Genomic DNA, 57,323 nt, shown 5'->3' with positions numbered 1-57,323 from the left:
GATCATGGCGCCGATGAGCAGCGCGAGGAGCGCGAAGACCTGGCCCTTGTCGGGTTTGCGGAGCCGGCGCCTGCCGTCGGGGGCGGTCTCGAAGACGGACCGCGGGGTGTCCACACCGCCGACGCCGAGCGGGACGACGATCCAGAACACGGCGTACAGGAGCGCGCCGAGGCCGTCCGCGAAGAACAGTCCGAGGAAGACGAACCGCACCCAGGCGACCGGCAGCCCGAGGTGTCCGGCGAGACCGCGTGCGACGCCGCCGAGCAGCCGCCCGTCGGCGCTGCGGTACAGCTTGCGCTGGGGCGGCTCCTCCGGATCGGGGGCGCGGGAGCTTGCGGCTCGGGTCGTGGCGGCTGGCATGACCCGATCGTCACACGTCCGTGCGGGTGATGGCATCAGGGTCGGCCCCCACTTCGACCCTGAGAGGACCCCGGGAGCGGGCCGGCGGCGGGCGGGGAGTGGGCGGCCGGGCGCCGGGCGCGGTCCGGCACGTGCCCCGTGCACGGAACCGCCCCTTCCGGGTCGGCCGGGCCAATATCAGGGATCGGCCAGGGTCGGGGCGGGTGCCGGACGGGCCCGGCGCCCGTCACCATGGAGCCATGACCGTTCCCCAGGATGCGCCGCCCGGCGTCGCGCCGCCCGCCGGGCCAGGACCGCAGCTGCGGCGCAGCTCGCGGCAGAAGGTCGTGGCCGGGGTGTGCGGCGGGCTCGGCCGGTACTGCGACGTCGATCCGGTGATCTTCCGGATCGTGCTCGGGGTGCTCTCCGTGACCGGTGGCCTCGGACTCATCTTCTACGGCTTCGCGTGGCTGCTGGTCCCGCTGGAGGGCGAGGAGGAGAACGAGGCGCGCCGGCTGCTGTCGGGCCGGGTCGAGGGTGCGTCGCTGATCGCGGTGCTGTGCGCGCTGATCGGCTGCGGTCTGTTCCTGTCCATGCTGGGCAACGGCGGCACGCTGGCGTTCGCCGCGATGCTGTCGCTCGCGGTCATCGGCTTCTCCGTCTGGACGCAGCACCGCAGGACGGCGGATCCGCAGGACCCGCTGCACCCCGCGGCCGCCCATGCCGCGTCGGACGCGCCGCCCGAGGTGAAGGCGCCGCCGACCCCGTCCGGCCCGTCCTGGTGGCGGGACCCGATCGTGAAGGACGGGACGACGGGGCCGGTGGGGCCCGGCTATCTGTGGGGGCCGCCGGACGCCGTGCTGGACGGCCGGGCGGCGGACGGGCGCGGGGCGAAGGCCGATGCCCCGGTCCGCGCGCCGCAGCGGTCGCGGGAGATCCGGGGGCCCCGGTCCATCGGCGGGGCCGTGTTCGTGAACGCGCTGGTGGCGGCCGGGGTCGGCACGGGGGTGAGCTGGGACTCCCACCCGCTCGGCGTGAGTCTGCAGATCGGGCTGGCCGCCGCGCTCGCGGTGTTCGGGGCCGGAATGCTGATCAGTGCCTTCGTCGGCCGGACCGGTTTCGGCACGCTCCTGATGGCGATGATCACGGCGGGTCTGCTCGCGGGTGCGTCCGTCCTGCCCAGGGACATCACCACGCACTGGGTGCGTGAGGAGTGGCGGCCGGCGTCGGCCGCCGCGGTGCAGCCCCGCTACCAGCTGGGCTCCGGGGAGGCGAGGCTGGACCTCACCCGGGTCGCCGTCCCCGCGGGCGGCACGGTGGGGACCGAGGTGGAGGTCGGTGCGGGCCGGGTCGTCGTGCGCGTACCGAAGGACGTCACCGTGAAGCTCCACGCGCGGGCCGGGCTCGGCGACATCACCCTGCCGGGCGACCCGCGTCGGGGTGATGTCGACATCAGCCCCTCGCAGAACGAGCACAGGACGCTGCCGCCCGCCGCGGGCGGCAGGCCCGCCGGCACGCTCGAGCTGGATCTGGAAGTCGGCATCGGACAGGTGGAGGTCAGCCGTGGCGCGTCATGAGTTCCGGCCCGGACGGGCGGTCGCGGGTCTGGTGATGCTGACCCTGGCCGCCGGCTACGGGGCCGATGCGGCGGGCCTGTGGGACGCGTCGTGGGTCTTCTTCGTCCCGGTCTTCGTGGGCGGGCTCTGGCTGGCCGCCACCGTGACCTGGGTGGCCTACCGGATCCGTCGCCGGCGAGCCGCGAGAACGGCGTCCGCGGAGAACGACGCCGCGCCGCCGAGCACCAGCGGCAGCCAGGCCATGAGGTAGATCAGGTCGTTGCCGAGGTAGTACGGCGAGACCTGCCAGCTGACGGTCAGCCACAGGCTCAGCGAGATCAGCGCCCCGCCGAGCGCGGCGAGCCTGGTCCACAGGCCCAGGAGAGTGCCGATGCCGACGGCGAGCTCACCGAAGGCGATGGCGTACCCGAAGCCGGACGGGCTCTTCAGCGCGAGGTCGACGAGGGCCGGGATGGCGGCGGAGTCACGGACGGCGTTCATCTGATCGCCGATCGATCCCGGACCGGTGGCGTGGAAGAAGGCGCTGTCCGTCAGTTTGTCGAGCGCGGCGTAGATGAAGGTGACCCCGAGGAAGATCCGCAACGGCAGCAGGGCGTGCTCCCGCGCCAGCTCCCCCAGGCTCCTGGCCTCGCCCAGACCGCGCCCGTTCGTGCCGTACCCGTGCATGGTTCTCCCGCCTTCCGCAGCCCTGTCGCCGGACCACCGGGGTCCGCTCGCGGAGCCATTCGACCCTCGCCGGACCGTTCGATCCGTCACCAGACGATACGTACGCGACGAACGCGCTGCTCACCAGGTGTACGAAAGAGTTCGTGGGCGTGCCGGACCGGCGATTCTGTGCGGTTCAGTCCGTGACGTCGATCTCGACGCGGTTCGACTCGGTCCCCGCGGCCGTCACCACCTGCACCTGGACCACCCCGGGCTCCACCTCCACCGGTACCGGCACGGTCAGCACGGAATCGGTCGGGTTGGCGAAGCCCCCGGAGACCGGGATCAGCGGGACATGGACGTGGACGGAGCCGATCCGCACGACGAGGCGGGCCAGCCGGTCCGGGGCCCCCGCGCCGGGCGGCACGAATCCCGCGCCGCGGATCTCGATGTCGTCGCCGGTGCGGATCGGCGCGTCCAGGTCGCCGGCCTCGCGGGCCCGGACGACCGACAGGACCACCGGCCGGCCGCCCTCGGTGTACTTCCCGGCGAAGTAGGCCGCCGCCGACACGGCCACCAGCAGGGCGAGCCCCCACGGCAGATCGGGCAGCTGCTCGGGCCGGCGGGCGAGGCGGACCGCGGCGAAGACCACGGCGACGGTGGACACCAGGACGTACTGCACATCGGTGAAGCCGCCGCGCCCGGAGTCGTCGGTGAGCAGATCGGCGGCGCGCGGCCGGTCCGCCCGCAGCTTCTGGACCCGCCCGGACAGCACCCGTACGCTCACCACCCGCCGCACGGTCACCGCGATGGCGCACACCAGCGCCAGCACGCTCACCACACCGGCGCCGCGCGCCAGGTCCAGGCCCTCGATCAGCGCGTCGCGCTGTGCGTGGCCGGAGGCGCCGGCCAGCTGGAGCGCGAGGACCAGTACGGAGAAGACGGCGAGCAGCACCCAGGAGGCGGCGACCGCACGGGAGGTGGAGAGCCGGTTGTCCTCGCCGATCAGCGGGGCGAGGAGCCCGCCCCGCGCCCGGTGGACGTGTGCGGCGGCGGTCAGCAGTCCCGCGGTGACGAGTCCGGCGACCAGGCCCGCGGTACGGGCGTGGCTCCAGCCGGCCCCGATGGCGGTGGCGGCCTCGGCGACGGCCAGCACGGCGACGGCGCCCCAGACGATGACCAGGGTGCGCTGCCACACCCGGTACAGCCAGGCGTCACCGGCCTCGCGGCCGCGGTCGGCGACGGCGCGCGCGGACTGCGTCAGCTCGTCCGACACCCACTGCCGGGTCGCGGAGGCGGACTGGGCCACCCCGGTGGGCAGCCCCTGGCCCGCGGCGAGTTCGTCCCGCTTGGCCAGGAAGGCGGCCACCGCGCGCCGGTGTCCCTGGCGTGCTCCGTGCGGGCAGTCGCCGCAGGTGCAGCCTCCGCCGTGCGCGCCCTGTCGTGCCTCGTCCAACGCCACGGAGAACGCCGCCCTTTCCCACCCCGGTACAGCTGCCGGTCAACCCAACTCAGCTGTGATTGCTGCGAATTGTGCCGTACGGGACGGGCCGCTCCCGCATCGGGTCACACCGGACGGGCAGGTTCGTCAGAACGTTCGAGAGATCCGGCGCCACAGCGGCTGGTAGTTGATCCAGGCGACCAGGTCGCTGCCGAGCTGTTCACGGGTGGTGACCGCGTCGCGGTGCTCGATCAGCACCGGCTTCCCGGCGGCCCGCGCGGCCAGCTGGACCTGGCAGGACCGCTCCATCGCGAGGAACCACCAGGCGGCCGCGTCCACCGAGTCGCCCACGGTCAGCAGTCCGTGATTGCGCAGCACGATCGCCTTGCGGGCGCCGAGCGCGGCCGCGATCCGCCGCCCCTCGTCCTCGTCCACCACGACCCCGGTGTACGCGTCGTAGAGGGCGTGGTCCTCGTAGAAGGCACAGGAATCCTGGGTGATCGGTTCGATGAGCTCGCCCAGCGCGGCCAGCGCCCTGCCGTGCACGGAGTGGGTGTGCGCGACGGCGACGACGTCCGGGCGGGCCCGGTGCACCTGCGCGTGGACGGCGAACGCGGCCTGGTTGACGTGGTGGCTCCCCTCGACGACCTGGCCCTCGCCGTTGACCAGGATCAGCTCGTCCGGCCGCAGCCCTTCGAAGGGGGCGCCGAAGGGGTTGACCCAGAAGCAGTCGGTGAATTCCGGGTCGCGTGCCGTGATGTGCCCGGAGACGCCGTCCTCGTACCCGTACTCCCCGAACAGCCGCAGCGCCCCGGCCAGGCGTTCCTTGCGGTACGCGCGCTCCTCGTCCGCGGAGGCGTGGACGGGCGGCATGGCGAAGTGGAGCTGGTCCACGGGTACGGGTGTGGGCTCGGGCATGGCGTCTCCTCGGGGCTCCCGGGCGTACGGGATCAGGCGTACGGGATCCGGAAGTTACCGCCGGTTGCCGCAGGTGGCCAGAGGCATCGGGGATCGATTCGGGGCGGGGCTGCGGGCCGGGGCCCGTTCCGGGGCCGGAACACGGCGATGCCGCCGCCCGGAGAACGGGCGACGGCATCATCGGCACCGGTACGGGCCGGCGGGGCTCAGCGGGAGGTCACTCCCACTCGATGGTCCCCGGCGGCTTGCTCGTCACGTCGAGCACCACGCGGTTGACGTCGGCGACCTCGTTGGTGATGCGGGTGGAGATCTTGGCGAGGGTCTCGTACGGCAGTCGCGACCAGTCCGCCGTCATGGCGTCCTCGGAGGAGACCGGGCGCAGCACGATCGGGTGGCCGTAGGTGCGGCCGTCGCCCTGGACGCCGACGCTACGGACGTCCGCGAGCAGGACCACCGGGCACTGCCAGATGTCACGGTCCAGGCCGGCCGCGGTCAGCTCCTCGCGGGCGATGGCGTCGGCCTCGCGCAGCAGGTCGAGCCGGTCCTTGGTGACCTCGCCGACGATCCGGATACCGAGGCCGGGGCCGGGGAAGGGCTGGCGCTGGACGATCTCCTCCGGCAGGCCGAGCTCCTGGCCGACCATCCGGACCTCGTCCTTGAACAGCTGGCGCAGCGGCTCGACGAGCTCGAACTCGATGTCGTCGGGGAGACCGCCGACGTTGTGGTGCGACTTGATGTTGGCGGTGCCGGTGCCGCCGCCGGACTCGACGACGTCCGGGTAGAGCGTGCCCTGGACGAGGAAGGCGACCTCGGGGCCGTCCTCCTGGAGGATCTCCAGCTGGGCCTGCTCGAAGACGCGGATGAACTCGCGGCCGATGATCTTCCGCTTCTGCTCCGGGTCGGACACGCCGGCCAGGGCGTCGAGGAAGCGCTTCTCCGCGTCGACGACCTTCAGCTTCGCCCCGGTCGCGGCGACGAAGTCCTTCTCGACCTGCGCGGTCTCGCCCTTGCGCATCAGCCCGTGGTCGACGTACACACAGGTCAGCTGGGAGCCGATGGCCTTCTGTACGAGGGCTGCGGCAACGGCCGAGTCCACTCCGCCGGAGAGGCCGCAGATGGCGCGCTTGGTGCCGACCTGTTCGCGGATGAGGGCGATCTGCTCCTCGACGACGTTGGTGGTCGTCCAGGTCGGCTCGATGCCGGCGCCGCGGTAGAGGAAGTGCTCCAGGACCTGCTGGCCGTGCGTGGAGTGCAGGACCTCCGGGTGGTACTGGACGCCGTAGAGCTTCTTCTCGTCGTTCTCGAAGGCGGCGACCGGGACGACGTCCGTGGACGCGGTGACGGTGAAGCCCTCGGGAGCGGCGGAACAGGCGTCGCCGTGCGACATCCACACCGACTGGTCGGCCGGCGTGCCCTCGAAGAGGGTGGAGCCGGTCTTGGAGACGGTGAGCGCGGTACGGCCGTACTCGCGGGCACCGTTGTCGTCGACGGTCCCGCCGAGCGTGGTCGCCATCAGCTGGAAGCCGTAGCACATGCCGAAGACGGGGACCCCGGCCTCGAACAGCGCACGGTCGAGCGAGGGCGCGCCCTCGGCGTACACCGAGGACGGTCCGCCGGACAGGATGATCGCGCGCGGGTTCCTGGCCAGCATCTCGGCCACCGGCATCGTGGACGGCACGATCTCGCTGTAGACCCGGGCCTCACGGACCCTTCGGGCGATGAGCTGGGCGTACTGCGCGCCGAAGTCGACAACGAGGACCACGTCGGTGGTGGTGTCGGGGGCGGCGGGGGGTGCTGCTGGCACGGGGCGGCCTTCCGGCGGTGGAGAGGGGGTCGGTTCTTCCGATTCTACCGGCGGCCGCGGGCACCCCTCGTCGCGACGGCCGCGGCGCACGGGGACACCCCTCGTCGTCCAGGGACGCGCGCGGCCGTCTCACCATCCGGGCCCGGCGTCGGCCCGGGTCCGTCGCGGGTCCATACTGTCCCCATGCGTCAGCACACGACCTTCGTCTTTACCTATGGCACCCGGCCCGCCGGCTGCCATGGTCGTGCTGCTTGAGCAACTGACAAGCAACGTTCCAGGCGCCCCGGGCCGACAGGCCCGGGGCGTTCTGGCGTTCCGGGCCCGGTCGGCCCCCGGGGAGCCGCACCCCACCACCGGGAGACCCGCCATGAGCAGCACCGCAACCGCCAGGCCCGCCGCCGCCAGGACCGCCACCGAGGTGACCGGCGCGCACACCGACGAGGCCGCGTCCCTGATCGCGGACGCACGGGCGCGCATCGACACCCTCGACGACCGGATCATCGGGCTCGTCCAGGAGCGGATGGCCGTGTCCACGGTCATCCAGGAGGCCCGGATCACCTCCGGCGGCCGCCGGGTGAATCTCTCCCGCGAGATGGAGATCCTGGGCCAGTACCGGGACGCGCTGGGCAAGCCCGGCACCTCGCTCGCGATGACCCTGCTGGAGCTGTGCCGCGGCCGTGTGTGACCCGCCGCAGGTCAGGCGCCGCAAGGGGCCTCAGGGCTGTACGGGCGTATCCCAGTTCGGGCGGACTCTCACCCGTACGGCGCGTGACCGCGTCCCGCGCGGCTTCGTTGGTCCCGGTGTCCGTGCCAGCCAGGGGCGGCTTTGGGAAGAAGAAACCACGCGTGGCTCCGCCGGGGCGTGTGGCGTACTGCATGTACGCCGTGGGACCGCGCACCGGCGTGCGTGACCGGTCGGCAGGGGACAGCAGCCCGGTCACCTCAGAAAGGCAGGCTTTGGGGACGCCCGGAGCCTGCCGTGTCCAAGGGCCCGTGGGCCGGTCATCCGGTCCACGGGCCCTTGTGCGTTCCCGCTGCGGGATTCCGGTTCACGGACCCTTGCGCGTTCCCGCTGCGGGACACGGCCGGCCTCCGGGCTCCGGGCCTCGCCCGGACTCCGGGCCTCGGTTACCGGCCGGTCCGCCGCCCTGCCGTCACGTACAGCACACCGCCCGCCAGCAGGGCCGCCGCGGCGGCGCCCGCGGCCGTGAGTGCGCCCGTGCCGGTGGCGGCGAGACGGCCGCCGGTTCCCCCGCCGGTCGAGCCGCCCGCCCCCGTGGAGCCGGCCGAGCCCGTCGAAGCCGAGCCGCCGGCGGTGGTGGACGGGCCTCCGGTGGCGCCGGACGTGGTGGCCCCCGAGTCCCCTGAGCCACCCGAGTCCCCGGAACCGCCGGCGCTCCCGGAGCCGCCCGTCGCCCCGGAGCCGTCCGCGTTCAGGACGAGGGAGGCGGTGTTGTTCCTCCGGTCCGGGTCGAACGGCAGCAGCGGGTCCCGCGACCGCACGCCGCGTACCTCGACCGCTCCCGAGGACCCCGCGACGGCCTCGACGATCTTCAGGCCGAAACGCAGCGCGAAGTCCGCGTCCTCGCGGACGGCCATCGAGGTCGCGCACAGATAGCGCGGGGCGCCGGCCTGCTGCTCGCGGTACTGCGCGTCGGCCGTCACGCCCCGGCAGCCGTCGGGCCATTCGGTGACCGAGGCGCCCTCGGGGACGGTGAAGTCGACCGTGGCGACGGGCTCGCCCGAGCGGAGGTTGCCGATCCAGGCGGGTCCGTCGTTGCGGAAGCCGATGTCGGCCTCCACGGTGCTGCCCGGCAGGCCGTCCGCCGAGTCGCCGTACGCGGTGAAGTCGGCGGTGTTCGCGGTGGTGAAGTCGGTCTCCTGCTGGTTGTCGGCGGGGTCGAGATCGGCGGAGCGGGTGGCCGGGAGTTCCCTGAGCGTGAGCACGTTCCCCTTGCTGCCCGGGGTGGAACGCGCACCGGCCCGCCCGGCGCCGCGCGACGCGGGGCCGCCCTCCTCGATGCGGTAGACGAACGTGTCCCGGTAGGCGCGCCGGTTGGCCCTGAGCGTCAGCGGTTCGGCGAGCGCGTACGTGGCGCCCGCGTCGAAGCCGCCCTCGACCTCGCAGAGCGCGGTGGTCCAGACCCGGACGCCCTGGCCGGCGTCGCCCTCGCTGTAGGCGCAGTTCTCGTACCGCTCGGTGAACTCGATGCCGCGCGTGTACATGAGGGTGAGCAGGACGCCGTCGGCGGCGCGGGTGCCGTTGTTGCTGAAGGCGAGCGGGACGGGCTGTGTCTCGCCGGTCCTCATCTCCTGCTTCAGCGGGGCCCGCTTCATCTCCAGGTCGGGGCCGCCGACACCGACCCGGGTGGTGAACGGGGTGAAGGCCGCGCCGTCCGCCGCGCCGGTGACCCTGATGGTGCCGGAGTCCCCGTCCCTGCTGCCCTCGGCGGCGGTGAGGCGGAGTCCGGGCAGCGGGCTCGTCCCGGGCGGTATGCCCGCGCCGTGGCAGACACCGGTGGTGCCGGTGATCTCGCAGTCCGCGCCGCCCTCCGTACCGAAGACGGCGTCGGCGACGCCCGCGATCCCGCCGAGGTCGAACGTCACGGTGTACTCGCCCTCGAAGCCGCCGTGTTCCTCGTCCCGGGACGGGTTGTCGACGGTGATCGCGACGGAGGTCCGCTGCGGGTTCCCGCCCGCCGGGTAGGGGCGCAGGGCGGTCTCGGCGGGGCCCGAGAAGCCCAGGACGGGGCCGGCGGCCCGGGCCGGGGTGGTCAGGACGAGCGATCCGGCAGCCAGCAGGCCGGCGGCGGCGAGACTGCCCGCGGCGCGGCGCAGGGCGGCTCTCGGGGTCGTGCTTCTCATCGCGGGGCCTTCTGGGGGTCGGTGGGAACTGTGCGGCTGCTGTGACAGCGATACGAGTTCGACCCCGGGACCTCACGAACAGTTGCGCGGGCCCAGGTCACGGATTGAGTACGGCACGGCGTACGGCACGACGAAAGCGCCGAACCGGAACGTGACCGGCATCACATAAAGATTATGTGAACCGGAGGACAACCATCCGGACTCCTTGCAGGTCATGCATGCGGAACCACCGGTCACACCCGTAACACGGCTTCACCGGTAGAGCGTGAGGGGCTGCACTCGGAGGGGGGTGCAGCCCCTTCTGCTGTCCCGGCCCGTACGGGCCTGTCCGCCTCTACTCCGTCTTCGTGGCCTTCTTCGGCGGCACCGCCGGCATCCCCAGGAACGGCAGCCTCAGCGCGCCGAACGCCTCCTTCGGGACGGCCGGCGCCTGCGGCTCGACCGCCGACAGCCGCTCGTACGCCTCGCCGGGCGCCGGGCGCAGGTCCTGCTCGCCCTTGTTGGGCCAGAAGGACATGGCCCGTTCCGCCTGCGCGGTGATCGTCAGCGACGGGTTGACGCCCAGGTTGGCGGAGACCGCGGAACCGTCGACGACCGAGATGCCCGGGTGGCCGAACAGCCGGTGGTACGGGTCGATGACCCCGTCCTCGGCGCTCGCGCCGATCGGGCAGCCGCCGAGGAAGTGCGCGGTGAGCGGGGTGCCCATCAGCTCGCCGATGTTGGAGCCCGCGAAGCCGTTGATCTCGGCGGCGAGCAGCGTCGCGCTCTGCGTCGCCTCGGCGATCTGCGTCGGGTTGGGCGCGCCGTGGCCCTGACGGGCGGTGAGCAGGCCCTTTCCTATGCCGCTGGGCTTGCGGTACGCGGTCAGGGAGTTGTCCAGCGACTGCATGACGAGGCCGATGATGGTCCGCTCCGACCAGCGCCGGTTGGAGAGCGAACGCAGGGCGAGCGTCGGGTGCTTGGCCATGCTGCCGAGCCAGCCCAGCACCCGGTGGGTGCCGTAGGGGACCTGGAGGACGGTCATCCCGCCCATCGCGTTGGATCCCTTGCCGTAGCGGACCGGTTCGATGTGGGTGTTCTCGTCGGGGTGGATCGACGAGGTGATGGCGACGCCCCTGGTGAAGTCGGCGTCGGTGCCGTGCTTCCGGCGGTATCGGCGGTCGGTGGTCTGCGCGCCGACGAGCCCTTCGGAGTTGGTCCGGGTCAGCTCGCCGAGCCGGGCCGAGAGCCGGGGCAGCAGCCCCCGGTCCTTCATGGTGTGCAGCAGGGTCTGGGTGCCGTACGTGCCCGCCGCCACGACCACCTTGCGCGCGCGCAGCACTGTGGGCTTGCCCTTCCTGCGGCGGTCGGTCGGCACGGTGGTGACGCGGTAGCCGCCCTCCGGGGCGTCCGTGACCGCGACGACGGACGTCATCGGGTGGATGACCGCTCCGGCCTTCTCGGCGAGGTGGAGGTAGTTCTCGTTGAGGGTGTTCTTCGCACCGTGCCGGCAGCCGGTCATGCATTCGCCGCACTCGGTGCAGGCCTTGCGGGCCGGGCCCGCGCCGCCGAAGTACGGGTCGGCGACCGTACCGCCGGGCTTCGCCCTCGCCGTGCCGTCGGCGTCCTTGCCGTCGCCGAAGAAGACGCCGACGGGGGCGAGATGGAAGGTGTCGCCGACGCCCATGACCTCGGCGGTCGCCTTCAGATGGACGTCGGACGGCGTCATCGTCGGGTTGAGCCGCACCCCGAGCATCCGCTTGGCCTGCTCGTAGTACGGCGCGAGCTCGTCCTGCCAGTCGGTGATGTGCGCCCACTGCCGGTCCTCGAAGAACGGCGCCGGGGGCACGTACAGCGTGTTGGCGTAGTTGAGCGACCCGCCGCCGACGCCCGCACCGGCCAGCACCATCACCTTGCCGAGCAGGTGCACGCGCTGGATGCCGAAGAGGCCGAGCGCGGGGGCCCAGAGGTAGTTCTTCAGGTCCCAGGAGTTCTTGGGCAGCGTGCCGGGCGTGAAGCGGCGGCCCGCCTCCAGGACGCCGACCCGGTACCCCTTCTCGGACAGCCGCAGCGCCGAGACCGCGCCGCCGAAGCCCGAACCGACGATCAGGACGTCGTAGTCGTACGCGGCGTCGTCATCGGCTCCTTCCGGATCCACGGGCTGATTCCGGGCAGGGCTGACCTGGGACATGGCTCTCCTCGGTGCGGTACGAGAAAGCTGGGCGGTACGAGAAAGCTGGGCGGGACGGGGACGGGTGACGGTCAGCGCAGGCGGAAGGCCTTCATCGCCTTGAGACTGCGGCTCATGAAGGCCGCGTACTTGGCGTCGTCCATCCCGAAGGACGGGGCGAGCGGGATCAGCCGCTGCTGGGCGACGGTCTGGGCCTCGGTGTACTTGAGGATGCCCTCGGAGCCGTGCCGGCGGCCGAGTCCGGAGTCCTTCATGCCGCCCATCGGGGACTGCACGCTGCCGTACGCCGGGGCGTAGCCCTCGTTGATGTTGACCGTGCCGGTCCGCAGCCGGGCGGCGACCTGGTGGCCGCGCCTGCCGTCCTTGGTCCAGACGCTGGAATTGAGGCCGTACGGGGTGGCGTTGGCGAGGTCGATGACCTCGTCCTCGTCGCTGAAGCGGTAGATCGAGACGACCGGTCCGAAGGTCTCCTCGCTGCACACGGCCATCGGGGCCTCGACGCCGTCGAGGATGGTCGGCTCGTAGAACAGCGGGCCGATGTCGGGGCGGGCGACGCCGCCCGCGACGAGCTTGGCGCCCTTCTCGACGGCCTCGGCGACGTGCCGGCTGACGGTCTCCAGCTGGCGCTCGCCGACGAGCGAGCCCATGTCGGCGCCGTACGCGAGGGAGTTGCCGAGCCGCATCGCCTTCGTACGGGCGGCGAACCGCTCCACGAAGTCGTCGGCGATGGACTCGTGGACGTACAGCCGCTCGATGGAGATGCAGAGCTGGCCGGCGGAGGAGAAGCAGGCGCGGACGGCGCCGGCGGCGGCCTTCTCCACGTCGGCGTCCTTGAGGACCAGCATGGCGTTCTTGCCGCCGAGTTCCAGCGAGACGCCGACGAGCCGGGCGGCGGCGCCCTGGGCGACCTCGCGGCCGGTGCGGGTGGAGCCGGTGAACGAGACGTAGTCGGCGTGCTTGACGACCTCGGGGCCGACCACGGGTCCGTCACCGAGGACGACCTGGAACACCTCGGCGGGCAGCCCGGCCTCGATGAGCAGGTCACGGGCCCACAGCGCGGTCAGCGCGGTCTCCGTGTCGGGCTTCATCACCACGGCGTTGCCGGAGACGAACGCGGGCAGCGCGTCGCCGACGGACAGCTCGAACGGGTAGTTCCACGGCGCGATCTGGCCGATGACGCCGCGCGGCTGACGCAGCTCGGTGACCTTGGTGAGGGTCGGTACGACACCGGTGTGCCGCTTCGGCTTCAGATAGGCACCGGCCTTGCGGCCGTAGTGCCGGGCGGCGACGGCGACCGCCTGCACCTCCTCGTGGGCGTGCAGGCGGGCCTTGCCGGTCTCCAGCTGGATGAGGTCGAGGACCTCGGACTGGCGGCCGATGACGAGGTCGTGGAAGCGCAGCAGCACGGCGGCCCTGGCCCGGACGGATGTCGCGGCCCAGGCGGGCTGGGCGGCACGGGCCCGCTCGAAGGCGGTGGCCACGTCCTGGGGGGTGGACTGCGGCAGATCGGCCAGCTTCTCCCCGGTGAAGGGCGTGTGGTTGGCCGTGCGGCCGGAGCCGACGACGCCACGGGTCAGCTGGGCGATCACCTCCGGAGTCACGACATCGGCGGCCGTGCGCACGCCCGCGGGCGCGGCGGCCACGGGGTTGGTGCCGACCGCGGCGGCAGGGGTGGACGTGGAGGCCTGCGAGTCCGTCATGAGGGCGAGAGTACGTCGACACCGATATTTTGGGTACCCGTGGGTAACAGCTTTTCGAGGTCCCCACAACCGTGTGCGCCACACCCGCATCGATCAAGCCAGTGGCTACTGGCGACATAAGCGCTGATCAGGGGCTACTCCATGTCGCCGTTCCGCGCCGCTGTCAGGAGGAGTGAATCTTCAGCCCCTCCGTGACCTGTTCGAAGATCTCCTCCCCGTCCTTCGCCGCCTGCCCTGCCGCGGGCATCTCGACCCGCACGTGCCAGTACGCCGCCTTCTCCGTCGGCCCGGGCGCCGCCTTCCCCGTCGGCTCGGGGATCCACAGCTCGTGGAAGCGGTGGCGGAGCGCGTTCTCGCCGGTGTCGGTGTACGCCAGGTAGTCGACGGTCATCTCGAAGCCCGTAAGTCCGTCGTGCGTGATCTTCTTGTGCGAGACGGACGCGTCCCTCATCTCCGTGGTGTCCGCGCCGCCCTGCTCGTAGTACTTCTTGAGCGCGACGGGATCCGCAGCGAGGCCGGATTCGCTGGAGTCGGTTTCGCTGGAGCCGGATTCGTCGGATCCGGTGCGGGCCCGGTGCCAGAAGTCGATGGCGAAGACCCCGCTGGGGTCACCGAACCAGACGAGGCCCTCGTCCTTCTCCTCGTTGCGCTTGTACTCCTTCGGCACGGTCACATCGGCCTGGAGCACCTCGTTCTCCGGCCTGCTCTGCCAGCCCGCCGGCAGTGTGTCGCCGGCGAACGGGTCGGCCAGGACCAGCCCGATGACGAGCACCAGAGCCAGCAGCCCGCCGCCGAGCCCGAACTGGGCCCGGCGGTTGCGGTGCAGCACCGGCGGCATCCAGCGGCTGCCGCCGTCGGCCGGACCGCCCCCGTACACGCGGGTGGCGGCGGCCGTGGCGGGCGCCGGTGCGGCGAGGGACTCCAGGGTCTGCCGGATCTCGGCCACCGATGGCCGCGCCGCGGGGTCCTTGCGCAGCAGCCGCATCACCAGCGTGCCGAAGGTGCCCATGCCGCGCGACGGCATCTGCGGTTCCGCGGACAGGACGGCCTGCAACGTCGCCGGGGTGTTCGAGCGGCGGTACGGGGAAACGCCCTCCACCGCCGCGTACAGCACGACGCCCAGCGACCACAGGTCGGACTCGGGGCCCGGCCGCCGGCCCAGCACCCGCTCCGGTGCGATGTACTCCGGCGAGCCGACGAACGCACCGGTCTCGGTGAGCCCCTGCTCGCCCTCCACCTGCGCGATGCCGAAGTCGGTGAGGACGACCCGGCCGTCGCGGCCCAGCAGGACGTTGGCGGGTTTGACGTCGCGGTGCAGCACGCCCGCGCCATGGGCGGCGGCCAGCGCGCCCAGCACGGCGAGGCCGATCCTCGACGCCTCGCGCGGATCGAGCGTGCCCTCCTGGAGCAGGTCGGCGAGCGACTGCCCGCGCACCAGCTCCATCACGATCCAGGGCTTGGCGTCCTCGATGACCACATCGTGCACGGTGACGACCGAAGGGTGCTCGATCCGGGCCGCGGCCCGCGCCTCACGCTGCATCCGGATGTGGACGATCTCGCGTTCGCGCGCGCCCAGATGGTCCGGCGCACTCGGCTCCTTCACCGCGACGTCCCGGTCGACGACCTCGTCGCGGGCCCGCCAGACCGTGCCCATGCCGCCCGCGCCCAGCCGTCCGACCAGCCGGTAGCGGCCGCCGAGGAGCCGGCCGGCGCCAGGTTCGGGCACGGCCGCTCCGTCGTCGGACCGGCCGGTCACCGCGGCTGCGTGCTCCGGAGCCACCATGTGCCGGGTGGGCGGCACGGACGGCGGTGGCGGCAGATGCGGCGGCCGGAGCGCATAGCTGGTCGGCTCGTTCGTCTGTCCCCCGTCGTACGTCATGCGTACATCCTGTCGGAGGACAACTGCGCTGACCATCCTGTCCGGGGAGCGATGACAGACCCGTGACAGTCGGCGGGCCCGGCCGGCCCCCCGGGGTCAGCCGGCATCGGCCGGCGCCTTCCAGGTGCGCAGCATCGTGGCGAACTGGTCCCGGGTGATGTCCCAGTCGTCCGCCGGTCCCGTCATGTACAGCGCGTACTCCGGGCCGGCCTCCTGCGCGTAGTACATCTGGTCGATCGCATGTCTCGGTCCGGCGCCGTCCTTCTCGGTCCAGGTGAACTCCCAGATGGACCCGGGGCAGTCGCGGTAGACGTTGCTGTTCAGCTCCAGGCGCCGGTAGTCGGGCAGCCGCTTGCTCAGCTTCGTCTCCAGGTCCTCCATGTGCGTGTACGAGTCCGCGAAGTCGGGTGCCGGGTCGGCGCTGAAGCGGAAGTAGTGCACACCGTCGTCCGGGGTGTAGTCGATGTTGGTGCCGTCCACCCGGCGCTCCCAGCCGACCGGCATGAGGATGCTGAACCCGGCGGGATCCTCCACCCGCCGCCAGCCGTCCGGTACGCCCGGCGTCGCCTGGCCCCGCGAGGGCTTCGGGGTGGGGGTCGCACTGACCGTCCCCGGCGACCGGCTCCCGTGGGAGGCCGTGCCGCCTGCCCCGGTGCCGGTGCGGCCGTCATCCGTGCGGTTCCCGTACATCATCGCGGCGATGCCCCCGCCGCCGCCGACCAGCGCCGCCAGGGCGATGACCAGGAGCGTGGTCCGCCAGCGGCTGCGCCGGGGCACCGGCAGGGAACCGGGCGCGGTCGCGTCCGGTCCGGGATAGGGCAGTTGGGCCGTGCCGCCGGACGGGCCGTCGGGGCCCACCGTGAGCATCAACTCCTCGGGGACGCGCTGCGTCGGGACGTACGCCTGGGCCGCCCGGGGCTCGCGCCCCTCCATGGCCTCCAGCAGCATCCGTTCCGTCTCACCGGCCGACGGCCGGTCCTCCGGCTCCTTGCGGAGCAGCGCGGTGATGACGGGGGCGAGCACCCCGGCCAGCACGGGCGCCGGCGGTTCCTCGGTGACGACGGCCTGCATCGTCGATATCGGGGAGGTGCGGCGGAACGGCGAGCGTCCCTCGACCGCGGTGTACAGCGTGGCACCCAGCGACCACAGGTCGGATGCCGGACCGGGGTCGCCACCGCGTACCCGTTCGGGCGCCAGGTAGTCGATGGAGCCGACCAGTTCACCGGTCCTGGTGATGGTCGAGTCGCCCTCTATCGCCGCGATCCCGAAGTCGGTGAGCAGCACCCGGCCGTCCCGGGCGAGCAGGACGTTGCCCGGCTTCACGTCCCGGTGCAGCACCCCGGCACTGTGCGCGGCGCGCAGGGCGCCCAGTACATGGAGGCCGATCCGCGCGGCCTCGCGCGGTTCGATCTCGCCGGATTCCTTGGCCTGGTCGGCGAGTGACGGTCCGTCGACGTACTGCATGACGATCCACGGCCGGTGGTCGTACTCGATGACGTCGTGGACGGTGACCACGCCGGGGTGCGTGATGCGGGCTGCGGCGCGGGCCTCCTTCTGGGTCCGGGCGTGCAGCACGACCCGGTCCGCCTCGGCGACGTACAGCCCGGCGGTCAGTTCCTTGACGGCGACGGTGCGGTGCAGCACCTCGTCGTGGGCGCGCCAGACCTTGCCCATGCCGCCGCGCCCGAGGACTTCGCCGAGCCGGTACCTTCCGGCCAACAGCAGTCCCGCGTCCGTGCCCTGTGATCGATCCACGTGTCCCCGCCCCGTTGCTTCGGATGACAGGTTACGGAGAGGACGTGCGGCCACGGAACCTCGCACCGCTCACGAGATCGCACTGTGATGCTTGTCGCTCCCCGGGATCGCGCCCGGTTGAGTCGCTTCGATTCAGTGCGTCACGCGGTAGGAGAGGCTGGCCTGTTGGTAGATATCGGTCACCTTGTCGCGCTGGTCCTGCGGGCCGATGACCTGGAGGATGTGGTAGCGGCCGTCGACGAGCATCACGAGGTTGCGGACGTAGACATTCCGCCCGTTGCCGTCCTTCCAGGTGAACTGGCCCTCCGCCATGGCCTGCCGGCCGACGTCGGTGCGGCGCATACCGGTCGCCGTGGCCCAGCTGGAGTCGCGGAACGGCTTCAACTCCGGTTCCTTGTCCCGCTGGTAGTCGAGCGGGTCGCTGCCGTTGGCCTTGGCGGTGTCGCGTCCGGGGACGATCAGCACGCTGAATCCGCCGTCGCCGTACCGGATCTGCCCCTGCGCGTTGGCGGGCACGCGCGCCCAGCCCTTGGGGACGCCGACCTCGAAGCCCCCGGCGTCCTTGCGCAGCGTGTACCCGGCCGCCAGGGCGACGGCGGAGCGGCTGGTCTGCGGCCGCTGCGCACCGGAGGACCCGGACGGTGCAGGTTGCCCGGAGCCGTCGTCCGGCCCGGGGCCGGGGGCTCCGGACGTGGTGCGGGAGGGGCTCGCGCCCGCGCCGGACGGCGAAGTGGACTTCGGCATGAACATCACGGCGTACACGACCGCGGCGACGAGCAGCAGCAGGATCAGGACGAGCAGCAGCCGGCCCAGCCGTCGTGGCGCGCGCTCCCCGCCCTGCTGCGGACGGGGCGGGGTGCGCAGCGCCTTGGGGCCCTTGGGCTCGCGCGGCGCCCTGAGCCGGGGCTCATGGCGTGTGACGGGCGCCCGCTCCGCGGGTTCCGGCCGCTCCCCGGTCTGGCGGTGCCGGCCGTGTGCCGCCCCGCCGCGGCGGCCGCGGCGCTTGCGGACGAGCTCGCCCCGGCGGCGCACGACGGGCAGCCGTGCGGTGTCGGCGGCGGGCAGCGTCACGACGTCGAGACCGGCCTCCGGCTCGGGCGCCGACCGGATGAGGGAGCGCAGCCAGCCGCGCAGCTCCTCGAAGTCCGGGCGTTCGGTGGGGTCCTGGCGCAGCAGCGACTCGACGACGGGGCGCAGCGGCCCGCACTCCTCGGCGAAGGCGGGCGGCTCGCCGCAGACCATCTGGACGAGCTCGGCGGCATTCTCCTCCGGGTACGGGGCGTGGCCCTGGACCGCGCGGTAGAGCAGGGCGCCGAGCGCCCAGAGGTCGGTGGAGGGGCCGATGGGCGGCGCCAGCTGCCAGTTCTCGTGGACCGGTCCGGCCTGCTCGGGCGCCCAGCGCTCGGTGACCGCGCCGACGACGGCGATCCGGGCCTGCCGCGCGCGCTCGGCGGCGAGGGTGGTGGCGGGACCACGGTAGGCCGATGCCTCGGGGCTCCCTGCGACGATCTCGTCCCAACGCCCCGACGAGGTCTCCCGGCTGCCGGCGGGAAGCTCCGGGCGCGCGGCCGGGGGCGTCCCCAGCCGGCGGGAGTCGGCGCGCAGGGCGTCCTCGCTGGAGCCCCCGGCGGACACCGGGCGCCCGAAGCCGGGGCCGTCGTCCCAGGAACCGGTCAGATGCAGCCGTCGGGGCGGAGTCTGACCGCCGGTGTCACCGCCGGTGTCGCCGCCCGTGTCACCGTCGTCGTCCTCGTCGTCGTACGGGTCCTCGTCGTCGTAGGGGTGGGCGTAGGGATCCGGCGCGTCCGGCGTGCTTCCCCAGCCGCCGGGGCGCTGGAGGGGCAGGGTGCCGGCGTCCTGCGCCTCGTCCGTACCGGCCCGGCGCTCGTCCTCGCTGATGCGGGCGGCGGCACGGGCCCCCGCGCGGTACGCGGCGATGGCGCCGGCCCGTGCGGCCCGCGCCTGTGCGGCGCCGTCGGCGTCGGGGGCGGGCACGGTGGTGGGCGGCAGGGCCGCGGGCGGTGCCGGCCGGCGCACGGACTCGAGCTCGCCGCCGCCGTAGGGCCTCGGCGGGCCGTCCCCGGTCGCCGGCTCGAGCGCCGCGGGCCCGCGCGAGCCGGGCACCTGCCCGTACGGGTCCACGGACCGCCCGTACGGCTCCACGGGCCCCGCCTCGGCCTCGGGCGGCACGTACGGGCCCGTGGGCCCGGACTCGACCGCGGGCCTGCCGTAGGTCTCCTCGCCGTCCGCGTCGTCGTCGGGGCGCGGCACCGGCACGTATCCGCAGAGCGCCTCCTCCGCCGCCCCGGCCGCCAGGCCGGTCAGCACGACGCGTCCGTCGTCGCAGATGAGCACCGTGCGCACGGTGATGTTGCGATGGGTCCAGCCGTGGGCGTGCAGAACACGCAGCGCCGTCAGGACGTCGGAGCCGATCTCGGCGGCCCGGTACGGATTGAGCGGGCGCTCCGCGAGCAGGGCCGCCAGCGGGCGGGAGGCGACCAGTTCGCTCACGATCCAGAGCGAGCCGGCCTCGGCGAACACGTCGAAGACCTGGTCGAGGCGTGGATGGTCGGGTACCTGGGCGGCCGCCTGGGCGGCCTCGATGGCGCGCCGCACGGCCGGCTCGGTGGACCGCCGCACCGTGCGCCCGCCCGTCCGCCGGACCGGCGCGGGCCCGCCGTCGGCGTCGAGCACCTCCGCGTCCAGGACCTCGGGCAACGGCACCTGCCGGACCAGGACTTCCTGTCCGCTGTACGTGTCGAAGGCGCGGGTCTCGACCAGTTCGTACGCGTCGGACGGAGGCAGCGGAAGGCGGTAGCGGTCGGCAAGCACCCGACCCGCATAGTCGTCCACGACGCCTCCCCAGAGCGCGCTGTCCCCCGGCCACGTACACCGTATGAATCCGTCAATTGCGGTCATTTGCCGCGTAATTGACTGGCGGTTCCGGCTGCGTACGGTCTTCGAGCTCTCACAATACGTGGCAAGCGGCGGCCGCGCGGCCGGGTCGGCGCAACCCGGCCCGGCGGCCGCCGTCAGTCGAGCGGCTTGAAGGTCTCGAACGCCGTCGTGCGCAGCGTCCGGCACTCCTCGTCGTCCCAGGCGCCGGCCTTGCAGCTGATCATGATCGCGTAGCCGTGGCCGGCGTCGACCTTGAAGCCGCGGTTGAGCACCCGGACCCGCTGGCCCTGCTGTGTGCGCTCGAACTGCCAGTCGGCGACGGTCGGGTAGCCGTTGTACTCGACCTCCTTTATGCCGAGGTGACGGTAGGCCGTACTGGAGGCCGCGACGCCGCCCCTGGCGGAGTTCCAGGCCGCGGCCGCGTCCGAGCCGGGCGAGCCGGTGTAGTCGATCTGCACCCGGGGGAAGCCGCCGCTGACGTTGTATATCGCGCCGGCGTTCTGACCCGAGGTCTTGTCGAACCGGAAGCCCTTGGGCAGCGCCACGGAGAAGTGGAACCCCTTGTTGGTGACCGTCCGGTAGCCGGCGGGCAGGGCGTCGCCGGACTTGTCGCCCGGCTTGTCACCCTTGGAGCCGGCCGCCTTGCCCGAGTCGCCGTCCTCGCCCTTGCCCTTGTTCTCGTCCTCGCCCTTGTTCCCGTCCTGGTTCTTGCCGCTGCCGCCCTGTCCGGTGGCGGACGGGTCCGCGGAACCGCTGCCCGCCGATGAGCCGGCGGACGAACGGTTCTCGTTCCTGACGGCGCCGTCGTCGCCCTTGTCGTCCCCGCCGAGCGTGAGCGCGAGCACCGTGCCGAGCACGGCGAGCACGATGACACCCGCGATGACCGCCAGGGTGCGGCGCGGCACCACGTCCGTGAGGGACGCCCGGGGCGGCGTGACCGGCGAGGTCGCCGGGCGCTGCGGCGGTACGGAGCCGGAGGCTGCGGCCGTCGCGGCGGGCCGGGCCGGAGCGGGCGGCGCGGCGGCGGAGGAGGCCACCGACGCGCCGGCCGCGGGCGCCGCCTTCGCGTTGCGTACGGAGCGGAGCGCCCCGCGCAGCCGGTCACGGGTGCCCTCGCCCGCCTCGGCGGACTTCGACGCGGACTTGGCCGGTGCGTCGGCGACGTTCGTGGGCAGCGCCATCACCTGGGTGGCTTCCGCCGGCGGCACCGGACGCTCCGGCTTTTCGAGAGCGGTGATCACGTCGTTGAGCAGTGCGCGCGCGCCCGCGTCGTCGAGCCGCTGCTCGGGGTCCCGGGCGAGCAGCCCGTAGATGACCTCCTCCAGCGGGCCCGCGTTCTTCGGCGGGTCGAGCGGCTCGGTCATCACGGCGGTCAGGGTCGCGATGGCCGACCCCTTGTCGTACGGCGGGCAGCCCTCGACGCTCGCGTACAGCAGTCCGCCGAGCGACCACAGGTCGGCGGGCGGTCCCGGCTTGTGCCCGCGGGCCCGCTCCGGCGAGATGTACGAGGGGGCGCCGACGAGCATCCCGGTGGAGGTGACGGACGGGTCGCCCTCGACCTGGGCGATCCCGAAGTCGGTCAGCACGACCCGGCCGTCCTCGGCGATCAGCACGTTGGACGGCTTCACATCGCGGTGCAGGATGCCCTCGCGGTGCGCCGAGCGCAGCACGTCGAGGATGGCCAGACCGACCTCGGCCGCGCGCTTCGGCGTCAGGACGCCGTCCTCGCGCACCGCCTCGGCCAGCGACTTGCCCTCGATGAGTTCCATGACGATCCACGGCCGGTCGTCCTCGTCCACGACGTCGTAGACCGTGACCGCGCCGTTGTTGCGGATGCGGGCGATCGCCTTGGCCTCACGCAGTGTGCGCGTGATGAGACGGCGCTTCTCGTCGTCGTCGATGGCCGTCGGGAACCGCAGTTCCTTGACCGCGACCGTGCGGCCCAGCGTCTCGTCGACGGCGCGGTGGACCGTGCCCATACCGCCCCGGCCGAGCACCTCCCCGAGCCGGTACCGCCCCGCGAGGAGACGTCCGTCCTTGTCCCGTTGGGGCTCCCGTGCCTGCTCCGCCTCCGACATGCGTCCCCTCTGCGATCAACCCGCCCTGGCAGAGCGTTCATTGTCCCTCACCCCGGGACCGGTCCTGGTGCCGGGTCCTGGGTCCGCCATGATGTGGCCGGAGGAAGGGATTTCCCGCCATGCCGATACTCAGGGCGCCGCTCGTCACCCTGTTGGCGACAACGCTGCTCGGCCTCGGAACGGCGAGCCTGCCCAGCGAACCACACCTCACGCCTGCGGCCTCCTACCTTCCCCGGCTCGTCGCCCGGGGCCGCGCTCCCACGGCAGCCCTCCTCGCGCATACCCCCTCGGCCGCAGGCCATGGCAGCTACCGGTCGACGGGCCCCGGAATCCGGTACGCGGACCGGTTCCGGGCAGGCAGCATCACCAAGACCTTCGTCGCCACCGTCGTCCTCCAACTCGCCGGTGAGGGCGCGCTGCGGCTGTCGGACCCGGTCGAACGCTTCCTGCCCGGACTGATCCGCGGCCACGGCAACGACGGCCGGCGCCTCACCCTGCGCGCCCTGCTCAGCCACACCAGCGGCCTCTACGACTACACCGACGACACCTCCGCGCATCCGGTGTCGGCCATCGCCGCCATCCGTACGGCAACGGCCCACCGCCCCATGCACGCTCCCGGCACCTACGCCTACTCCAACACCAACTACGCCGTCCTCGGCCTGGTCGTTCGACGCGTCACCGGCCACAGCTACGCAACCGAGATCCGGCGCCGCATCATCACCCCCCTCCGGCTCACCGGCACCTCCCTCCCCGGAGCCCGCACCACCCTGCCCGAGCCGCACGGCCGCGCCTACACCCGCGATCCGGCGGGCGGCGGCCTGAGCGACGTCACCGTCCTCGACCCGCGCACGGCGGGCGCCGCGGGCGAGCTGATCTCCACCCTCGCCGACCTGAACCGCTTCTACGCGGCCCTGCTGGGCGGGCGGCTGCTCCCGTCCGCCCAGCAGACCGCGCTGCTCAACACCGAGGCGGCACACGGGACCTACGGCCTGGGCATCTACCCGCAGCGGCTCTCCTGCGGGGTCACCGTCTGGGGCCACAACGGCCACATACAGGGCAGTTACGTCCGCACCGCCGCCACCCGCGACGGCCGGCACACCCTCACGTACCGGATCGACACGGACACTCTGGACGAGGCGGACACGCTCGAACCGGCACTCCTGGAAGCGGAGTTCTGCGCCACGTGAGCCCTGCCGTCCGGCACCGGCCCCCGGACCGCGATGGCCCGGACGAGAGACCCTAGATCGGCACGATGTCCGGCGCTCCCAGCCGCGCCGCGTCCGCCGTCAGGTCGTCGGGCTGGCGCTGCGACTCCCGTTCCGCCTCCACCCGCTTCTCGTAGTGCGTGACCTCGCGCTCGATCTGGCCCTTGTCCCAGCCGAGCACCGGCGCCATCAGTTCCGCGCAGAGCCGTGCGGAGCGCGTGCCCCGGTCGAAGGTCTCGATGGAGATCCTGGTCCGCCGGGTCAGTACGTCGTCGAGGTGGCGGGCCCCCTCGTGCGAGGCCGCGTAGACGATCTCGGCCTTGAGGTAGTCGTCGGCGGCCGGCAGCGGTTCGCCCATCACGGGGTCGGCGACGATCAGCTCCAGGATCTCCTCCGTCATGGAGCCGTACCGGTTGAGCAGATGCTCCACCCGGGCGACGTGGAGGCCGGTCCGGGCGGCGATCCTGGCCCGCGCGTTCCACAGGGCGACGTAGCCCTCGGCGCCGAGCAGCGGGATGTCCTCGGTGACGCACGCGGCCACCCGCTGGTCGAGTCCGTGCACCGCCTCGTCCACGGCGTCCTTGGCCATCACCCGGTACGTCGTGTACTTCCCGCCCGCGACGACGACGAGGCCCGGCAGCGGATGCGCCACGGTGTGCTCACGCGACAGCTTGCTGGTCGCATCCGACTCACCGGCCAGCAGCGGACGCAGCCCCGCATAGACACCCTGGACGTCGTCCCTGGTCAGCGGGGTGGCCAGGACCGAATTCACATGCTCGAGCAGATAGTCGATGTCCGCGCTGGACGCCGCCGGGTGCGCCTTGTCCAGGTCCCAGTCGGTGTCCGTCGTACCGACGATCCAGTGCCGCCCCCACGGGATGACGAAGAGGACGGACTTCTCGGTCCGCAGGATCAGGCCGGTGGAGGAGTGGATGCGGTCCTTCGGGACCACCAGATGGATGCCCTTGGACGCCCGGACGTGGAACTGGCCGCGCTCACCGATCAGCGCCTGGGTGTCATCCGTCCAGACGCCGGTGGCATTGACCACCTGTTTGGCCCTGACCTCGTATTCACCGCCCGCCTCGACGTCCTCCACCCGGGCGCCGACGACGCGCTCGCCCTCCCGCAGGAAGCCGACCACCCGCGCCCGGTTCGCCACCTGTGCGCCGTACCCGGCGGCGGTGCGCACGAGGGTCGCCACATAGCGGGCGTCGTCCATCTGGGCGTCGTAGTACTGCAGGGCCCCCACCAGGGCGTCCCGCTTCAGTGCCGGTGCGACGCGCAGGGCCTGGCGGCGGGAGAGGTGACGGTGCACGGGCAGTCCGCGGCCGTGTCCGGACGACACCGACATCGCGTCGTACAGCGCGACGCCCGAACCGGCGTACAGCCGCTCCCAGCCCTTGTGCTGCAACGGATAGAGGAACGGCACCGGCTTCACCAGGTGCGGGGCGAGGCGCTCCAGCAGCAGCCCGCGCTCCTTCAGGGCCTCCCGCACGAGCGCGAAGTCGAGCATCTCCAGATAGCGCAGCCCGCCGTGGATCAGCTTGCTCGATCTGCTCGACGTGCCGGACGCCCAGTCCCGCGCCTCGACCAGACCGGTCGAGAGCCCTCTCGTCACCGCGTCCAGCGCCGTACCGGCGCCGACCACGCCCGCCCCCACGACCAGCACGTCCAGTTCGCGCTCGGCCATCGCGGCGAGCGCCTCGGCACGCTCCGCGGGTCCCAGTGTCGCTGTCCTCACTGCTGCCTCCCGGTAGATCGGGGTGGTCCGGCACGGGGATGCGGTCCGACCGCGGGGTCGGGTGCCCGTGCCCACCACTCGATTCTGTCCGCGCTCCGCGACTTCAGCCACCGCCTGTGGACAACACCCGGACGACAGGGGCGGCACAATGCGACATATAGGTCATATTTACGCTTAGTCTGACATTGCGCTGTCCCCAGCAGTTGCGCTTTCTCTCCTCATGGTCTTAGACCGACCGGCACATGAGGGGTGGAAGAAGGAGCGGGGCTGGGCGCGTGCAGCTGCAAGGCGGAGGATTGAGTCATGGCGGAGCCATGGCGATTGACGACAACGCCGCAGATGCGCGTGACCGGCCCCGCGACGCCACCCCTCATGTGCCGGTCGGTCTTAGGGAAGGACGGCCACCCACGTGCCTGCAGACCTCGCCGTCATCGGACTCGGTCACCTCGGCCTGCCCCTCGCCCAAGCCGCCGTCTCAGCCGGTATCCAGACCATCGGCTACGACACCGACCCCCGGGCCTTCGCGGAGCTCTCCGCGGGCCGCACCCCCGTCGAGGGCCCACTCACCGCGTCCGACATCCGCCGGATGCTCTCCGGCGGGTTCCGGCCCACCACCAACCAGGCCGAGCTGGGCCGGGTCCGCACCGCCGTGATCTGCGCGCCCACGCCCCTGGGCCCCGACCGCACCCTCGACCTCACCGCCGTCGGCGACGCGGCCCGCGCACTGGCCGCCCGGCTGCGCCCGCACACCACCGTGCTGCTGGAATCGGCCGTCCACCCCGGCACCACCGAGAACTTCCTGCTCCCCATCCTCGAAGAGGGCTCGGGGCTGCGCGGCGGACGCGACTTCCACCTCGCCTACTCCCCCACCCGGCTCGACCCCGGCAACCGCACCCACGTCTACGCCAACACCCCCAAGGTCATCGGCGGCCTCACCCCCGCCTGCACCGAGTCGGCCGCCGCCTTCTACGGCCGGCTCACCGACAAGGTCGTCCGCGCCCGCGGCCCGCGCGAGGCCGAGATGACGAAGGTCCTGGAGACCAACTTCCGGCACGTCAACATCGCCCTGGTCAACGAGATGGCCGTGCTCTGCCACGACCTCGGCGTCGACCTGTGGGACGTCATCCGGTGCGCCGAGACCAAGCCCTTCGGCTTCCAGCCCTTCCGCCCCGGCCCCGGCGTCGGCGGCCACGGCGCCCCGGTCGACCCGGGCTACCTCCCGTACAACAGCCGCACCCCCGGGCACCCGTTGCGGATGGTCTCGCTCGCCCAGGAGATCAACGACCGGATGCCGCAGTACGTGATCCAGCGCTGCGCCACCCTCCTCAACGAGCACGGCAAGTCCGTCCGCGGCGCCCGGGTCCTCCTCCTCGGTGTCACCTACAAGCCCGACCTCGCCGACCAAGAGGCCTCCCCGGCCCGCGAGATCGCCACCCGGCTGATGGACATGGGGGCCCAGATCGGCTACCACGATCCGCACGTCCTGGACTGGCGCGTACGTGAACTCCCGGTCCCCCGTGCCGATTCGCTCTACGAAGCGGCCTCCAGCGCCGACCTGACGGTGCTGCTCCAGCACCACCGCACGTACGACCTCCAGGGCCTGGCCGTGAAGGCCCAACTCCTCCTGGACACCCGCGGCGCGACCCCGGCGGGCGCCGCGCACCGGCTCTGAAACGGCTCCCCGCCCAGTCCCCCCAAGGATTCTGGTGGGCCGATGTCATAAGCGACTGCTAGCCTGCGGCGTCACTCCTCGCACACCCGTGCGCAGACGTCCCAGGGGGAACCCACCATGAGCACGCCCGTACCACCGCCGAACCAGCCGCAGCCCTACGGCGCCCAGCCCCAGGACGGCAACCCGTACGCCGGCCAGCAGCCCGGGGCCCCGACCGGCAACCCGTTCGCGGGCCAGCAGCCGGGCGGCGCCCCCTTCGGCGGAGGCGCACCGTTCGCCCCGGTCGCACCGGCGCGCAACAACATCGGTCTCGGAATCCTGGCGGGCGTGGTCGCGGCGCTCGTGGCCGCCGTTCTGTACGGCGTCATCGCCGGCTCGATCGAGCGCGAGGTCGGCTACATCGCCGTCGGCGTCGGCTTCCTCGTCGGCTTCGCGGCGAGCAAGGTCGGCGGATCGAACCCTGCGCTGACCGTCGTCAGCGCCCTGCTGTCGATCGGCGCGGTCTACCTCGGCCAGCTCGTGGGGGTCTCGGTCATCCTCGCCGACCTGACGAACCAGTCGGCGTTCAGCGTCTTCTTCGACCACTTCGACGCCATATCGGACGCCTGGAGCAAGTCGGCCGACTTCAAGACCTACCTCTTCCTCGCCATCGGCGCCCTCGGGGCCATCGGCGGCGCGCGGAAGGCCTCGTAGCCGCCCCGCACCACCCGGAACACCCGGGAGGGCCCGGACCGCGATCGCGGTCCGGGCCCTCCCGTCATGCTCGGAACACTCAGCGGCGGTGCTGCGAGTCCGCCACCGTCACCTCGACGCGCTGGAACTCCTTGAGGTCGCTGTACCCCGTCGTCGCCATCGCCCGGCGCAGGGCGCCGAAGATGTTCATCGAGCCGTCGGGGGTGTGCGAAGGACCGGTGAGGACCTCCTCCGTCGTACCGACGGAACCCAGGTCGACCAGCTTGCCGCGCGGCACGTCCTCGTGGACGGCCTCCATGCCCCAGTGGCGGCCGCGGCCCGGCGCGTCCGTCGCGCGGGCGAGCGGGGAGCCCATCATCACGGCGTCGGCGCCGCAGGCGATGGCCTTCGGCAGGTCGCCGGACCAGCCGACGCCGCCGTCCGCGATCACGTGCACGTACCGGCCGCCGGACTCGTCCATGTAGTCACGGCGGGCACCGGCCACATCGGCGACCGCGGTGGCCATCGGGACCTGGATGCCGAAGACGTTGCGCGTGGTGTGCGCGGCGCCGCCGCCGAAGCCGACGAGGACACCGGCCGCGCCGGTGCGCATCAGGTGCAGGGCCGCGGTGTACGTGGCGCAGCCGCCGACGATCACCGGGACGTCCAGCTCGTAGATGAACTGCTTCAGGTTCAGCGGCTCGGCCGCGCCCGAGACGTGCTCGGCGGAGACCGTCGTACCGCGGATGACGAAGATGTCCACACCCGCGTCGACGACGGCCTTGGAGAACTGGGCGGTGCGCTGCGGGGAGAGCGCGGCGGCGGTGACGACACCGGCGTCGCGCACCTCCTTGATGCGCTGCCCGATCAGCTCCTCCTGGATGGGAGCGGAGTAGATCTCCTGGAGCCGGCGGGTCGCGGACTCGACCGGCATCTCGGCGATCTCGTCCAGCAGCGGCTGCGGGTCCGCGTGCCGGGTCCACAGGCCTTCCAGGTTGAGCACGCCGAGGCCGCCGAGCTCACCGATACGGATGGCGTGCTGCGGGGAGACCACGGAGTCCATGGGAGCCGCCAGGAACGGCAGCTCGAAGCGGTAGGCGTCGATCTGCCAGGCGATCGAGACCTCCTTCGGGTCGCGGGTACGGCGGCTCGGGACGACGGCGATGTCGTCGAATGCGTAAGCCCGGCGGCCGCGCTTGCCGCGCCCGATCTCGATCTCAGTCACGATGGTGTGGCCTTTCCCTCTACGTCTGCGTGTCCAGTATCCCCGACACATGGGTGAGGGGCGGTTCCGGGAACCCCGGGCCGCCCCTCACCTGCGCTGTTGCGTTACTTCCTGCTGTAGTTCGGTGCTTCGACCGTCATCTGGATGTCGTGCGGGTGGCTCTCCTTGAGACCCGCCGAGGTGATCCGCACGAAGCGGCCCTTGCGCTCCATCTCGTCGACCGAGGCCGCGCCCACGTACCCCATCGTCTGGCGGAGACCGCCGACGAGCTGGTGCAGCACGTTGGCCAGCGGGCCGCGATAGGGCACCTGTCCCTCGATGCCCTCGGGGACGAGCTTGTCGTCGGAGGACACCTCGGCCTGGAAGTAGCGGTCCTTCGAGTACGAGCGGCCCTGGCCGCGGGACTGCATCGCGCCCAGCGAACCCATGCCGCGGTACGACTTGAACTGCTTGCCGTTGATGAAGAGCAGCTCGCCCGGGGACTCCTCGCAGCCCGCGAGGAGGGAGCCCAGCATCACGCTGTCGGCACCGGCGGCGAGCGCCTTGCCGATGTCGCCGGAGTACTGGAGGCCACCGTCGCCGATGACCGGGACGCCCGCCGCGCGGGCGGCCAGCGCGGCCTCGTAGATCGCGGTCACCTGCGGGACGCCGATGCCGGCGACCACGCGGGTGGTGCAGATCGAACCGGGTCCGACCCCGACCTTGACGCCGTCCACGCCGGCGTCGATCAGGGCCTGGGCGCCGTCGCGGGTCGCGACGTTGCCGCCGATGACGTCCACGTTCACGGCCGACTTGATCTTCGCCATCCAGTTGAGGGCGTTGCTGTTGTGGCCGTGCGAGGTGTCGACGATCAGGAAGTCCACACCGGCCCCGGCCAGCGCCTGGGCGCGGTCCAGCGCCTCGGGGCTGGCGCCGACGGCCGCGCCGACGAGCAGGCGGCCCTCGGCGTCCTTGGCCGCGTTCGGGTACTGCTCGGCCTTCTTGAAGTCCTTGACCGTGATGAGGCCCTTGAGAATGCCCGCCTCGTCGACCAGCGGAAGCTTCTCGATCTTGTGGCGGCGCAGCAGCTCCATGGCGTCCACGCCGGAGATGCCGACCCTGCCGGTGACCAGCGGCATCGGCGTCATGACCTCGCGCACCTGGCGCGAGCGGTCCGACTCGAAGGCCATGTCGCGGTTGGTGACGATGCCGAGCAGCTTGCCCGCCGGGTCGGTGACCGGGACGCCGCTGATGCGGAACTTCGCACAGAGCGCGTCGGCCTCGCCGAGCGTGGCATCCGGGCTGACCGTGATCGGGTCGGTGACCATGCCGGACTCGGACCGCTTCACCAGGTCGACCTGGTTGACCTGGTCCTCGATCGAGAGATTGCGGTGCAGTACGCCGACGCCGCCCTGACGGGCCATGGCGATGGCCATACGGGCCTCGGTCACCTTGTCCATCGCGGCGGAGAGCAGCGGGATGTTCACCCGTACGTTCCGTGAGATGAGCGTCGAGGTGTCGACCGCGTTGGGCAGCACTTCAGATGCGCCGGGCAGCAGCAGCACGTCGTCGTATGTCAGCCCGAGCGTCGCGAATTTCTCGGGCACTCCGTCGACGTTTGCAGTCATGACACCTTCCCCAAATGGCCTTGATCGGTGCGGATGTCCATGCTAACGGCCTCCGGGGGTGTCTCATTCCACGAGCAAGATCACCTGGAGGTTCTGTAGCTTCGTACGGCAGCTCCCCGCGGCACCGGACAGGCCTCCGGCTCACTGCTCCGCGAGGGCCCGCAACCGGCTCAGCGCACGGTGCTGCGCGACCCGGACGGCACCCGGGGACATCCCGAGCATCTGCCCGGTCTCCTCGGCGGTCAGGCCGACCGCGACCCGCAGGACCAGCAGCTCGCGCTGGTTCTCCGGGAGGTTGGCGAGGAGCTTCTTGGCCCAGGCGGCATCGCTGCTGAGCAGTGCGCGCTCCTCGGGCCCCAGCGAGTCGTCCGGCCGTTCGGGCATCTCGTCGGAGGGCACCGCGGTCGATCCCGGGTGCCGCATCGCGGCCCGCTGGAGATCGGCCACCTTGTGGCCGGCGATGGCGAAGACGAAGGCTTCGAAGGGCCTGCCGGTGTCCTTGTACCGCGGCAGCGCCATCAGCACCGCGACACAGACCTCTTGCGCCAGGTCCTCCACGAAGTGGCGAGCATCACCGGGCAGCCGGTTCAGCCGGGACCTGCAGTAGCGCAGCGCGAGGGGATGGACGTGGGCCAGCAGGTCATGGGTGGCCTGCGCATCGCCCTCGACGGCGCGGTGCACCAGAGCACCGATCACCGTCGTTCCGTCGTCGCGCATCGGACCATGGTGCCCCGGTGCCGCGTCATCCGCGGCATCGCGTCCGTAGTTGTGCACCGAAGCGTTATGAGCGGGTGCGCCGGAAGTCATGTCCTGCGCCCTCCCCTTCCGCTCGACCGAATCGTTCCCGAGGAACTCCACATCTCAAGGATGCGTCATCGGCCGGGAAGCGTCACATGCCGCCGGGGCGGCGGGCTCGGCGGGCGGGGTGCGGCTCGCGCCGCACCCCTCGCCGGGGCTGCCCCGTCCGCCGGCGTGCGGACGGGGAATGGATCGGCTGCCGGCCACCACCGGCCCTCAGCGGACCAGGCCCCAGCGGAAGCCGAGCGCCACGGCGTGGGCACGGTCCGAGGCGCCGAGCTTCTTGAACAGACGCCGGGCGTGCGTCTTCACCGTGTCCTCGGAGAGGAACAGCTCACGGCCGATCTCCGCGTTGGAGCGGCCGTGGCTCATCCCCTCGAGCACCTGGATCTCACGCGCCGTGAGCGTGGGCGCCGCACCCATTTCGGCCGACCGCAGCCGACGCGGGGCGAGCCGCCACGTCGGATCGGCCAGCGCCTGGGTGACGGTCGCCCGGAGCTCCGCCCGGGATGCGTCCTTGTGCAGATATCCGCGGGCCCCGGCGGCGACCGCGAGCGCGACACCGTCCAGGTCCTCGGCGACGGTCAGCATGATGATCCTGGCCCCCGGGTCCGCGGAGAGCAGTCGACGGACGGTCTCCACACCACCCAGACCGGGCATGCGTACGTCCATCAGAATCAGATCCGAACGGTCGGCACCCCAGCGGCGGAGAACTTCCTCGCCGTTGGCCGCCGTCGTCACACGCTCGACGCCGGGCACGGTCGCGACCGCGCGTCGGAGTGCTTCTCGGGCAAGCGGGGAGTCGTCGCAGACGAGGACGGATGTCATGACCGCCCTCCGCAGCTGATGCGCGTCACCTTGAGCCTCCAGGCTGTTACAAGTCGTCACCTGTGCGGTTGACGCTCTCGGACATCTGCCCGATCGCTTTTTCTGCCAACCGCCTCCGCACTCTCAACGATGGTCACTCGAAAGAGTTACGGGCCGGAAGGCCGGGTTCGGCACTCTACGTGAGTGAGTGAGCACGGAGGAGAGCGCCACGGGTCGTCCAGCCGTCAACCGAAACTTCTCATGAACTTATGCCCCATTTAGCGGGTTTTCTTCCCTTTTGCTGGTGTCTATGGCTAGATTCGCAATCAGTCATATTTACATCTACTAACACCGTAGATGTACGGTCATGAACACGGTCACCGACGGACGACCACGACGTTTCCGACTCAGCATGGTTTCGAGGGGACAAGCAATGGCAGATTTCTCCCGCCTTCCCGGACCCAACGCCGATCTGTGGGACTGGCAGCTGCTGGCGGCCTGCCGCGGGGTCGACAGCTCACTGTTCTTCCACCCCGAGGGGGAACGCGGTGCCGCCCGGAGCGCCCGCGAGACCTCCGCGAAAGAGGTCTGCATGCGGTGCCCGGTACGCGCGGAGTGCGCGGCACACGCCCTGGCGGTACGAGAGCCCTACGGGGTGTGGGGCGGACTCACCGAGGACGAGCGCGAGGAGCTCATGGGGCGGGCCCGCAACCGGCTGATCTCGGCGACGGCACCCTCGGGCACCGCCTCCCCGTCCGGGCAGGGCTGACCCGGCACCGCGCGGGACAGCTGGAGAAACGTTTCTTCAGGCATACCCGCACCCCTGGCCCGGGTCGCCGGCGGACCGCTCAGCGGGCGGCCGCCAGGGACAGCTGGTCCAGGGTGGCCGCGACGGCCGGTACCTGCGCCAGATCGGGCAGGGTCAGCGCGACGATCTCGCGCTCGATGGCCGGTTCCACCGTGACGGTCCTGGCGTCCCTGGGGCGTACCGACTCGATCGCCAGCGCCGGCAGCACGGCCACTCCCAGGCCGGCGCCGACCAGGCCGATCACCGCCGGGTAGTCGTCGGTGGCGAAGTCGATCCGCGGGGTGAAGCCGGACTCCTCGCAGACCTCCACCAGCTGCCTGCGGCAGCGCGGGCAGCCGGCGATCCACGATTCACCGGCGAGTTCCCCGATGTCCACCACGTCCCGGTCCGCCAGGCCGTGGCCGTCGGGGACCAGGCCGATCAGCCGGTCGGTGAGCAGCGGGCGCACCACCAGGTCGTCCCACTCGGCGCCCGGCACTCCGTAGCGGAACGCGAGCGCGATGTCGCAGTCGCCGTCGCGCAGCATCTCCACCGAGCGGGGCGGCTCGGCCTCGACCAGGGAGACCCGGGTGCCGGGATGGGCGGCGCGCAGCGCCGCGAGGGCGCCGGGGACCAGCGTGGAGCTGCCGCTGGGGAAGGAGACCAGCCGGACCCGGCCGGCCCGCAGCCCGGCGATCGCGGCAACCTCCTCCTCGGCGGCGGTGAGCCCGGCGAGGATGCCCGAGGCATGGCGCACGAGCGCCTCGCCCGCCTGCGTCAGCCGCATCTCGCGCCCCGTACGGATCAGCAGGGTGGTGCCGGCGGAGGCCTCCAGGGCCTTCATCTGCTGGCTGACCGCGGGCTGGGTGCAGCCCAGTTCGCGGGCGGCGGCGGAGAAGGAGCCGGTACCGGCCACGGCTCGCAGGACACGGAGATGACGGGCTTCGATCACCCTTCGAATATAAGCGAATCTTGGATAAGGGGCGAGTTAATGCCGGACACCTTTGGGTCTGGAGTCGCTAGCGTGCAGCCATGAAGACGATGACCGTGCTGACCGTGAACGCGGGCCGCCCCGTGGCCGTGCCCCACACCGACTCCCCCGGCGGCGTGACCGGGATCGACAAGCATCCCGTCGAGGGGCCGGTACGGGTCGCCGACCCCGGCCCCGAGGGCACCGGCGGCAGCGGAGTGGCCGGGGACGCGGTCTGCGACCTGCGCCATCACGGGGGCTCGGGCCAGGCGGTGTACGCCTTCGCCCGCGAGGAGCTCGACGTGTGGGAGCGGGAGCTGGGGCGCCCGCTGCGCAACGGCTCGTTCGGCGAGAACCTGACCACCGGCGGGGTGGACGTCAGCGGCGCGCTGATCGGCGAGCGCTGGCGGATCGGCGCCGGCCTGGTCCTGGAGGTCACCTCCGGCCGCATTCCCTGCCGTACGTTCGCGGGCCACCTCGACGAGGAGCGCTGGGTCGGGCGGTTCACGCGGGCGGCCGCGCCCGGGGCGTATCTCCGGGTGATCGAGCCGGGCACGATCCGGGCCGGCGACCCGGTCGTGATCGTGCACCGGCCGGCCCACAAGGTGACGGTGGAGCTGCAGTTCAGGGCTGTGACGACCGAGCGCGAACTGCTGCCGCAGCTGCTCACGGCCGGTGAGGCGCTGCATCCCTCGGCGCTGCGCAAGGCGCGGGCGTACGTGGCGCGTCAGGCGTGAGCGGGCAGCGGTGGGCGGGTCGTCCACGGGCGGGCGCCGGGCACTAACGTGCCGCGTATGACGACTGCACTGATTACGGGCGCGACCGCGGGCATCGGGGCCGCCTTCGCGCGGCGGCTCGCGGCCGAGGGGCACAACCTGGTCCTGGTGGCCCGCGACACCGACCGCCTGCGGGAGCAGGCCACCGAGCTGCACGACCGGCACGGCATCGAGGCCGAAGTGCTGACCGCCGACCTGTCACGGGACGACGGGATCGCCGCGGTCGAGGCCCGGCTGGCCGACCGCATGGAGTCGGTCGATCTGCTGGTCAACAACGCCGGGTTCGGCAACAAGGGCCGTTATCTGGACGTCCCGATGGCGGACGAGCTGGCGATGCTGAAGGTGCACTGCGAGGCGGTTCTGCGGCTGACCTCGGCGGCCGCGGCCGGTATGAAGGAGCGCGGCCGGGGCGGTGTCGTGAACGTGGCCTCCGTGGCGGCGTTCGTGCCGCGCGGCACGTACGGGGCGTCCAAGGCGTGGGTCGTGCAGTTCACCCAGGGCGCGGCGAAGGACCTGGCCGGTTCGGGCGTGCGGCTGATGGCGCTGTGTCCCGGCTTCGTCCGTACGGAGTTCCACGAGCGGGCCGGGATGGGCACCGGCAACATCCCGGGCTGGATGTGGCTCGACGCCGACAAGCTGGTGGCCGCGGCGCTGGCGGACCTGGCGCGCGGCAAGTCGGTCTCGATTCCGGACCCCCGGTACAAGGCGCTGATGGGGCTGGTGAAGCTGACGCCGCGCGGCCTGCTCGGAGGGATGACCTCCAAGACAGGCCGCAAGTACGGACCTCAGTGAACGGTGGGTTACCGCACGCCGCGGCCCGCGTAGGCGCCGATGTTGGGGGCGCCGGGCTTGAGACGGCTGCCGAAGTAGTCCTTGCCGCCGTTGTTCTCGATGACGGCTCCGGCGGCGAGGGCGGGCGAGCCCGCACCGAGCCGGAAGTCGTCCCGGAGCTTCGGGTCGGCCGTGATGCCGCCGGGGTTCGGGCGCGTCATGTCGATGCCGTAGAAGGCGTTGTGCTCGAAGGAGAGCCCGGCTGTCGGGTTCTTGAAGGCGTAGCCGCCGGTGCCCTCGCTGACGAAGACGTTGTTGCGGATGGACAGTTCGTGCTGGGTGGTGGCGGGGCTGCCGGCGTCGTCCTGGACGAGGTGGCCGGGGATCTGCTCCTTGTTGTGGAAGGTGTTGTTGTAGATCTCCGTGCCCAGGATCGGGCCCCAGCAGTTCTGGATCAGACGGGCGCCGTCGTTGCGGCTGACGTTGTAGCGGGCGACGGTGCCGATGGTCTTCGCGCCGCTGTACGGGCAGATCAGCAGGAAGCCGCCCTTGTTGTCGTGGCTGTGGTTGTACTGGAAGACGGTGTTCTGCGAGGCGCCGTCGGCGTCGAAGGACATGCCGTCGTGGGTGTTGCCGCCGCCCGAGACCTCGTTGTACTCGACGGTCGTGTCGTCGGTGTTGAAGGTCCAGATGCCCGCGTTGGCGGAGGGCGAGCGGAGCTGGAAGCCGTCGACCCGGTTGTGGTCGACGCGGGCGCCGCTGGTGGTGTCGAGCTTCATGCCGTCGCCGGCCAGGGACTTCAGCGTGTTGTGGTGGATACGGACGCCGGTGCTGGGCGTCCACTCCCCCGGATACACGTTCGGGTCCTGCTGGTCGCCGACCAGATCGCGCCTGGAGAAGGTCGACTTGAAGTAGATGCCCTCGCGGTCGACGTCCTCGATGCGGTTGTTCCCGATGTCCAGGCCGTCGTACCAGCTGGCCTTCGCCTTGCCCTCGACGGCGATGTGGATGGCGCTGGAGCCGGACACGGTCTTGTAGTCGCCGCCGCGCACGTCGTGGATGTACAGGCCGCTGATGTCGAAGCCGCGGGCGACGCCGTAGTCGGTGAGGCGCAGCCGGACGCCGTTGCGCTCGCTGCCCGGGTTGTCGGCGTTGGTGATCTCCAGGTCCCTGAGGTGCACGTACTGCGTGTTGGAGAGCAGGACGGTGTCATGGGCGCCCGCGCCGTCGAGCCCGGCGCGGGCCGGGCCGGTGCCGTAGTCGGCGATGGTGAACGGGGCGCGGGCGGAGCCGGCGCCCGTGGGGGCGAGGGTGCCGGTGCAGGTGGCGCCGCGCTTGAACAGCAGCCGGTCGCCGGGGCCGTAGGTCTGCGCGTTGGCCTCGGCGAGGGTGGTCCAGGGGTGCTGCCTGCTGCCGGTGGCCCCTTCGGGGGCGGCGCCGCAGTCGACGTGGAAGGTGCGGCCGGCGGGTGCCGCCTGCGCGGCGCTCGGGCCGGCGACGGCCAGGCCTGCGGCGGCGGTCAGGGCCGCGAGCGCGGCAGCGGTGACGCGATGTCTCACAATTCCTCCGTACGAACAGTCAGGGTCGGGACGGGCCGGGAACGGCCTGATCGGCATCGCCGGGAATCCTGGACTCGGATTGATCGAACGTCAATGGATAACGTTTGAATGATCGAAACTCCCATCGTTCGATCACGTTGGTCTAGGGTCGGGCATCGGATCCGGCACCGGCCGGGCCAAGTGCCTGGCCACACACTGCGAGGGGACTGCCGCCGTGCGCGAAAGTGCTGCTGAACGTCATGACCGCCTGCTCGGGCTGGTACGGGACCGGGGCTCCGCCCGCGTCTCGGACCTGGCCTCGCAGCTGGGGGTCTCGCCCGTCACGGTGCGCCGGGACGTCGAGGACCTGGCCGCCCGCGGCCTGCTCGACCGGGTCCACGGTTCGGTGTCCTGGCCCCAGGACGCGGCCCCCGCCGGCGGGCCCGGCGGTGCGGGCGGCGGGCTGGTCCTCGGCATGCTCGCGCCCTCGGCGACCTACTACTTCGCCGAGGTCATCCGCGGCGCCCACGAGGCGGCCGCACGGGCGGGCGCCAGGCTGATCCTGCGGATCTCCGACTACCGGCCGCAGGAGGACCAGGCCCGCACCGAGGGGCTGCTCTCCGCGGGCGCCGAGGGGCTGCTGGTCGCGCCCGGCTGGCAGCACCCGGGCGACCCCTCCGCCTTCGGCGCCTGGATCGGCTCGCTGCCCGTGCCGACCGTCCTGCTGGAGCGCCGGCCCGCCCCCGGCTCACCGCTGGACGGCCTGGACCGGGTCTGCTCGGACCATGCGCACGGCGTGCTGCTGGCCGTACGCCACCTGGTGGACCTCGGGCACGGGGCGCCGCTCCTGATGGCCCGCGCCGACTCCCCGACCGCCCTCGCGGTGCGCTCCGGGTACGCGGAGGCGCTGACCCTGCTCGGGCTGCCCACGCCGCAGGACGTGATCGAGTCCGTACCGGCCGACCAGGCCCCGGAGGTGTTCGAGCGGGCCGTACGGGCGCTGCGCGAGGCGGTCCTGTCGGGGGTGGCCACGGCCGCGCTGATCCACAACGACGTGGACGCGATCCAGGTGGTGCAGCGCTTGGCGGAACTGGGCGTGCGGGTGCCGCAGGACCTGGCGCTGATCGCGTACGACGACGAGGTCGCGGCGCTCGCGGACACCCCGCTCACCGCCGTGGCCCCGCCCAAGCGCGAGGTGGGCCGGCACGCGACGGAGCTGCTGGTGGAGCGGCTGGGCGAGGCGTCCGGCGCACCCCGGCGCCACCTGACGCTGCTTCCGCAGCTCCGGGTCAGGGACTCCTGCGGAGCGCCCCTGCCGTAGGGGTCCGGGCACCTGTTCCGCAGGTGCACCCGCACCGTTCCCCCGACGTTTCCCACCTCGATCCCAAGGATTCCGTACGCAACTCTTCTGATCTTTTTTCGATCAATCGCTCTTTCGCTCTTGACTTCGGTCACGACTGGTTCAAGGATCACGGCCAACGCCAATGTCGTCGCCTGTTCAGGAGCTTCGCTGTGAGCCGCAGTTCGAGCAGAACGTCCCTCGCCGTAGCCGGCGCCGCCACTGCCCTCGCCGTTCTCACGGCCTGTGGCGGCAGCGGTGACGACACGTCCGCCGCCGGAAGCGACGGCAAGCCCGTCAGCATCACCTTCTGGGGCTGGGCCAAGGGGTCCAAGGAGGTCGTTGACGCGTTCAACGCCTCGCACAAGAACATCAAGGTGGTGTACGAGGAGATCCCGTCCGGCAACGCGGGCGGCTACGCCAAGATCTCCAACGCCGTGAAGGCGGGCAACGCCCCCGACCTCGTCTCCATCGAGTACCCGCAGCTCCCGGAGTACGTCAGCCAGGGCGCGCTCCAGGACATCGGCCAGTACTTCACCGAGGACATCAGGAAGAAGCTGCTGCCCCAGGCGGTGGAGCTGACGACGCTCGGCGGCAAGAACTGGGCCGTCCCCTTCGACGCCTCGCCGCAGTCCTTCTACTACCGCAAGGACCTGTTCGAGAAGTACGGCGTCGAGGTCCCCAAGACCTGGGACGACTTCCGCAAGGCCGCCGAGAAGGTCAAGAAGGCCGACAAGAAGGCCCGGATCGGCACGTTCTTCCCCGACGACCCGACCACCTTCCAGGCGATGGCCTGGCAGGCCGGCGCCCAGTGGTACAAGCCCGAGGGCGACACCTGGAAGGTCGACACCACCGACGCGGCCACCAACAAGGTCGCCGACTACTGGCAGGGTCTGCTCGACGACGACCTGATCCGCGCCAACGCCTCGTTCAGCCCCGAGTGGACCAACTCCCTCAAGAGCGGCGGCACCGTCGGCTACCTCGGCGCGGCCTGGGGCGCGGGCGTCCTCAAGGGCACCCTTCCCGAGCAGAGCGGCAAGTGGGCCGTCGCCCCGATGCCCAGCTGGGACGGCAAGCCGGCCAGCGGCATGCTCGGCGGCTCCACCTTCGCGGTGACCAAGACCAGCAAGAAGGCAGCGGCCGCGGTCGAGTTCGCCACCTGGATGTCGACCACCCCGGAAGGCATCAAGGCCCGCATCGAGTCCGGCACGTCCAGCGCCTTCCCGGCCGCGGCGTCCCTGCGGCCGGTCGCGCAGAAGGCCTTCGACGCGGACTTCTACGGCGGCGAGGACATCTACCAGGTCTTCGAGGGCGCCGCGACGTCCATCGGCCCGAACTGGAGCTGGGGCCCGACCACCGGCACCACGAACACCACGATGAAGGACCAGTTCGGCAAGGTCGCCAGCGGTGGCACCACGATCAAGGACGCCGTGAAGGCCGGCCACGACGCCACGGTCGCCGAGCTGAAGAAGCGTGGTCTGAAGGTCGAGGACGCAGGCTGATGAAGCACGCCCGGACGACCAGAGCCGCCGCCATCCTGCTGGGGCCCTTCTTCGTACTGTTCACGCTGGCGATGGTGCTGCCGATCGGATACGCGGTCTGGCTCAGCCTGTTCACCGAGAAGCAGTCCGGCCTGGGCTTCGGCGGCACCGAGACCGTCTTCAGCGGACTCGACAACTACACGGCGGCCCTGGGCGACCGGGCGTTCCGCGAGGGCTTCGGCGTACTCCTCGGATACTGCCTCTTCTACATTCCGCTCCTGCTCGTCGGAGCCCTCGTCCTCGCACTGCTGCTGGACTCCACGCTGGCCCGCGCCCGCCGGTTCTTCCAGCTGGCGCTGTTCCTGCCGCACGCCGTGCCCGGCATCATCGCCGCGCTGATCTGGGTGTACCTCTACACACCGCAGCTCAGCCCGGTGGTCAGCGCCATGGAGTCCGGCGGCATCGGCTTCGACTTCTTCTCGCCCGAGGGGGCCCTGCCCTCCGTCGTCAACATCGCGCTGTGGGAGTGGCTCGGCTACAACATGGTGATCTTCTACGCCGCGTTGCAGGCCATCGACCGCTCCGTGCTCGAAGCGGCCACGGTCGACGGGGCGGGCGCCTGGCGGATCGCGATCGGCATCAAGGTCCCGCTGATCCGCGCCTCCGTCGTGATGGTCGCGCTCTTCACCGTCATCGGCTCGCTCCAGCTGTTCACCGAGCCGCTGATCCTCAACAAGGGGACCGGCTCCGCCGTCACCTCCACCTGGACGCCGAACATGTACGCGTACACCGCGGCCTTCGAGCGCAACGACTACGGACTCGCCGCGGCCGCCTCCATCCTGCTGGCGCTCACGGCCGCGCTGCTGTCCTTCGTCGTCACCCGCTTCACCGGCCGGAAGGGCAAGAAAGCATGAGTTCCCCCGCCTCCCACGGCCGCTGGATGTCGAAGACCGCGGTCAACGGCTTCCTGCTGCTCGCCGTCGTCTACATGCTCTTCCCGCTCGTCTGGCTGGTCACCGCCGCCACGAAGGACACCGGCGACCTGCTCGCGGGCAACGCGTTCTCCTTCGACGGCTTCAACCTCGGCGAGAACCTCTCGAACCTCGCCGAGTACGGCGACGGCATCTACTTCCGCTGGTACCTCAACAGCCTCTTCTACGCGGGCGGCGGGGCGATCGTCTGCTCGCTGATCTGTGTCGCCGCCGGGTACGCCTTCGACAAGTACGAATTCCGCGGCAAGGAGAAGCTGTTCGCCCTCGTACTGATGGGGGTGCTCGTCCCCACCACGGCGCTCGCCCTGCCGATGTACCTGCTGGCCTCCAAGACCGGGCTGGTCAACACGTACTGGTCGGTGCTGATCCCGGTGCTCGTCAACCCGTTCGGCGTGTATCTCGCCCGGGTTTTCTGCACCGGCTACATCCCGAACGAGGCCCTGGAGGCCGCCCGTATCGACGGGGCCGGCGAACTGCGCGTCTTCTGGTCCATCGGTCTGCGCATGGTCATGCCGGGCTTCGTGACCGTCTTCCTCTTCCAGTTCACCGCGATCTGGAACAACTTCTTCCTCCCCCTGGTGATGCTCTCGGACCGCAAGCTCTTCCCGCTGAGCCTCGGTCTGTACTCGTGGAACACCAACACCCATGGCGAGCCGAGCTTCTACCCCCTCGTCGTCACCGGCTCCCTCCTCGCCGTCATCCCGCTGATCGTCGCCTTCGTCTCCCTGCAGCGGCACTGGAAGGCGGGACTGACCGCCGGAAGCGTCAAGTGACCGTCCACGCGAGCCCCGAGGAGTACGAGTCCCACCATGCCGAAGCCCACTGACCACCGGCCCCGTGCCCTGCTCGCGATGGCACCCGGAATCGCCGAGCGCCTCTTCACCGAACGCCACCGCACCCGGCTGGCCGCCCTCACCCGTACGGACACCCGGCTCGTCGCCCACGACCTGGCCGATCCGAGCCCCGAGGTGGCGGCCGCGCTCGTCGAGGCCGAGGTGCTGTTCACCTGCTGGGGCGCGACACCGCTCACCGCCGCGGTGCTGGACACCGCGCCGCGGCTGCGCGCGGTGGTGCACGCGGCCGGGTCCGTGAAGCACCACATCACCGACGCCTGCTGGGAACGCGGCATAGCCGTGACCTCGTCGGCCGGGGCCAACGCCCTGCCGGTCGCCGAGTTCACCCTCGCCGCGATCCTCTTCGCGGGCAAGCGCGTCCTGCACTCCGCGGACCGCTACCGCACCCTGCGCACCGGCCACAACTGGCTCGCGGAGCTGGACGGCTGCGGGAACTACCGCCGCACGGTCGGCATCGTGGGCGCCTCCCGCATCGGCCGTCGGGTCATCGAGCTGCTGCGCCCCTTCGACCTGGACGTCCTGCTGTACGACCCCTACTCCGACGAGGAGGACGCGGCGCGGCTGGGCGTCCGCCTCACCACGCTCGACGACCTGTGCGCGCGCAGCTCGGTCGTATCGGTACACGCCCCGCAGCTCCCGGAGACGCACCATCTGATCGGCGCCGCCCAGCTGTCGGCGATGCCGGCCGGCGCGACGCTGATCAACACGGCGCGCGGGTCGCTGGTCGACGAGGGGGCGCTGCTTCCCGAGCTGACGAGCGGGCGGCTGCACGCGGTGCTGGACGTAACGGACCCCGACCTCCCCCCGGCGTCCTCGCCGCTGTACGACCTGCCGAACGTGCTGCTGACGCCGCATGTCGCGGGGTCGCTCGGCAATGAGCTGCACCGGATGGCGGACCAGGCGCTGGACGAACTGGAGCGCTTCGCGGCCGGCCGGCCGTTCGCGGACCCGGTGTACGGGGAGGGGCTGTCGCGCTCGGCATGATCCAAGCCCCTCCGGGCCGGATGCGGCCGCTGAGGCTGGACTTGGCCGCTGAGGCCTGGCGGGCCGGGCGGCCGGACACGCAAAGGCCCGGTACCCCGAGCGCGGGGTACCGGGCCTCACCGCTTGCGCGGAACAGCTACACGCTAGTGCGAGTGACCGTGGCCGTGACCGGCATCGGCCTCTTCCTCGGCCGGCTTCTCGACGACCAGGGTCTCGGTCGTGAGCAGCAGCGACGCGATGGACGCGGCGTTCTCCAGGGCGGAGCGGGTGACCTTGACCGGGTCGATGACGCCGGCCTTCACCAGGTCGCCGTACTCGCCGGTCGAGGCGTTGAAGCCCTGGCCCTTGTCGAGGTCGGCGACCTTCGAGGTGATGACGTAGCCCTCGAGGCCCGCGTTCTCCGCGATCCAGCGGAGCGGCTCGACGGCGGCGCGGCGCACGACCGCGACACCGGTGGCCTCGTCGCCGGTCTTGCCGAGGTTGCCCTCGAGGACCTTGACGGCGTGGACCAGAGCGGAGCCACCACCGGAGACGATGCCCTCCTCGACCGCGGCGCGGGTCGCGGAGATGGCGTCCTCCAGACGGTGCTTCTTCTCCTTGAGCTCCACCTCGGTGGCCGCACCGACGCGGATCACGCAGACCCCGCCGGCCAGCTTCGCCAGGCGCTCCTGGAGCTTCTCGCGGTCCCAGTCGGAGTCCGTGGACTCGATCTCGGCCTTGATCTGGTTGACGCGGCCGGCGACCTCGTCGGCCTTGCCGCCACCGTCGACGATGGTGGTGTCGTCCTTGGAGACGGTCACGCGGCGGGCGGTGCCCAGCACGTCCAGACCGGCCTGGTCGAGCTTGAGGCCGACCTCCTCGGCGATGACGGTCGCACCGGTGAGGGTGGCGATGTCGCCGAGCATGGCCTTGCGGCGGTCACCGAAGCCCGGGGCCTTCACCGCGACGGCGTTGAAGGTGCCACGGATCTTGTTGACGACCAGGGTCGACAGGGCCTCGCCCTCGACGTCCTCGGCGATGATCAGCAGCGGCTTGGAGGCACCGGCCTGGATGACCTTCTCCAGGAGCGGCAGCAGCTCCTGGATCGAGCCGATCTTGCCCTGGTGGATCAGGATGTACGGGTCGTCGAGGACGGCCTCCATACGCTCCTGGTCGGTCACCATGTACGGGGACAGGTAGCCCTTGTCGAAGGCCATGCCCTCGGTGAACTCAAGGTCCAGACCGAAGGTGTTGGACTCCTCGACGGTGATGACACCGTCCTTGCCGACCTTGTCCATCGCGTCCGCGATGAGGTCGCCGACCTGGCTGTCCTGCGCGGAGAGCGCGGCCACGGCGGCGATGTCGGACTTGTCCTCGATCGGACGGGCGGTCGCGAGGAGCTCCTCGGACACGGCCTTGACCGCGGCGTCGATGCCCTTCTTCAGGGCGGCCGGGGACGCGCCCGCGGCCACGTTGCGCAGGCCCTCGCGGACGAGCGCCTGGGCCAGGACGGTGGCGGTGGTCGTACCGTCACCCGCTACGTCGTTGGTCTTGGTCGCCACCTCCTTCACCAGCTGGGCACCGAGGTTCTCGTACGGGTCATCCAGCTCGACCTCGCGCGCGATGGTGACACCGTCGTTGGTGATGGTGGGAGCACCGAACTTCTTGTCGATGACGACGTTGCGGCCCTTGGGGCCGATCGTCACCTTCACCGTGTCGGCAAGCTTGTTGACGCCGCGCTCGAGGGCGCGACGGGCGTCCTCGTCGAACTTCAGGATCTTCGCCATGGAGCTGAACTGTCCTCTCAGAACAAGAACTGCGCCCCTCGCCGCCCGGCTAGATATTTCGCAGGGGGCCAGGGGCGCAGAACAGAAGCAAACGTTGAGTGAATTACTTCTCGATGATCGCGAGCACGTCGCGAGCCGAGAGGACGAGGTACTCCTCGCCGTTGTACTTCACCTCGGTGCCGCCGTACTTGCTGTACAGCACGACATCGCCGGTCTTGACGTCGAGCGGCAGGCGCTCGCCGTTCTCGAAGCGGCCCGGGCCCACGGCCAGGACGACGCCCTCCTGGGGCTTCTCCTTGGCGGTGTCCGGAATAACCAGGCCGGAGGCCGTGGTCTGCTCGGCGTCGAGCGGCTGGACCACAATGCGGTCCTCGAGCGGCTTGATCGCAACCTTGGAGCTGGCGGTCGACACGATCCGGTCTCCCCCTTCGGAGATCTCACGGGGTTAACAGTCTTTGGGTGGCGACCAGATGGGCCCGTCGTCGCGGGTGCCGGACCTGCCGGTCGCACAGTACTGCTGGCACTCTCCATCGGGGAGTGCCAGCACTGAGACTATGACCGCGATTAGCACTCGGTCAAGCGGAGTGCCAATTCACGCCCCTCGTGGCGTCCGGACCGGCCGCCTTCGCGCCCCTCGGACCACCGCGCCCGGCCCCCCGCAGCGGCCGCCACAGGGGAGAACGCCCCAGGCCCCCGGGCCGTTCCGTACCTCAGGAGTGCGCGCACCCCGCCCCCGCACGCATCCCCGGATACGGTCCCGGCCGGTCCGGCCACCAGCGGGCCGGCGGGTGCTGCGGACCCGCGTACCCGGCCCGCCGAGGCCCGCAGGCGACGACGGCCATCGCCCCCGGCGCCTCGCCGCGCACCGCGGCGGGCAGCGCCTCCGGTGCGCTCGGCGACGGGTGCACCTTCTGGGCCGCCTTGCGGCCCAGCCGCTCGATCGGGTCGACCGACTGCGCGCAGCCGGTCGTGGCGGCCAGGAGCGCACCGGCGGTCAGCAGTCCGGCCAGCAGCCGGTGCGCCCTTCTCATACGTAGTCCTCCAGCCGTGCCACGGCGTACCCCTTGTCCGTGATGACCTTCATGACGGACCTGATCAGGTCGGGCATGCTGCCCTTCCAGTCCTTCTTGCCGCGGAAGTGCGTGAGGATGATGTCGCCGGGGTGCAGGTCCTGGTCCTCCTCCCGCCACTCCATGTGGTCGGGGAACGCCTCGGCCGACCAGAGCGGCACGGCCGTGATGCCGCAGGACTTGGCGATCCGCAGGGTGTCGCCGTTGTAGTTGCCGTACGGCGGCCGGAAGAGCCGGGGTCGCTGGCCGTACTGCTTCTCGATGATGTCCTGCTGGTCGCAGATCTCCCGCTTCTGCTCGGCGTAGGAGAGGCCGGGCAGGTAACGGTGGTTCAGCGTGTGGTTGCTGAGCGCGACGCCGCGGTCCTGCGCGTCCTTGAAGTACGCGTAGTCGTCGCGCACCAGGTAGTCGCTGAGGAAGGCGCTGTACGGGATGTTCAGCTCCGACATCATCCGCAGCAGCTCGGGGTCCTTGTCGTCCCCGTCGTCCATCGTCAGGAAGACGATCTTCTTATCGGTGGGGACCGTGGTGAAGACCGGCGGCAGCGAGTCGTCACCGCCGTTGACCTCGAAGCCCTTGCGGGTCGTGATGTGCGGCTTCACCGCGGGCGGCGCCGGCGGCGCCAGCGGAATGCCCGCCAGGCCCCACTTCCTGGCAGCGGCGGCGCGTGCGGCCTGGGCGCGCCGCTCCTTCTCGGCCCGCACCGCGAGCGCGGCCGCCGCCTCCGGCCGGGCCTGCGCACCCGGATGCCCGGCCTCGGCCCCGGTCCGCCGCGCGGCGTCGGCGTCCGCGCGGCCTCCGGTTTCGGCCGCGCAGCCGGAACCGACGGCGGCGACCAGGAGCGCGGCCAGGACCGCGTAACCCGGGCGGCGCCGCAGACGCCTCCGCCCGCGCCCGGTCCGGACCTCTGGGCACGTCACCATCTCCGGTCTGCGCCTGTTCATAACCAATTCTTCCTTTTGTCGTACTGGCTGCATGGCGCCGCATCCTGCCAGTACGTGATCGGGCATCCGGCCCGACACCGCCGCCCGGCCCGCACGGTCCCCCGGCTGGCTCACAATGGGGCGGGTGAACGCTCTCGACCCGACCGACGCCCCCGACCCCCTCGCCGTCTTCCTGGCCCTGCGCTCCCCCGAGGGCGCCGAGCTGCTGGCCGGGCTGCGGTCGTACGACCCCGCCACGGAGCTCGCCACCGCGACCCGGCTGCGCCGCAGCCACCCGGCCGCCCTCGTCTCGGCGGTGCTCGGGCAGGCCCGGCTGCGGCAGCGGGCGGTGGCGAAGTTCGGCGCCCAGGACGCGCACCGGATGTTCTTCACGCCCAACGGGGTCGAGCAGGCGACCCGTACCTCGGTGGCCGGTTACCGGGCCGGGCGGTTCGCACAGGCCGGGGTGCGCAGCGTCGCCGACCTCTGCTGCGGGATCGGCGGCGACGCGATCGCCCTGGCGCGGGCCGGGATCTCCGTCCTGGCCGTGGACCGCGACCCGCTGACCGCCGAGGTGGCCAGGGCCAACGCCGCCGCGCTCGGTCTGGACGCGCTGATCGAGGTGCGGTGCGCCGATGTCACGGAGATCGACACCACGCCGTACGACGCGGTGTTCGTCGACCCGGCCCGGCGCGGCGGACGTGGCCGGATCTTCGATCCGGAGGCCTACTCACCGCCCCTGTCCTGGGCGACCGCGGCCGCGCTGAAGGCCCCCAGGGCCGCGCTGAAGATCGCCCCGGGCGTCCCGCACGAGGCGATCGGGCCGCAGGCGGAGGCCGAGTGGATCTCGGACGGCGGTGATGTGAAGGAGGCGGTGCTCTGGTTCGGCGAGGGCTTCGAGGCCGGGTCCTACCGCGCCACGCTGCTCCCGTCGGGCGCCACGCTGTCCGCCCCGGCCGTGCTGCCCGCCCCGCCGGTCGGCCCGGTCGGCCGCTATCTGTACGAGCCGGACGGCGCGGTGATCCGGGCGCATCTGGTCGCCGGGATCGTGGACCGGTGCCACGGCCGGCTGATCGACCCGATGATCGCGTACGTCACGAGCGACGAGTTCTACGACTCCCCGTACACCGCCGGGTACGAGATCACCGATCAGCTGCCCTTCAGCACGAAGCGGCTGAAGGCGCTGCTGCGGGAGCGGAAGGTCGGCGTACTGACGGTCAAGAAGCGCGGCTCCGGGGTCGAACCGGAGGAGCTGCGCAGGAAGATGAAGCTTCAGGGCCCGAACGCGGCCACCGTCTTCCTGACCCGGGTCGCGGATGTGCCGACGATGCTGATCGGCCGCCCCGTGACCGGCCCGGAGGCCGGCCTCGGGTGAGTGCGGCCGGCCTCAGGCGAGGTCGGTCAGGTCGTCCGCGTACACCTGCGAGAGCGGCTGAGGACCCACGTACTGCTGGCAGTTGCACTGTCCCGACTCGAAGCGGACCGGTTTCTTCTGCTCGTCCCACGCGGTCGGCACCTCGACCCGCTCATGGCACTTGCCCTGCTTGTCGTGCTTGGCGAGGTGGTGCGTGCAGCCGCAGACGGGCTCGGGTGCCCGGTTCGCCGCGTCGAGCGCCAGGCGTTCCTGCTTGGCGGCCTCCAGCAGTTCCAGCTTGCGGGTGTGCCGGTTGCGCAGTGCCGTACGCGTGTTCTCGACGACCCAGCCGAAGCCGCCCGTCCAGAAGATGATGAGCACCCACCAGTACCACTCCATGAAACCCATCCCCCCGAGTCGCCCATGTCTGCGCCAAGGATAGGGCCGGGGTCAGCGGTGGGAGCCGTCCTCGATGGAGATGAGCGGCGGCACGGGGACGGTCGCCCCGCGCAGCAGCCCGAGGACCCAACGCCGGTGCCAGAAGGCCTTGGTGATGCCGATGAGACCGATGAGCCAGCTGATGAGCCCGAGGCCCATGATCAGGGCCATCAGTCCGTAGGTGTCCTCGCCCCGGACGGCGCCCGCCGGTACGGCGACGCACGCGTAGAGCCCGAACGCGCAGAGCGCGAAGGAGCCCAGCAGCCAGACGAGGCTCGCGCCCGGCAGGCGCAGCGCGGCGTCGGCCGCCGGATCGCGGTCCAACTCGCCCCACTGGGTGAGCAGTCGGCGGATCCTGCCGTCCCGGCGCAGGCCGACGACGACGAGGATGACCGCCGGCACCAGAGCGCCGGCGCCCAGGGCCGCCATGACCAGGCCGATGATGGCGCTGATGACGTCGTACGACTCCTCGAAGGTGATGAGCGCCGTGCCGATCATCGACCAGCCGAGCGCGCCGAGCGCACCCCACAGCCACAGCGTTCCGAGGCGCCCCGGTCCCAGGTGCGTCTTCACCAACGCACCGAGAATGGCGGCCCGGTCGGCGAGCAACGCGCCCCGGTCGGGCCAGGAACGTATCTCCACGGGCGGCGGGGGCGGCGGCAGCGCTGAGCGGGGGGACGACATGAGCCAGACCCTATCGAGCGCCGGCCGGCGACGTCTCAGGCGTTGCGCAGGGCCTCGATGTCCAGGCGCTTCATGCCGAGCATCGCCTTCATGGCGCGGGCCGCCTTGTCCGGGTCCGGGTCGGTCAGGGCGTCACCGAGGCCGGGCGGGATGATCTGCCAGGAGACCCCGAACCTGTCCTTGAGCCAGCCGCACTGGCTCTCCTGTCCGCCGTCCGCGGTGAGCTCGTCCCACAGCCGGTCCGCCTCCTGCTGCGAGTCGCACTCCACGGAGAGCGAGACGGCTTCGTTGAAGGGGAACTCGGGTCCGCCGTCGAACGCGATGTACTCGGCGCCCTCCAGCTGGAACCGTACGGTCATCACCGCCCCGTCCTCGCCCGGTGAGGACGGGGTCCAGCGGGTCACGTCCAGGACGCGTGAGTCGCCGCCGATGACGGAGATGTAGTGGTCCGCCGCCTCCTCGGCCTGATTCTTGTCGAACCACAGGAACGTGGTGACCTTCTGCATGGTCTTCTCCTCACTCGGTGGTGCGAAATGCCGTGCAGGGTAGACCGGTCGCGGGCCGGGAACTCATCGCCCGGCCCGGTCCAGGAGCATCGCCCGTTCCCGCTCGTTGCGGGTCAGCTCAGCCGCCCGTACGAACTCCGCGCGTGCCTCGTCCGTACGCCCCATCCGCTCCAGCAGATCCCCGCGCACGCTCGGCAGCAAGTGGTAGCCCTTGAGCGCGGGGTCGGCTGCGAGCGCGTCGACCAGGGCGAGGCCGGCCGCCGGCCCCTCGGACATGGAGACGGCGACGGCGCGGTTGAGCTCGACGACCGGTGACGGGGTCAGGGCTGCCAGACGGCCGTAGAGCGCGGCGATGGCGGCCCAGTCGGTGTCCTCGTAGCGCACGGCGCGGGCGTGGCAGGCGGCGATGGCTGCCTGGAGGGCGTACGGCCCCAGGGGCGCTCCCTCACCGGCGGCCGTTTCACTCGCCCGGAGCAGGGCGGTGAGGCCGCGGCGGATCAGCAGCCGGTCCCAGCGGGCCCGGTTCTGGTCGGCGAGCAGCACCGGGGCGCCGTCCGGCCCGGTCCTGGCGGCGGTGCGCGAGGCCTGGAGCTCCAGCAGGGCGGCCAGCCCGTGCACCTCGGGCTCGCCCGGCATCAGCCCGGCCAGCACCCGGGCCAGGCGCAGCGCGTCCTCGCAGAGCCCCGGGCGCAGCCAGTCGTCGCCGGTGGTCGCGGCGTAGCCCTCGTTGAAGACCAGGTAGATGACTTCGAGCACCGATCCGAGCCGGGCCGCGCGCTCGGGGCCGTACGGCACCTCGAAGGGGACGCCGGCCCGGCCGAGCGCCCGTTTGGCGCGGACGATGCGCTGGGCGACGGTGGGCTCGGTGGTGAGGAAGGCGCGGGCGATCTCCTCGGTGGTGAGGCCGCCGAGGAGGCGCAGGGTGAGGGCGATCCGGGCGTCGGTGGAGAGCACCGGATGGCAGGAGGTGAAGATCAGCCGCAGCAGGTCGTCGTCGATCCGGTCGGGGTCCGTGGCGCCCGGGTCCGGTTCGGGGGAGACCGTGTCCAGGCCGCGGCCCATCTCGGCCAGCTTGCGGGCGTACGTCTCACGGCGGCGTACGAGATCGATGGCGCGGTGCTTGGCCGTGGCCATGAGCCAGGCTCCCGGGTTGTCCGGGACGCCCGACTCCGGCCACTGCTCCAGTGCGGCGACCAGCGCGTCCTGCGCGAGTTCCTCGGCGATGCCCACGTCCCGGACGATCCGGGCGACACCGGCGATGATCCGCGCGGACTCGATCCTGAATACCGCCTCAACCGCGCCTGCTGCCGTCACGGCCACCCATCAGAGCAGCCGCCCGGGACCCGGGCAAGCGCGGCAGGCCGGTCAGCCGGTCGCTTCGTCGATGGCCCGGATCTCGGAGGTGACGCTCCAGCTGTCCGGGTGACACCGCAGGAACCGCTTGGTCCACTCCAGCGCCTCGTCCTTGTCCTTGCACTGGAGGATGGCGTACCCGCCGACGACTTCCTTGGTCTCGGTGAAGGGCCCGTCGGTGTGGCTGAGCTTTCCGCCGGACCAGTGGATCCGGGTGCCCTCGGCGGTCGGGGTGAGGCCGGCCGTCTCCAGCATCACGCCCGCCTTGGTGATCTCCTCGAACAGGGCGCCCATGCGCTTCTCGAAGTCGGGGTCGGGCTCGAAACCGGCGGCTTCCTGCTCGTCGATGCGGATGAGTGACATGAAGCGCGGCATGGTGACTCCTCGGTCGGATGGGCGGGGACCTGTTCCCCGCCTCTCACCCCTGCGTCGAACGGGACACGGCCGGATCGACAGGTCCTCCGGAATTCTTCTGAGAATCTTCCGGACCGGCCACCGGAGTGCTCACTCCACGGCCTCGCCGCACCGGGCGAAATGGTCGCGCTGCCCCGCCTCGCCGCGATCAGGGACGACTGGCGGGCGCACGCCGCCGACTACGAGGGGGCGGACGAACTCGACGCGATCGTCACCGGTCTGCTGCTCCGAGGGACTCGAAACGCCAGCGGTGGACCGGCCGGGTGACGATCCCCGCGTCCGGCTCGGGCAGCTCCGGCAGCTCGTCGCCGTAGGCGCCCTGCCACCAGGTGATGACCAGGACGCGGTCCTGGGGGGCGCGCAGCAGCTCGCTGCGCAGCGGGGGCCGTGCCAGCTCGCCGGTGCGGGCGCGGGCCCACTCCAACAGTTCCGCGCCCCGGCCCTCGGTCGCGCGGGCCTCCCACATCAGCGCGACGGTGGTACCGCTCCCGCTCATGAGTACAGGTTGTCCTTGCTGATCTCGTGCACATGGTCGTGCGTATGGGAGTGCGCACCCGGTACATGGGTCTCGGTCACCGGCAGCGAGGAGTCCGCCGACAGCTCCAGGTCGGAGGCGGGCCGGTTGCGGGCCACCATCTCCGCGCCCAGGGCGGCGACCATCGCCCCGTTGTCGGTGCACAGCCCCGGACGCGGTACGCGCAGCCGGATGCCGGCCCGTTCGCAGCGCTCCTGGGCGAGCGCCCGCAGCCGTGAGTTGGCGGCGACGCCGCCGCCGATCATCAGGTGGTCGACGCCCTCGTCCTTGCAGGCGCGGACGGCCTTGCGGGTGAGCACGTCGACCACGGCCTCCTGGAAGGACGCCGCCACATCCCGTACCGGCACCTCCTCGCCCGCCGCGCGCTTCGCCTCGATCCAGCGGGCGACGGAGGTCTTCAGGCCGGAGAAGGAGAAGTCGTACGCGGGGTCGCGCGAACCGCTCAGACCGCGCGGGAACGCGATGGCCTTGGGGTCGCCCTCCCTCGCGAGGCGGTCGATGACCGGGCCGCCGGGGAAACCGAGCTGCAGCACCCGGGCGATCTTGTCGAAGGCCTCGCCCGCCGCGTCGTCGATGGTCGCGCCGAGCGGCCGCACGTCGTTGGTGATGTCGGGCGCCAGCAGCAGCGAGGAGTGACCGCCGCTGACCAGCAGCGCCATCGTCGGCTCGGGCAGCGGGCCGTGCTCCAGCTGGTCGACGCAGATGTGCGAGGCGAGGTGGTTGACCCCGTACAGCGGCTTGTTCAGCGCGTACGCGTACGCCTTCGCCGCCGAGACGCCGACGAGCAGGGCGCCCGCGAGGCCGGGCCCCGCGGTGACGGAGATGCCGTCGAGGTCGCGGCCGCTGACCCCGGCCTCCTTCAGGGCGCGCTCGATCGTGGGGACCATCGCCTCCAGGTGCGCGCGGGAGGCGATCTCCGGGACGACGCCGCCGAAGCGGGCGTGGGTGTCGACACTGGACGCGACGGCGTCGGCGAGCAGCGTCGTCCCGCGGACGATGCCGACGCCGGTCTCGTCGCAGGAGGTCTCGATGCCGAGTACGAGCGGTTCGTCAGCCATCAGTCAGTCTCTGTTTCCTGTACGTGCCGTGGTGCGTCCTCGTGTACGTCTTCGTGTACGTGGAGGCGCATGACGAGTGCGTCGATGTTGCCCGGCTGGTAGTAGCCGCGGCGGAAGCCGATCGGTTCGAAGCCGAAGCGTTCGTACAGCTTCTGCGCCCGGGTGTTGTCGACGCGGACCTCCAGCAGCACCTCGGCGCACTCGAAGGCCGTGGCGTGCTTCAGCAGGTCGGTCAGCAGCTCGGAGCCGAGTCCGCCGCCCCAGTGGCCGCGGGTGACGCCGATCGTCTGTACGTCGGCGAGGTCACCGGCCGCGGCGAGGCCGGCGTATCCGACGATCCCGCCGGTGACCGGGTCCTCGGCGACGACGTAGCGGCGGGTGGCCTGCGGGCCCCGGGCGTGCGCCAGCTCGGACCAGAACATGCCGGCCGACCAGGCGTCGTCCGGGAACAGCTCGTGTTCCAGGTCGAGCACCGGGTCGATGTCCCACCAGCGCATCTCGCGCAGCACTGCGGTCGTGGCGGTCACTTCGGCGTGACCACCTTGTAGTTCTTCGGGACCTGCGCGTCGGGCCGGCGCAGGTAGAGCGGCTGCGGCGGCAGCAGCTCGGCGCCCGCGGCGAGGCGCTCGACGGCGAGGGCGGCCAGCGCGCCGGCCGCCACGTGCTCGGGCGCGCGCCCGTCCGGGAACGCGTCGGGGTAGAGCACCGCGCCCGCTCCGACGACGGGGAGCCCCGCGAGCTGTTCGGCGATGTCGGCGGGCCGGTCGACGGCGGGTTCACCGGTCCGGGTGCGGGCGTCCTCGTACCGCGCCCAGTACACCTCCTTGCGGCGGGCGTCCGTCGCGACGGCGAACGGGCCCTCCAGGCCGGCCCGGCCCGCGGCGTACGCGAGGCCGTCCAGGGTGCAGAGCCCGTGCACGGGCACGGACAGCGCCGAGCCGAACGTCGCGGCCGTCACCAGACCGACCCGCAGCCCGGTGTACGGGCCGGGGCCGACGCCCACGACGACGTCCGTGACGGCGTCGAGTTTCACACCGGCCTCGGCGAGGACCCGGTCGACGGCGGGCAGCAGCAGCTCCCCGTGCCTTCGGGCGTCGACCTGACCGGACTCGGCGACGACACGGGTCCCGTCGTGCAGGGCGACGGTGACGGCGGGGGTGGCGGTATCCATAGCGAGCAAGAGCACGCAAACAGCCTACGGCTCCGGCGCGGCGGGTACGGCGCCCCGTACGGCGTCCCGGGACCGGGGATCCCTGCTGCTACCGTCACCCGGTATACGCGGAGTACGTGTAAACGCTTGTACGACATACAACGGCGTACGACACACAACGGCGAAAGAGGCGCACGGTGGCTAGGGGCAGCTCGGGAATCGTGGCCGCGCTCACCGCGGCGGCCGTCGCCGCGGTGGGCTTCCTGGCCTACCAGGCATCGGCGAACGTCCCCGACAACCTGAATGTCACGCCGAAGGCGTCCAGCAGCGCCCCGGCCAAGGGCGGCCACACCAAGCCGAAGGCGAAGGACCCGCTCGCGGTCCCCTCCGTGTCCGGCACGGGTGTGCGCGTGGTCTACAAGCTGAGCGACCGCCGGGTGTGGCTGGTGAACGCGAAGGGCAAGCCGACCCGGACCTTCAAGGTCATGCCGAGCGCGGTGAACCCCCTGCCGGGCACGTACAACGTGACCTCGCGCTCCGGCAGCGTCAGGGGTTCCGACGGGGTGCAGATCGAGCACGTGGTCCGGTTCGCGACCACGAACGACGTGGCCATCGGCTTCAGCGCCGCGCAGGACGGCTCGATGGAGCCCCCGGACCCGAAGCTGAAGGTGGGCGGCGTACGGATGTCCCGCGCGGACGGCGACGCGGTGTGGACGTTCGCCACGGTGGGCGCGAAGGTGGTCGTGGTTCCCTAAGGGCTGTCCCGGCGGTGACCGGCCGGAGACCAGGGATCACATCACCGCGGGCCGGACCCGCCGCGCGGCAGGACTCAGGTCCGCTCGGGCTTCGACGGCGCGGTGTCACGCGGTGCCGGGGCCGTCGGGCGCGGGCGCAGGCCGCCCGGCGGGGTGGACACCGCGTCGGCCGCGGCCCCCGCGGCCAGCAGGTCCCGCATCGATACCGCCCGGGGCGGCTGCACGTCACGCTCGGATGTCGGCATGGACGCCTCCTGGAGCTCCGGTGGAAGGCACAGTTAGGCAGACCTAACCTGCTCTCGCCCTCCATGTGACCACGCTTGCCCCGCCGCGCGCAACATTTTGCCGACAGCCTGTCGGAAACAGGACCGGAAGGAACCCGGCCGCCGGCGGCCCGAGAGACCCTAGGCCCCGGCCACCGCCCACGGAATCCAGGACTCCGTCCGCAGACCGGCCCACCGCGCGCCGACGCCCACCAGCGTCACCGTGCGCCGCTCGTCGTCCGTGTCGCCGACCGCGCGGTCGATGAGCACCTGGAGCCGGTCGTCCGAGAGCTCCTCGACCTTGCCGTCGCCCCACTCGACGACCACCACCGACTCCGGCAGCGACACATCGAGGTCCAGGTCCTCCATCTCGTCGAGCCCGCCGCCCAGGCGGTACGCGTCGACGTGGACGAGCGCCGGACCGGCACCGAGCGGGGGGTGGACGCGGGCGATCACGAAGGTGGGGGACGTGACGGCGCCGCGCACGCCCAGGCCCTCGCCGAGGCCACGGGTCAGGGTCGTCTTCCCCGCGCCGAGCTCGCCCGTGAGCATCACCAGGTCGCCGGGGCGCAGCACGGCGGCGATCCGGCGGCCCAGGGCCTGCATCTGTTCGGGGGACTCCACGGCCAGCGTCAGGCTGACGGACGCGGTGCCTGCGGCGGCCTCAGCCGCCGGGCTGTTGTGCGGTGCTTCCATGCCCGCCAACGTTAGATGATTCCGGCACCGCCCCGGCCCTCACCAACAGGTCCGCCAGCCGGTCCGTCACCGTCTCCGGGTGCTCCAGCATCACCAGATGGCCGGCGTCCGGCACGATGACCAGTTCCGCGTCGGGCAGCCGGTCCGCGATCGCCTCGCTGTGCGAGCTGGGCGTCACCAGGTCCTTGTCACCCGCCAGGATCAGCACGGGGACGTCCAGGAACAGGGGCAGGGCCGCGCTCTTGTCGTGCTCGGTGAAGGCCGGGTAGAACTCCGCGACCACATCGATCGGCGTGGACTCGATGAGCCGCTCGGCGAACCGCTCGACCGCCGGGTCCACGTCCCGCGAGCCGAACGAGTACCGCTTGATCAGCCCGGCGAACAGATCCGCGGTCGCCCGCCGCCCCCGCTCCACCAGTTCCGTCTGCGAGCCGAGCGCCTTCAGCACCCCGGGCAGCACCCGGCGCACCGCGTTCACGCCCGCCACCGGCAGCCCGAAGCTGACCTCGTCGAGCTTGCCGCTCGACGTGCCGACGAAGGCGACCGCGGCGACCCGGTCGCGGATCAGGTCCGGGTACTGCTCGGCGAGCGCCATGATCGTCATGCCGCCCATGGAGTGCCCCACCAGCACCAGCGGCCCCTCGGGTGCGGCCGCGTCGATCACGGCCTTCAGGTCGCGGCCGAGCTGGTCGATGCCTACGGGCACGCCGCCCCGGGCCCGCGCCTGTGCCCGGCCGCGCTCGGAGCGGCCGTGGCTGCGCTGGTCCCAGTGGACGGTGCGCACGATGCCGCGCAGGGCCGCCCGCTGGAAGTGCCAGGAGTCCTGGCTGAGGCAGTAGCCGTGGCTGAAGACGACCGTCACCGGGGCGGGGGCCTTGCGCCCGAAGAGGCGGCGCCTGCGCGGGGCCGCGGCGGCGCCGCCGGGGGGCGTGGCGCCCGTGCCCGTACCGCTGCCGGGGTCGACCTCGTCGATCTCGTAGTACAGCTCGGTGCCGTCGTCGGCCGTGGCCCGGCCCGGCAGCCCGCGCAGCGAGCCGTACGGTCCGGTGGCGTCCAGCGCCAGCCTGGCCCGCTTGCGCATGCCGCGGCCGACCGTCAGCCGCTCGACCGCGACCCCGGCCGCCGCGCCTGCGGCGATCACACCTATGGCGGCCCCGGCGATCCCCGCCCGGCGCCAGCCGACCGCCGAGGCGGCCGTCGCCACCGCGTCCCCCGCGCTGATCTCACTCACCGTGCCGCGCTCCTTGTCGGTCGTGTCCGTCAGGTCAGGGCTGGGCCGATTTCCTGGGAACCCGAACCCGCCCGGTCTGATCCGCTCTCATATTCGGTCAACTCGGAGCATGTTCAGATCATGCCTGCTCAAGATCGTGCCTGCTCAAGCGCGCTTCCTCGGTCAGGACCCGGCCGACCTGCCGTCCGCGGCCGCGACCCGCGCCCCGGTCGGCGTCCCCTCGGGCGTCCCCGCCCGCGTCCCGTCCGCCTCGTCGTCCACATGGACGCGCGGCACCCGGCCGCCGATCCGCGTGACGATCTCGTACGCGATCGTGTCCGCCGCCTGCGCCCAGTCCTCGGCGCTCGGCTCGCCCCGGTCCCCCGGGCCGAACAGCACGGCCTCGCTGCCCACCGCCGGTTCGTCCCCGCCGAGGTCGACGACGAACTGGTCCATGGCCACCCGGCCCGCGATCGTCCGCCGGACCCCGCCGACCAGCACCGGACCACGGCCCGACGCATGGCGCGGGATGCCGTCCGCGTACCCCAGCGGGATCAGGCCGAGCGTGGTCTGGCGGGATGTCGTGTAGTGGTGCCCGTAGCTGACGCCGTGGCCCGCCGGGACGTGCTTGACCAGGGCGACGGACGCGGCGAGCGTCATCACCGGGCGCAGTCCGAAGTCGGCCGGGGTGCCGAGCTCCGGGCTGGGCGAGATGCCGTACATGGCGATCCCGGTCCGTACGAGGTCGAAGTGCGACTCGGGCACCGTCAGCGTCGCCGGGGAGTTCGCGATGTGCCGGACCTCGGGTTCGACGCCGGCCTTCTCCGCGTACGCCACCATGTCGCGGAACGTGTCCAGCT

51 protein-coding genes (2 of these 51 only partly in view) are annotated in these 57,323 nt (G+C 71.9%); 15 read left to right on the top strand and 36 right to left on the bottom strand.

Annotated features, from left to right (window positions below; all coding sequences use genetic code 11):
* Positions 1–360 carry the 5' end (the start) of a PspC domain-containing protein gene (locus OG782_RS23085; protein ID WP_406453847.1) on the bottom strand. Its footprint begins 939 nt before the window's first position, so the window shows 360 of its 1,299 coding nt (coding positions 1–360); the start codon lies at positions 358–360; the stop codon falls past the left edge of the window.
* A 239-nt stretch (positions 361–599) separates the two neighbouring features.
* On the opposite strand from OG782_RS23085, the gene OG782_RS23080 reads away from it, so the two are divergent.
* A complete protein-coding gene (locus tag OG782_RS23080) occupies positions 600–1,916 on the top strand; it encodes a PspC domain-containing protein (RefSeq protein ID WP_406453845.1) in 1,317 nt (438 codons plus the stop codon).
* 156 nt (positions 1,917–2,072) lie between these two features.
* Here the strand turns inward: OG782_RS23080 and OG782_RS23075 are convergent, their stop codons facing one another.
* The 4 genes from OG782_RS23075 to guaA all read right to left on the bottom strand — a co-directional run bounded on the left by OG782_RS23075 (position 2,073) and on the right by guaA (position 6,724).
* Positions 2,073–2,582: a DoxX family protein gene (locus tag OG782_RS23075; RefSeq protein ID WP_406453843.1), complete on the bottom strand. Its 510-nt coding sequence runs from the start codon at positions 2,580–2,582 to the stop codon at positions 2,073–2,075.
* 175 nt (positions 2,583–2,757) lie between these two features.
* Positions 2,758–4,023 (bottom strand): hypothetical protein, encoded by a 1,266-nt coding sequence (locus OG782_RS23070; RefSeq protein ID WP_406453841.1) that lies wholly within the window; start codon positions 4,021–4,023, stop codon positions 2,758–2,760.
* Positions 4,024–4,149: 126 nt separating this feature from the next.
* A complete protein-coding gene (locus OG782_RS23065) occupies positions 4,150–4,920 on the bottom strand; it encodes a class II aldolase/adducin family protein (protein ID WP_406453839.1) in 771 nt (256 codons plus the stop codon).
* A 217-nt stretch (positions 4,921–5,137) separates the two neighbouring features.
* Positions 5,138–6,724, bottom strand: coding sequence for a glutamine-hydrolyzing GMP synthase (gene guaA, locus OG782_RS23060; protein ID WP_406453837.1), 1,587 nt, complete (start codon positions 6,722–6,724; stop codon positions 5,138–5,140).
* Positions 6,725–7,091: 367 nt separating this feature from the next.
* Here guaA and OG782_RS23055 point away from each other — a divergent pair, with 367 nt between their 5' ends.
* On the top strand, positions 7,092–7,409 hold the full coding sequence (locus tag OG782_RS23055) for a chorismate mutase (protein ID WP_406453835.1): 318 nt from the start codon (positions 7,092–7,094) through the stop codon (positions 7,407–7,409).
* A gap of 443 nt (positions 7,410–7,852) precedes the next feature.
* Here OG782_RS23055 and OG782_RS23050 read toward each other — a convergent pair whose 3' ends face one another.
* The 7 genes from OG782_RS23050 to OG782_RS23020 form a co-directional block, all read right to left on the bottom strand.
* On the bottom strand, positions 7,853–9,589 hold the full coding sequence (locus tag OG782_RS23050; protein WP_406453833.1) for a peptidase: 1,737 nt from the start codon (positions 9,587–9,589) through the stop codon (positions 7,853–7,855).
* Between the two features lie 334 nt (positions 9,590–9,923).
* Positions 9,924–11,759, bottom strand: a complete 1,836-nt coding sequence (locus OG782_RS23045; protein WP_406453831.1) for a GMC oxidoreductase — start codon at positions 11,757–11,759, stop codon at positions 9,924–9,926.
* A gap of 71 nt (positions 11,760–11,830) precedes the next feature.
* The gene (locus OG782_RS23040) at positions 11,831–13,459 is read right to left on the bottom strand and encodes a succinic semialdehyde dehydrogenase (RefSeq protein WP_406453829.1); all 1,629 of its coding nucleotides are present in this window, start codon (positions 13,457–13,459) and stop codon (positions 11,831–11,833) included.
* Positions 13,460–13,622: 163 nt separating this feature from the next.
* Positions 13,623–15,338: a serine/threonine-protein kinase gene (locus OG782_RS23035; protein WP_406453827.1), complete on the bottom strand. Its 1,716-nt coding sequence runs from the start codon at positions 15,336–15,338 to the stop codon at positions 13,623–13,625.
* Between the two features lie 96 nt (positions 15,339–15,434).
* A complete protein-coding gene (locus tag OG782_RS23030; protein ID WP_406453825.1) occupies positions 15,435–17,093 on the bottom strand; it encodes a serine/threonine-protein kinase in 1,659 nt (552 codons plus the stop codon).
* Between the two features lie 132 nt (positions 17,094–17,225).
* Positions 17,226–19,946 (bottom strand): protein kinase, encoded by a 2,721-nt coding sequence (locus tag OG782_RS23025; protein WP_406453823.1) that lies wholly within the window; start codon positions 19,944–19,946, stop codon positions 17,226–17,228.
* A gap of 179 nt (positions 19,947–20,125) precedes the next feature.
* Complete coding sequence (locus OG782_RS23020; RefSeq protein WP_406453821.1) at positions 20,126–22,069, bottom strand: serine/threonine-protein kinase; 1,944 nt, start codon at positions 22,067–22,069, stop codon at positions 20,126–20,128.
* Between the two features lie 119 nt (positions 22,070–22,188).
* Here OG782_RS23020 and OG782_RS23015 point away from each other — a divergent pair, with 119 nt between their 5' ends.
* On the top strand, positions 22,189–23,256 hold the full coding sequence (locus OG782_RS23015; RefSeq protein WP_406453819.1) for a serine hydrolase domain-containing protein: 1,068 nt from the start codon (positions 22,189–22,191) through the stop codon (positions 23,254–23,256).
* A 52-nt stretch (positions 23,257–23,308) separates the two neighbouring features.
* Here the strand turns inward: OG782_RS23015 and OG782_RS23010 are convergent, their stop codons facing one another.
* Positions 23,309–25,015: a glycerol-3-phosphate dehydrogenase/oxidase gene (locus tag OG782_RS23010; RefSeq protein WP_406453817.1), complete on the bottom strand. Its 1,707-nt coding sequence runs from the start codon at positions 25,013–25,015 to the stop codon at positions 23,309–23,311.
* 409 nt (positions 25,016–25,424) lie between these two features.
* On the opposite strand from OG782_RS23010, the gene OG782_RS23005 reads away from it, so the two are divergent.
* Positions 25,425–26,687 (top strand): nucleotide sugar dehydrogenase, encoded by a 1,263-nt coding sequence (locus OG782_RS23005; protein ID WP_406453815.1) that lies wholly within the window; start codon positions 25,425–25,427, stop codon positions 26,685–26,687.
* A gap of 117 nt (positions 26,688–26,804) precedes the next feature.
* A complete protein-coding gene (locus tag OG782_RS23000; RefSeq protein ID WP_406453814.1) occupies positions 26,805–27,380 on the top strand; it encodes a hypothetical protein in 576 nt (191 codons plus the stop codon).
* Between the two features lie 79 nt (positions 27,381–27,459).
* Here the strand turns inward: OG782_RS23000 and OG782_RS22995 are convergent, their stop codons facing one another.
* The 4 genes from OG782_RS22995 to OG782_RS22980 form a co-directional block, all read right to left on the bottom strand.
* On the bottom strand, positions 27,460–28,584 hold the full coding sequence (locus tag OG782_RS22995; protein ID WP_093707048.1) for a GuaB3 family IMP dehydrogenase-related protein: 1,125 nt from the start codon (positions 28,582–28,584) through the stop codon (positions 27,460–27,462).
* Positions 28,585–28,688: 104 nt separating this feature from the next.
* Positions 28,689–30,191, bottom strand: coding sequence for an IMP dehydrogenase (gene guaB, locus OG782_RS22990; RefSeq protein ID WP_406453811.1), 1,503 nt, complete (start codon positions 30,189–30,191; stop codon positions 28,689–28,691).
* A gap of 141 nt (positions 30,192–30,332) precedes the next feature.
* Positions 30,333–30,908, bottom strand: coding sequence for a sigma-70 family RNA polymerase sigma factor (locus OG782_RS22985; protein ID WP_018101160.1), 576 nt, complete (start codon positions 30,906–30,908; stop codon positions 30,333–30,335).
* Positions 30,909–31,205: 297 nt separating this feature from the next.
* The gene (locus OG782_RS22980; protein WP_003948568.1) at positions 31,206–31,817 is read right to left on the bottom strand and encodes a response regulator transcription factor; all 612 of its coding nucleotides are present in this window, start codon (positions 31,815–31,817) and stop codon (positions 31,206–31,208) included.
* 412 nt (positions 31,818–32,229) lie between these two features.
* On the opposite strand from OG782_RS22980, the gene OG782_RS22975 reads away from it, so the two are divergent.
* A complete protein-coding gene (locus OG782_RS22975; RefSeq protein ID WP_406453809.1) occupies positions 32,230–32,565 on the top strand; it encodes a WhiB family transcriptional regulator in 336 nt (111 codons plus the stop codon).
* 79 nt (positions 32,566–32,644) lie between these two features.
* On the opposite strand, the gene OG782_RS22970 is transcribed toward OG782_RS22975, so the two are convergent.
* Positions 32,645–33,535, bottom strand: a complete 891-nt coding sequence (locus tag OG782_RS22970) for a LysR family transcriptional regulator (protein WP_406453807.1) — start codon at positions 33,533–33,535, stop codon at positions 32,645–32,647.
* 89 nt (positions 33,536–33,624) lie between these two features.
* Here OG782_RS22970 and OG782_RS22965 point away from each other — a divergent pair, with 89 nt between their 5' ends.
* Positions 33,625–34,290, top strand: a complete 666-nt coding sequence (locus OG782_RS22965; protein WP_406459226.1) for an MOSC domain-containing protein — start codon at positions 33,625–33,627, stop codon at positions 34,288–34,290.
* Between the two features lie 57 nt (positions 34,291–34,347).
* Positions 34,348–35,121 carry an SDR family NAD(P)-dependent oxidoreductase gene (locus OG782_RS22960; RefSeq protein WP_406453805.1) on the top strand — a complete coding sequence of 258 codons (774 nt, stop codon included), beginning with the start codon at positions 34,348–34,350 and terminating at the stop codon, positions 35,119–35,121.
* Between the two features lie 8 nt (positions 35,122–35,129).
* On the opposite strand, the gene OG782_RS22955 is transcribed toward OG782_RS22960, so the two are convergent.
* Positions 35,130–36,659 carry a right-handed parallel beta-helix repeat-containing protein gene (locus OG782_RS22955; protein ID WP_406453804.1) on the bottom strand — a complete coding sequence of 510 codons (1,530 nt, stop codon included), beginning with the start codon at positions 36,657–36,659 and terminating at the stop codon, positions 35,130–35,132.
* Positions 36,660–36,873: 214 nt separating this feature from the next.
* Between OG782_RS22955 and OG782_RS22950 the strand changes: the two genes are divergently transcribed.
* From OG782_RS22950 to OG782_RS22930, 5 genes are all read left to right on the top strand, one after another.
* Positions 36,874–37,959 carry a substrate-binding domain-containing protein gene (locus tag OG782_RS22950; protein ID WP_406453802.1) on the top strand — a complete coding sequence of 362 codons (1,086 nt, stop codon included), beginning with the start codon at positions 36,874–36,876 and terminating at the stop codon, positions 37,957–37,959.
* A gap of 191 nt (positions 37,960–38,150) precedes the next feature.
* Positions 38,151–39,479 (top strand): ABC transporter substrate-binding protein, encoded by a 1,329-nt coding sequence (locus tag OG782_RS22945; protein ID WP_406453800.1) that lies wholly within the window; start codon positions 38,151–38,153, stop codon positions 39,477–39,479.
* Positions 39,479–40,372, top strand: coding sequence for a carbohydrate ABC transporter permease (locus OG782_RS22940; RefSeq protein WP_406453798.1), 894 nt, complete (start codon positions 39,479–39,481; stop codon positions 40,370–40,372). Before OG782_RS22945 ends, OG782_RS22940 begins: the two co-directional genes overlap by 1 nt.
* Positions 40,369–41,223, top strand: coding sequence for a carbohydrate ABC transporter permease (locus OG782_RS22935; protein ID WP_406453796.1), 855 nt, complete (start codon positions 40,369–40,371; stop codon positions 41,221–41,223). Before OG782_RS22940 ends, OG782_RS22935 begins: the two co-directional genes overlap by 4 nt.
* Before the next feature lie 36 nt (positions 41,224–41,259).
* Positions 41,260–42,288 carry a hydroxyacid dehydrogenase gene (locus OG782_RS22930; protein ID WP_406453794.1) on the top strand — a complete coding sequence of 343 codons (1,029 nt, stop codon included), beginning with the start codon at positions 41,260–41,262 and terminating at the stop codon, positions 42,286–42,288.
* Between the two features lie 143 nt (positions 42,289–42,431).
* On the opposite strand, the gene groL is transcribed toward OG782_RS22930, so the two are convergent.
* From groL to OG782_RS22910, 4 genes are all read right to left on the bottom strand, one after another.
* Positions 42,432–44,054 (bottom strand): chaperonin GroEL, encoded by a 1,623-nt coding sequence (gene groL, locus OG782_RS22925; RefSeq protein ID WP_406453792.1) that lies wholly within the window; start codon positions 44,052–44,054, stop codon positions 42,432–42,434.
* A 103-nt stretch (positions 44,055–44,157) separates the two neighbouring features.
* Positions 44,158–44,466 (bottom strand): co-chaperone GroES, encoded by a 309-nt coding sequence (gene groES, locus OG782_RS22920; protein ID WP_018101172.1) that lies wholly within the window; start codon positions 44,464–44,466, stop codon positions 44,158–44,160.
* A 298-nt stretch (positions 44,467–44,764) separates the two neighbouring features.
* The gene (locus OG782_RS22915) at positions 44,765–45,085 is read right to left on the bottom strand and encodes a hypothetical protein (protein ID WP_406453790.1); all 321 of its coding nucleotides are present in this window, start codon (positions 45,083–45,085) and stop codon (positions 44,765–44,767) included.
* Positions 45,082–46,047: a polysaccharide deacetylase family protein gene (locus tag OG782_RS22910; RefSeq protein WP_406459224.1), complete on the bottom strand. Its 966-nt coding sequence runs from the start codon at positions 46,045–46,047 to the stop codon at positions 45,082–45,084. The genes OG782_RS22915 and OG782_RS22910 overlap by 4 nt, the downstream gene beginning before the upstream one ends.
* 136 nt (positions 46,048–46,183) lie before the next feature.
* On the opposite strand from OG782_RS22910, the gene OG782_RS22905 reads away from it, so the two are divergent.
* Positions 46,184–47,422, top strand: coding sequence for a THUMP-like domain-containing protein (locus tag OG782_RS22905; RefSeq protein WP_406453788.1), 1,239 nt, complete (start codon positions 46,184–46,186; stop codon positions 47,420–47,422).
* 12 nt (positions 47,423–47,434) lie between these two features.
* Here the strand turns inward: OG782_RS22905 and OG782_RS22900 are convergent, their stop codons facing one another.
* The 9 genes from OG782_RS22900 to tsaB all read right to left on the bottom strand — a co-directional run bounded on the left by OG782_RS22900 (position 47,435) and on the right by tsaB (position 53,560).
* Complete coding sequence (locus OG782_RS22900; RefSeq protein ID WP_406453786.1) at positions 47,435–47,800, bottom strand: hypothetical protein; 366 nt, start codon at positions 47,798–47,800, stop codon at positions 47,435–47,437.
* Between the two features lie 51 nt (positions 47,801–47,851).
* A complete protein-coding gene (locus OG782_RS22895; protein ID WP_406453784.1) occupies positions 47,852–48,523 on the bottom strand; it encodes a hypothetical protein in 672 nt (223 codons plus the stop codon).
* A gap of 35 nt (positions 48,524–48,558) precedes the next feature.
* Positions 48,559–49,029: a VOC family protein gene (locus OG782_RS22890; protein WP_406453782.1), complete on the bottom strand. Its 471-nt coding sequence runs from the start codon at positions 49,027–49,029 to the stop codon at positions 48,559–48,561.
* Positions 49,030–49,092: 63 nt separating this feature from the next.
* Positions 49,093–50,343 (bottom strand): RNA polymerase sigma factor, encoded by a 1,251-nt coding sequence (locus tag OG782_RS22885; protein WP_406453780.1) that lies wholly within the window; start codon positions 50,341–50,343, stop codon positions 49,093–49,095.
* A gap of 51 nt (positions 50,344–50,394) precedes the next feature.
* Entirely contained in the window at positions 50,395–50,757 is a 363-nt protein-coding gene (locus OG782_RS22880) for a YciI family protein (protein WP_406453778.1), read from the bottom strand.
* Between the two features lie 250 nt (positions 50,758–51,007).
* Positions 51,008–51,292 (bottom strand): hypothetical protein, encoded by a 285-nt coding sequence (locus OG782_RS22875; protein ID WP_406453776.1) that lies wholly within the window; start codon positions 51,290–51,292, stop codon positions 51,008–51,010.
* Complete coding sequence (gene tsaD / locus OG782_RS22870; protein WP_406453774.1) at positions 51,289–52,389, bottom strand: tRNA (adenosine(37)-N6)-threonylcarbamoyltransferase complex transferase subunit TsaD; 1,101 nt, start codon at positions 52,387–52,389, stop codon at positions 51,289–51,291. Before tsaD ends, OG782_RS22875 begins: the two co-directional genes overlap by 4 nt.
* Positions 52,389–52,916: a ribosomal protein S18-alanine N-acetyltransferase gene (rimI, locus tag OG782_RS22865; RefSeq protein WP_406453772.1), complete on the bottom strand. Its 528-nt coding sequence runs from the start codon at positions 52,914–52,916 to the stop codon at positions 52,389–52,391. Before rimI ends, tsaD begins: the two co-directional genes overlap by 1 nt.
* Positions 52,913–53,560, bottom strand: coding sequence for a tRNA (adenosine(37)-N6)-threonylcarbamoyltransferase complex dimerization subunit type 1 TsaB (gene tsaB / locus OG782_RS22860; protein WP_406459222.1), 648 nt, complete (start codon positions 53,558–53,560; stop codon positions 52,913–52,915). Before tsaB ends, rimI begins: the two co-directional genes overlap by 4 nt.
* A 200-nt stretch (positions 53,561–53,760) precedes the next feature.
* On the opposite strand from tsaB, the gene OG782_RS22855 reads away from it, so the two are divergent.
* Positions 53,761–54,294: a hypothetical protein gene (locus OG782_RS22855; RefSeq protein ID WP_406459220.1), complete on the top strand. Its 534-nt coding sequence runs from the start codon at positions 53,761–53,763 to the stop codon at positions 54,292–54,294.
* Positions 54,295–54,368: 74 nt separating this feature from the next.
* Here OG782_RS22855 and OG782_RS22850 read toward each other — a convergent pair whose 3' ends face one another.
* The 4 genes from OG782_RS22850 to alr all read right to left on the bottom strand — a co-directional run.
* Positions 54,369–54,539, bottom strand: a complete 171-nt coding sequence (locus tag OG782_RS22850; RefSeq protein WP_406453770.1) for a hypothetical protein — start codon at positions 54,537–54,539, stop codon at positions 54,369–54,371.
* A 159-nt stretch (positions 54,540–54,698) separates the two neighbouring features.
* Entirely contained in the window at positions 54,699–55,253 is a 555-nt protein-coding gene (gene tsaE, locus OG782_RS22845) for a tRNA (adenosine(37)-N6)-threonylcarbamoyltransferase complex ATPase subunit type 1 TsaE (RefSeq protein WP_406453768.1), read from the bottom strand.
* The gene (locus OG782_RS22840) at positions 55,222–56,484 is read right to left on the bottom strand and encodes an alpha/beta fold hydrolase (protein ID WP_406453766.1); all 1,263 of its coding nucleotides are present in this window, start codon (positions 56,482–56,484) and stop codon (positions 55,222–55,224) included. Before OG782_RS22840 ends, tsaE begins: the two co-directional genes overlap by 32 nt.
* Positions 56,485–56,646: 162 nt before the next feature.
* Positions 56,647–57,323 carry the 3' portion of an alanine racemase gene (gene alr, locus OG782_RS22835; protein ID WP_406453764.1) on the bottom strand. The gene runs 550 nt beyond the window's last position, so the window shows 677 of its 1,227 coding nt (coding positions 551–1,227); the start codon falls outside the window, past its right edge; it ends in the stop codon at positions 56,647–56,649.

Origin of the sequence: Streptomyces sp. NBC_00876 (assembly GCF_045207435.1) — a bacterium.
Taxonomy (GTDB): domain Bacteria; phylum Actinomycetota; class Actinomycetes; order Streptomycetales; family Streptomycetaceae; genus Streptomyces.
This window is presented reverse-complemented; position numbering and strand designations above follow the sequence as displayed.

Bases quoted from the DNA above. Each gene is read 5' to 3' on its own strand.
- OG782_RS22875 (WP_406453776.1), bottom strand. From the start codon at position 51,292: ATGAGCGGGAGCGGTACCACCGTCGCGCTGATGTGGGAGGCCCGCGCG.
- OG782_RS23080 (WP_406453845.1), top strand. From the start codon at position 600: ATGACCGTTCCCCAGGATGCGCCGCCCGGCGTCGCGCCGCCCGCCGGG.
- OG782_RS22880 (WP_406453778.1), bottom strand. From the start codon at position 50,757: ATGCCGCGCTTCATGTCACTCATCCGCATCGACGAGCAGGAAGCCGCC.
- OG782_RS23055 (WP_406453835.1), top strand. From the start codon at position 7,092: ATGAGCAGCACCGCAACCGCCAGGCCCGCCGCCGCCAGGACCGCCACC.
- OG782_RS22940 (WP_406453798.1), top strand. From the start codon at position 39,479: ATGAAGCACGCCCGGACGACCAGAGCCGCCGCCATCCTGCTGGGGCCC.
- OG782_RS22975 (WP_406453809.1), top strand. From the start codon at position 32,230: ATGGCAGATTTCTCCCGCCTTCCCGGACCCAACGCCGATCTGTGGGAC.
- OG782_RS23075 (WP_406453843.1), bottom strand. From the start codon at position 2,582: ATGCACGGGTACGGCACGAACGGGCGCGGTCTGGGCGAGGCCAGGAGC.
- tsaE (WP_406453768.1), bottom strand. From the start codon at position 55,253: ATGGAAGCACCGCACAACAGCCCGGCGGCTGAGGCCGCCGCAGGCACC.
- OG782_RS22890 (WP_406453782.1), bottom strand. From the start codon at position 49,029: ATGCAGAAGGTCACCACGTTCCTGTGGTTCGACAAGAATCAGGCCGAG.
- OG782_RS23065 (WP_406453839.1), bottom strand. From the start codon at position 4,920: ATGCCCGAGCCCACACCCGTACCCGTGGACCAGCTCCACTTCGCCATG.
- OG782_RS22910 (WP_406459224.1), bottom strand. From the start codon at position 46,047: ATGGTGACGTGCCCAGAGGTCCGGACCGGGCGCGGGCGGAGGCGTCTG.
- OG782_RS22905 (WP_406453788.1), top strand. From the start codon at position 46,184: ATGGGGCGGGTGAACGCTCTCGACCCGACCGACGCCCCCGACCCCCTC.
- OG782_RS22850 (WP_406453770.1), bottom strand. From the start codon at position 54,539: ATGCCGACATCCGAGCGTGACGTGCAGCCGCCCCGGGCGGTATCGATG.
- OG782_RS22965 (WP_406459226.1), top strand. From the start codon at position 33,625: ATGACCGTGCTGACCGTGAACGCGGGCCGCCCCGTGGCCGTGCCCCAC.
- OG782_RS22900 (WP_406453786.1), bottom strand. From the start codon at position 47,800: ATGGAGTGGTACTGGTGGGTGCTCATCATCTTCTGGACGGGCGGCTTC.
- OG782_RS23045 (WP_406453831.1), bottom strand. From the start codon at position 11,759: ATGTCCCAGGTCAGCCCTGCCCGGAATCAGCCCGTGGATCCGGAAGGA.
- tsaD (WP_406453774.1), bottom strand. From the start codon at position 52,389: ATGGCTGACGAACCGCTCGTACTCGGCATCGAGACCTCCTGCGACGAG.
- OG782_RS23015 (WP_406453819.1), top strand. From the start codon at position 22,189: ATGCCGATACTCAGGGCGCCGCTCGTCACCCTGTTGGCGACAACGCTG.
- OG782_RS22895 (WP_406453784.1), bottom strand. From the start codon at position 48,523: ATGTCGTCCCCCCGCTCAGCGCTGCCGCCGCCCCCGCCGCCCGTGGAG.
- OG782_RS22960 (WP_406453805.1), top strand. From the start codon at position 34,348: ATGACGACTGCACTGATTACGGGCGCGACCGCGGGCATCGGGGCCGCC.
- OG782_RS23040 (WP_406453829.1), bottom strand. From the start codon at position 13,459: ATGACGGACTCGCAGGCCTCCACGTCCACCCCTGCCGCCGCGGTCGGC.
- guaB (WP_406453811.1), bottom strand. From the start codon at position 30,191: ATGACTGCAAACGTCGACGGAGTGCCCGAGAAATTCGCGACGCTCGGG.
- OG782_RS22980 (WP_003948568.1), bottom strand. From the start codon at position 31,817: ATGACATCCGTCCTCGTCTGCGACGACTCCCCGCTTGCCCGAGAAGCA.
- OG782_RS23035 (WP_406453827.1), bottom strand. From the start codon at position 15,338: ATGACGTACGACGGGGGACAGACGAACGAGCCGACCAGCTATGCGCTC.
- groL (WP_406453792.1), bottom strand. From the start codon at position 44,054: ATGGCGAAGATCCTGAAGTTCGACGAGGACGCCCGTCGCGCCCTCGAG.
- tsaB (WP_406459222.1), bottom strand. From the start codon at position 53,560: ATGGATACCGCCACCCCCGCCGTCACCGTCGCCCTGCACGACGGGACC.
- OG782_RS23020 (WP_406453821.1), bottom strand. From the start codon at position 22,069: ATGTCGGAGGCGGAGCAGGCACGGGAGCCCCAACGGGACAAGGACGGA.
- OG782_RS23050 (WP_406453833.1), bottom strand. From the start codon at position 9,589: ATGAGAAGCACGACCCCGAGAGCCGCCCTGCGCCGCGCCGCGGGCAGT.
- OG782_RS22915 (WP_406453790.1), bottom strand. From the start codon at position 45,085: ATGAGAAGGGCGCACCGGCTGCTGGCCGGACTGCTGACCGCCGGTGCG.
- OG782_RS22930 (WP_406453794.1), top strand. From the start codon at position 41,260: ATGCCGAAGCCCACTGACCACCGGCCCCGTGCCCTGCTCGCGATGGCA.
- OG782_RS22935 (WP_406453796.1), top strand. From the start codon at position 40,369: ATGAGTTCCCCCGCCTCCCACGGCCGCTGGATGTCGAAGACCGCGGTC.
- OG782_RS22985 (WP_018101160.1), bottom strand. From the start codon at position 30,908: ATGCGCGACGACGGAACGACGGTGATCGGTGCTCTGGTGCACCGCGCC.
- OG782_RS23000 (WP_406453814.1), top strand. From the start codon at position 26,805: ATGAGCACGCCCGTACCACCGCCGAACCAGCCGCAGCCCTACGGCGCC.